The sequence below is a fragment of the Mycoavidus sp. SF9855 genome, from assembly GCF_024582735.1.
GTDB lineage: Bacteria > Pseudomonadota > Gammaproteobacteria > Burkholderiales > Burkholderiaceae > Mycoavidus.
Map to the genome: position 1 here is coordinate 858041 of NZ_CP102085.1, position 57671 is coordinate 915711.

Genomic DNA, 57671 nt, shown 5'->3' on the forward strand with positions numbered 1-57671 from the left:
AATTTATGCCAGCCTAAATGGGGGGATAACGATCGTTTAATGGGGTATTGTTATACATAATTACCCCATTAGTTGGCACCAGGGACGGCATGACATCAAACCATGGCTTGATTACTTCTGGGGAGCGTTGTTGCGCGCCTATCGAGAGTTCGAAGAACATGTTGGTCATCGAGTATGGTCGAGGCAACAAGGGGGATCGGGTACGATCAGAAGTGTTCAAACGCATGTTGCCATTTTCCATATCGGAGATCGAAGAAACCTGCCCAGGTGTGAGCAGAGACATGGTACGACTAGTACTGCGCTCATTAAAAATAAGTGTGTTGCAAAGAAAAATAATTAGACTATATTAAATATAAGCGATCTGTTATGGCAGAGAAGTTTAAATAATTAAAATAATTTGAAGATTTTGGATTCGTGATTTTGAACCAAAGATCTGCTTCTCGATATCTTTTCTGTTGTGTAAGGAGATAATCATGGGCGCCGTAGAAAGTGTTGCACGAGGTATTGTGCATGTCGTGGAAGATGTAGGTCGGCCTCTAGAGCATGTTGCGCGTGGCGTAGGCCGAGTGGTTGAAACAACTGGGCACGTTGCATTAGATGGGGCAGAGATTGTATTGGGTAAACCGATGGAGATATTTGTCGGCCTCGGGGAGCAGGTCATTGCAAAGCCGATAGAGCAAACTATAGATCTGATTGGAGATGTGACTGATCGTGTGGTCCAGGTGACCGAACGTGTCACGGGTTTAGTGAAGCACGTTGGAGAAAGTTTAGTTGGCATCAATAAAAAAGGTTCTGTAGAAGAACGCATACAACAGATACAAGAAGCAAAAGAGCAGTTAGTAGAGGCAAAACAAGAAGTCGGGACGATCAGTTCGGTGGTGAGCACTGAGTTAAGTCGGTCGTCTGGAGAGGTAACAGAAAACCTGCACAGATTGTCAGATATGCTGGCTAATTTGTCGAATAGCATCGATAAACAAAGTAGTCATCTTGATGAGAACCTTGAGCAACTGCAAAGGGAGAAAAAAATAACTGAAGAAATGGCACAAACAGAGCAAAAAAGGCTGGCGCTAGAGGCTCAATTAGAGAAGGCTATCACTATAAATTCTCAACAGTCTGTAACCATAGAGGAGCTCACAATCAAACAGATTAAACTGCAGGATGAATTAGATTTGACCAGAGAGAGGTTACATAAAATAGATGAGATTGATTCATTTGAATTAGTGAATCGCAGCGGCCGAGTCTCCCCAGACCAGATTGCCTAATTTTATCTGTATGGTGCGTCATTTCTTATTGAATAATGTGCCTAATTTTCAACTCGGCCCACTCGAGTTGGTTTATTTCTTGCCGTAATATATATAGCCTGTTTTCTGCATTTTTGTTTATAACCTCAATCTGTTCTTGGTATTCTTCGGAGAGCTCTTCATATCGATTCTCTAATATATTAAATTCAGCGTCTCGCTGATTTTTTAATGTATTGAATTTGTCTGCATATTTTCTTTCTAGATAATGTTGCCATGCTTCATGTTCAAAAAAGAAAGTGAAGAGTTTTTCTTCTTGCTCAGCTGCTTTTAATTTTTTCTTAACTAAATCGAGTTCTTTCTCCGTAAGATCGACCAATGAAGAATAAAGCATGTCTTGTCCTTGGATCAATAGATCCCATTGTTCTCTTAATTTGAGTTGATATAAAAGATAAACTTCGACTTGTATAGTTGGCGAAACGTGTTTTACTTTTTCACATACAATCGGGGCGAGTTCTCTTAAGCGAAATTGTTGTATAACCATTTTCTCTAATATTTCTGGCTCGATCTCTCCAGACTCAGCTTTTGCATTAAGAATAGTGTGCTCAATATTGTTGAGACCGATATCCACTCTATTACCACACGCTCCTAGCGCATCTTTTACGAGATCAAAACAAAAAGGCCGCAAATCCTGACGTTGCTGAAGTTCAACGAGTACGTGCTGCACTCGTTGTTTTAAGCGCTCTAAGCCGATTTGGTTTTGAGCATCTGCTGTTTCCCATAATTTTGAGAGGAAGTATCTGAGGTTCTGAGCATCGCTTATATTAACGCCGGCTTCCCAGTTATCAAACCGTGCACGGACTTTATCAGAAGGGGGGAGCCATGGCTGTATCGCAATCGCGAGTAGTATGCGCTCAGAAATCAATTGAAGTATTTCGTGGTTATAATCAAATATGAGTCGCTTTGGCTTATTAAATTGACGCAAGCTATATAAAAAAAGAATTGCTTCCTTGGCTTCTGCGGACAAAGGGTTATTTCGTATATCAACGAAACAATCGGGCAATTGATTGATGGCGTCAGGCAATTCATTGAACTCATTGTTTGACAAAATGATGAGCCTTAGACTAGACAGTCGGTTAATAAATCCAGGCAAATCATGCAATTTATTGTGTGCCAAATTTAAGATCATGGATTGATTAAATTGCTGAAATAGCCCTAATGAGGGCGGCAGTTCGCGCAAGCCTAGATGACTTAAGTCTAATTTAAAACAGTTATCACACTCAATGATGCGCCGGATAGCTTCTGCGCGATTTTCTTCAGGTTGTCCAAGAGACTGCCACTGATATAATTCTGTGGTATCCGAACCCGCTGTATCTAGCGATTTCTCTCCACAGCCTATAATGGAAAATAATACGCCAAAAATGAATAAACGAAAAAAATGCATGGCCCTCACCTAAGTAGCGCCCCTATATTTAATATAGGATATGAGTGTAAAAAGTCTAATTTAGATTTGCGCACGCGGGTATTGTATTAATCCATGCGCCAAGTTCTCGGGTGGTATGAACCTTTGTAGCAATCAGCATAGTGTATCCAATTTTTGGGGATGCCCGATCACTACTGATATAATTTTCAATATGGACAAAATTAAAAACTCTACGGTGCGCACCCGTTTCGCACCCAGCCCTACTGGCTTTATTCACCTCGGTAATATTCGCTCAGCCCTTTACCCATGGGCGTTCGCTCGTCGAGCGGGTGGTACGTTCATTTTGCGGATTGAAGATACAGACTTAGAGCGCTCAACGCAAGCGGCGGTGGACGTGATCCTTGAGAGCATGGCTTGGCTTGGGCTTACTCTTGACGAGGGGCCTTTTTATCAAATGCAACGCATGGATCGCTACCGCGAGGTGATAGCGCAAATGCTAGCGGCAGGTTTAGCTTATCCTTGTTATATGTCGCCAGAAGAGCTTGATAGGCTGCGTGATGCACAGCGTGAGCGCGGTGAAAAGCCGCGCTACGACGGCCGCTGGCGGCCGGAGGAGGGTAAACAGTTACCACCGCTGCCGGCTGGCGTTAAACCCGTTGTGCGTTTTAAAAACCCAACCACTGGCTCCGTCATTTGGGAGGATGCCGTTAAAGGGCGGGTTGAGATTGCCAACCAAGAACTGGATGATCTGATTATTGCGCGGCCAGATGGCACGCCCACGTATAATTTTTGTGTCGTCGTTGATGATATTGACATGCGTATTACGCATGTGATCCGCGGCGATGATCATGTGAATAACACCCCCCGCCAACTTAATATCTTAAACGCGCTCGGCCAGACCCCGCCTATTTACGCACATTTACCTACCGTGCTAGATGCGAATGGCGAGAAAATGTCAAAGCGTAATGGCGCCATGAGCGTTATCCAATATCGTGACGAGGGCTATTTACCAGAGGCGGTGCTTAATTATCTAGCTCGCTTAGGCTGGTCACATGGCGATGACGAGATTTTTTCATGCGAGCAACTGGTCGCTTGGTTTGACCTTGAGCATCTGGGCAAATCGCCAGCTCAATATGACCCGGATAAATTGAAGTGGCTCAATCAGCATTATATTAAGCATGCTGATGATGCTCGTTTGGCTCAACTCGTGCAGCCGTTTCTTAGCGCGCTTGAAGTCGATTGGACCCAAGGGCCGGCGTTAACTGAGGTGGTTGCGCTACTGAAAGATCGAGCCGCAACGCTAAAAGAATTGGCAGCTGCCGCAGTGATATTTTATCGAGCGCCAGACACGCCTCTAGATGAACTTGCGCAACATTTAACTGAGCCTGTGCGCCTAGCGTTGGCTGAGCTTGGACAGAATTTAAGCAGTATTGAATGGCTGCGCACGACAATTAATGCCGCCCTTAAAACAGTATTAAAGGCACATGGGCTTAAGATGCCGCAGTTGGCGATGCCGTTACGTTTGTTGGTAGCAGGGACCACGCATACGCCATCGATCGATGCTGTGCTTGAATTATTTGGTCGCGAAAGAGTGCTGGCAAGGCTTGCTACGGTTACTCGTTAGGTGAGTGAGATTCACTCGAGCCACCCGTTGCATTTGAGTGTCTAGACGTGGAAATTTGGCTTATTAATGAGATAAGTATTTACAAAGTGTGATTTGCTCTTTAAAATCGCGTTTTCTTTGTGGGGGTATAGCTCAGCTGGGAGAGCGCTTGCATGGCATGCAAGAGGTCAGCGGTTCGATCCCGCTTACCTCCACCAATTAAAGCAGTAGTAAAAGTAATAAAGAAAGCTTCACAAGTAAAGGGATTGCCGCTATAATGCAATGCTTTCGCGAATGTGAAAAAAAAGAATTTGTCCCCTTCGTCTAGAGGCCTAGGACATCACCCTTTCACGGTGAGTACAGGGGTTCGAATCCCCTAGGGGACGCCAAATCTCAAGCCGGCGTTATGCTTGGTTTGCGTCAAACAGATGATGAGTTAAGTACTTCATCTGCTTGCTTGGAGTGGTAGTTCAGTTGGTTAGAATACCGGCCTGTCACGCCGGGGGTCGCGGGTTCGAGTCCCGTCCACTCCGCCAATTACATAAAGTAGTAACAATCAACCTTCTTAAAAAAAGAATTAAAAGGCGTATACAAGCAAGGCCTACGGGCCTTTTTTGTCCTTAATTTTCAACGAAAAACAAAGTAGCCGGTCACGGCTCTCTATCTTTAAACATCACCGGACTGACGTAACCCAAAGTCGAAGCGAGCAGATCCCGAAAGACTCAAAAAGCTGCGCTGACTTGACGCTGTTCAATGACATTAGACCCAACTTGTTTATACCAGAGGCTGGCATAAATACCGTCTTGCGCCAACAAACTGCGATGGTTACCTTGCTCAGCGATAGTGCCGTCTTTTAATACTAGGATTAAATCCGCATGCTGAATGGCTGGAAGCCGATGTGCGATGATCAGTCGAGTGGTTTGTCGATACTCTTCATGCAAATTCTTGAAAATCGTCGCCTCAGTGTGCGCGTCGAGCGCCGCCGTTGGCTCGTCTAGAAGAAGTAGATGGCTGGGTCGTAAAAGTGCGCGGGCGAGCGCTACGCGCTGCCGTTCGCCGCCGGATAGTTTGTTGCCTCGTTCGCCAATCGGCGTTTCGAGCCCAGCGCTTGCAGCGGCGACCACCGGCGTGAGTGCTGTGGTGCTGATGGCCCGCGCAATTTCTGTGTCTGCTGCCTGCGGGCAAGCAAAACAGATATTTTCACGCAGCGAACGATCTAGCAAATGCGCGTCTTGAGTCGCATAGCTGACCGACTGGCGTAGCACGTGCTCGGAAAACGATTCAATCGGTTGACCATTGATCAAAATGGCGCCGCTATCGAGCGAATACAAACGCAACAGCAGTTTCATCAAGGTAGATTTACCGACCCCGGTCGGGCCGACAATCGCACAAAATGCACCCGCTGGAATTGAAAAACTAGCCTCTCGTAAAACATATTTTCCCGGCACATGGCTAAAATCAGCTTGCTTGAATTCGATCGATGGCGCTCGTTCAAAAAGTGTACGGCTGGCGGGCTTGAAAAGCCGTCGGGTATTGATTTTGTCCAGTAGTTCTTCAAGATTAAACAAGCCCAGCCGAGCTTCACGGATGACATAACCGAACGTGCTCAACGGCAGCGTAAATTGCAATAAGTAACTATTTAAAAGTACGAAGTCGCCCACAGTAAGCCGGTGCGCGAGGATATCGCGGCACGCCAGAGAGGTCAGCGTGGTGAGCCCGATGCCAACAATTAATAACTGCAGCGCGCCGAGCACCTCCATGTGGCGTGCGATCTGGATGCTGGCTTGTTCGCGGGCTCTGAAAGCGCCTTCAAGCTGTGCTAATTCGCTGGCTTCATTTGAAAAGGCTTTGACAGTATCTGCATGCGTTAGCGTATCAATCAGACAGGCCGAGGCACGATCCGATCGCAGATTTTTCTTGCGCTGCAATGGCGTACAGTGCGCAACTGTGAGCATGGTGGAGTACAGGTAAGCGGTTAAAAAGCCGATGAGCACCGCAGCATAGACCGCACCAAACAGCGAAAACACAACAATGCAGGCCAAGCCGATTGCAACGCAAAGTGGTGCGATATTCCAGAAAATTCCGAACAGTGCGCGCATCACACTGTCTTGCGCTCGGCTCACTTCACTCGCGGCAGCGCCGCTTTGCTGATCACTGAGCGCTGCAGCAGAACGATCGAGTACCTGGCTGACATAGTTTAGTGTGATGAATCGCTTGATGCGCTCGTTGATTGCAATCGCAAGATATTGCTCGCCTCGCCGCAAGGCCTGCGAAAGGAACCACGCACAGCCGTAAGCTACGCATAGCATATAGGCGGTGATGGATGAAATCGATACACTAGAAAAACCGTCGATCAGCCATTTGAGGAGCACCGGTGTCACGACGCTTAGGCCAATCACAAAAGCTGTACAGGCAATGGCGGCAGCAACTTGCACACGCGCATAGCGCTCATTCGCCCATAAGCAACTCAGTAGAAAACCAAGCGTTTTGAAAGTTTTGGATATTTTTAGTGCTTTCACCTGCTAGCTACTGCCATCCTTGAATAAAGAGTTCAGCGGCATAAACCTGCATAAGGTTCATGAAATAGCCATTACGACCTTTGCTGCTCTCCTGGATTGCCGTGCGGGTTCGAATAGGGTCAATATAGCCTTCCTTGGCTAGGTAACCTTCAAGACAGTGTGCCATCACGTGGTCTTTATGTTGGCGTATGCCGAGCAAATTGATGCCGGATGTTTCGCCTTTATTACGCCGCCAGAGGTGCGGATAATGAGTCGCGGCGGAGACGGATTTTCTAAGGAGAATGCGATTATGCGCACCCTCAAAGTGACGATAGCTGGGTACCGACAATGCGAACTCCACCATTGGCTGACACAGAAATGGATAATGTGTGCCGCTTTTGAAGGGATAGGCGGGGGTTCTGACATCATCTAGCGACAAGTATGCCAGGAACAACTGGTATAACTTGCCAGGCAGGCGAACCTTGGTCTGCTGAATAAATGGATGTAAATGGGACCAGCCATCGAGTGGCTCTAGTTGAGCCGCGTCAGACAGTAGCCCCGTGCTCTTAAGTCCTTTAGCAGGATTTGGAGAAAATAAAGACTGGGTTGCATGCCACATAATTTGGGCGAGCGGTGTTCGGCGGATTAATGCCAAATCCATCGCCATCCGAAACAACTGCCGCCAGCGTAAAGTGAGCATTGCATCGGCCAACACACCAAAAGGCGGGGGTGCGAGAAAAAGTGCATCTCCGCCATGTCCGCTAATTAACATGCTGTTTTCACGCTCGTCGAGCGAGTTGGCAAAATGCTGATGAAAGGCGAGCAAGCAATAGCGGAGATGCGGCTTCGCGACGCGCGGGATTTGCGTGATCGGAGCGAATGACAAAACTGGGTTATCAATCTCGTTAAGGTGGGCGCCCGTGCTGTGAGCAACGCGGCGCGCATGCTCAAGCTCATTGGACGAGCCAATCTTGGAGTTGTAATAATGGGCACAAGAAAGCCGTTGCGTAGTAGGTGCTAGCGCCCGCAAAGCCAACAACACGGAACTCGACTCTAAGCCACCTGAAAGCTCTAAGACCGGCCGATCGTCGTCAGATACATGCAAACTCAGGTAATTTTTTAAAATATCGTATGGATTTTGAGCGAGAGGCCCATAGGCAGAACGCATGAGTGGGTCCCAAACAGGCAGCATCTCAGGCTTGCCTCCATGCGTATAGAAAATCGCACACCCTGCCGGAAGTTCTGAAATACGCTCAAATGGCATCTCACCACTTTGTACCGAGCCGGTGCGTAACCAAGTGGTAAAGAACGATGTATTCCATCCCGGGCGTTCGCCCGCTGCTGTAAGCGCCTGATGCAAACAGGTTATCGTGTCTGAAAACAGTAGCCCGTGACGCTCAGACCATGACCAATAGACGGGCCACTGATTACTTGGGTCACAACAGCAAATAAATTTTTTAGCCGCCTTATCAAAGCAGACAAATAAATACGCCCCCCAAAATTTGGCGGTTAATAAAGCGGGGCCTTTTAAGGCAATTTCACGTAAGTCACTTTCATTAATTTCAGTATTGTCTTGCTTTGAAAACGCTTGTCCATAAAAGCAATAAAAATACGCTGCCTCCTCTCGACACAGGGCGCGCGTACTATGACGCTCATCTGCCTCTTGCCATAATGCACCCGCTAGCTGGCCGCTTTTATCATGGGTTAAAACCCAGTCCCGGTTTGCTGTTAAAAGCTCCTGTGTTTTGGGATAAGCGATGCCGAGAACGGTCATAGGGGAGTTCCACTCTAAACATTTGGTTTGTTTCGGGTACAGTAGACACGCGATGAGGCATCTATTCTTTTTTGTGTTATTGATGTCACAACAGAACGCCAGGCAAGTAACTATAAGCAGATAAAAGGCTTGCCTGGCACCACATTAAGCTTTTAGTTAGGCGTCTGGGTCGTCGTACTTGCCAAAACCAGCTTCATTTTTTTCTCCGACGGCGCCCATGGTCGATTCAGACGCACAAAACTCCATCAGTGCATCATCGTCCAATTGGATCTCTTGCGTATTGATTGCTTTGCTCTTGATCATGATTTTTTCCTAATGTCTATTATTAAAAACAAGCCGCCCCAAGATGCAGGCGAATGACAGTAGCTAATACACGGATAAATGTGACGAGTAAAAATCCCCCGGAACATTCCATCACGTGTCTTATTAATATAGTAGAAAAATGCTATTAAGCAAAAGATTTTTTATTTAAGCTTGATGTTGCAATGCGGCTTGCACGCCTTCATCTGTCTGCATGGCTTGCATGAAACGATGGACGTTAGGATAGTGGCGAATCGTTTTAGGAAAATAGTCTGCCCAACGCGCCATGGTAAATGCATAGGCATCGGCAATACTGCGGCGTTGACCGAGCAGATATGGAGTTGAGTCAAGCTGACGATCCAATTCCAGCATCACCCGCTCAACGCGAGCATAGCTTGCGGTTTTTACAGCCGTGATACTTTCTTCATCGCTCATCACGGTGTAGCGCTTTGGCGAGAAAAAAGGCCAAAAAGCTGGATGAAAATCGCCGGTCAGAAAGGAAAGCTTTTCATCAAGTGCATAGTTGCCAAGAAGAGTGCCATCGCTGCCTAGCTGTGCTTGTGGATATTTATTGACGAGATATTTTAAAAGAGCGGTCGCTTGCGTCATGATAGGGCTTTCATCATCCGTCATTGCCGGCACCATGCCAAGCGGTACGAGTTTTTGATATGCCGGGTCGCCTAACTTCACTTTTTCAACTTTATGAGGCGCATCAAGCCATTTCAAGACAATCAGTACAGAAAGTGCGCAGGTATGAGGGGCAAAATATAAAGTGAGCATCACGACCTCTTTAAATGAATAGGTTGAAAGGCGGGTTGCTTGACGCAACTCGCGCTAGCTTAACTCGAAATGCTTGCAATAATCGGTTTTTCTCTCGGTTTATGCCGGCCCGCGCGTGAAACGCATGGCCTGATTCTCTTGGATAATGCGTTGCCACACTAGGCGCTTTTCTTCATCACTGAAAAATACCCAGTTTGATACTTCAAATGCAGTTCGCCCACAGCCTATGCAAACTTCATCAAAAAGAGTTGAACAGATGCCGATACAAGGGCTATCAGGAAGGTCGTGCAGTGTGGATGACATCAGTTTTTGTGAATCAGGGTTACGCGTAGTGGAGATATAAAGTCGCTTTTATTTTACACAACTGGCTATTTTTACGAGCTGCGCGGTCAATTCCTTCAGCATATTTTTAGCTGATTCGTCTTTGAGTTGGCCCTGCTCATCAAATGCAATGTGAGCTTGGCCCACTGCTACCACCTGTGGCAAAACCTGGCTTTGTAGCGTCCAGGCCAATAATTGACGCAATGCTAACAGCCCGCGATAGCCCCCAAAATTGCCGGGTGAAGCACTTCCAAGGGCAAACACTGGCTGCCCGAAGGCGGCGAGTTTGCCGCCATTTTCATTGACGCGGGAGACCCAAGCAATGGCATTCAGTAACAGCGGTGGAACGCTTGCATTGTACTCTGGGCTGGCAATAAACACACCTTGATGAGACGCGATGACCGCGTGCAACTCGCGGGCAATGGTTGGCACACCGCTGGCTTGCTCTAGATCGCCGTCATAAATTGGCAGCGGATAATCGGCTAGATCTAATCGGGTGACCTGCGCGTTTAGCGTCTCCAGTTGCTGTGCGGCTGCTTTGGCAAGTAAGCGGTTGTAGGAGCCGGTGCGCAGTGAGCCAGCCAAGACCAGGATACGGGGAGCGTTCATATGCAACCTTTAAAGAGTGGAAGAGGGCTACTGTAGCCGAGCTGTAAGTTTATTACGACGATATCGCGCATTTTTTTATAACGATGGTCGCTTTCATTGGAGTTTGGTGATATTTTTGCGTTTTTCAAGGGTAAGTTTCGCCTCGCGTTAAAACTAGGAAGCGCAAAAATGAAGATTAAAATAGCCGGCCATCTGACTTTATCTGCTGTATCGTTCTGGCTCCTGGCAGCACAGCGCTGGTTGCGCTTGCCGCAAGTTTTAATCTGTGTATGGTGCGCTACGCCATGTGTGTTGGCCGGTGCAAACGAGCCGCGGCTGAATCTTTATAATTGGTCTGACTATATTGCCAAGGATACGATTGCCGGTTTTGAAAAGCAAACGGGCATTAAAGCACGGTATGACGTTTACGATAGTGCTGACATTTTGCAAGCGAAGCTGTTAACGGGACGCTCTGGTTACGATGTGGTGACTCCTACCAGCAATTATGCTGGCCGGCTGCGTGCAGCAGACATTTTTGAGCCGCTTGATCAATCAAAACTGCCTAACCTGAAAAATCTTGATCCTCAACTGATGGAGATTGTTGCCGGCGCCGATCCGGGTAACCGTTATTTTGTGCCGTGGGCCTATGGCACGACGGGTCTAGGCTATAACGTCACCAAAGTGCGTCAGGTGCTCGGTGAAGATGTGCCGCTTGATAATTGGGATATTCTCTTTAAGCCCGAATATGTATCCAAGTTGAAAAGCTGTGGGGTGTCTATGCTGGATGCGCCAGATCAATTGTTTGCCGCGGTGCTGCATTATCTTGGTAAAGCCCCCGACAGTACAAACCCCGAAGATTATAGGGCGGCGCTCAAGGTGCTTAAGCAAATCCGGCCCTATATTACGCAATTTAATTCATCGGGGTATATCAATGATTTAGTCGGGGGCGATATCTGTTTTGCTTTTGGCTGGTCTGGCGATGTAGTGATTGCTGGGCGCCGTGCGCGTGAGGCAAAGAAAGAGTATCAGATTCAATATTTTATTCCGCGCAGTGGGGCGCCTATTTGGTTTGACGTGATGGCCATTCCCAAAGATGCACGGCATAAAGAAGCTGCGCTGCAATGGATTAACTATATTGAAACGCCACAGGTGCATGCCGCCATGACTAACCAAGTCTACTATCCCAGCGCGAATCTAGCGGCCAAGCGGTACATTGATCCATTAGTGGCGAACGATCCGGCAATCTATCCCCGCCCCGAGATGATTAAAAAGCTCTTTTTGCTTAAGCCGCTACCGCCTGAGACGGCGCGTTTAATGACGCGACTCTGGACTGAATTTAAAACCGGCTTTTAGTTTTTTTATGGTAGCTAAGCGCAGGCATCAATGAAGTCAAGACGAATGATCTAAATTTTTGATTGGCAGTAAGCTGCAGCATAGATAAAATCTGATTTTTTAAATAAGATGTCCACTCTAAACCGGTGGCAAACTGTCAAATTCAACTCTCTTGAGTCAGGGGATTAATTTTTAATGAGCAGTGATTTCTCGCATGGATTGGGATGGGCCCCTTCCGTTACGCCTACTAAGCCATTTAGCCTGCTCAGCCAGGAAGGTGACTTCGTGCAAATTATTGATGCAGTCAAAAAATTTGGGGCAACGACTGCCGTGCAAAATGTCAGTCTGTCAGTCAAAAAAGGGGAAATTTTTGCTCTGCTTGGCAGTTCAGGCTGTGGCAAATCGACTTTGCTCAGGATGTTGGCTGGTTTTGAAACCTTGACCTCGGGCCGGATTCTCATTGATGGTGAAGACTTGGCCCAAATGCCACCCTATCGGCGTCCGGTGAATATGATGTTTCAGTCGTATGCGCTGTTTCCTCATATGACGGCACAGGCTAACGTCGCGTTTGGGTTAAAACAAGAGGGCCGGCCCACAGCGGAAATTCAAGAGCGTGTAGCGAGTGCGCTTGAACTGGTGCAAATGAGCCATCTGGCTACGCGTAAGCCGCAGCAATTGTCGGGTGGTCAACAACAGCGTGTGGCGCTGGCGCGCAGCCTGGTGAAGCGGCCCAAGTTGTTGTTGCTGGATGAGCCGATGTCGGCGCTAGATAAACAAATCCGGCAGCGCACGCAGATTGAATTGATGGATATTCTCGATAAAGTCGGTGTGACTTGCATCATGGTCACGCATGACCAAGAAGAAGCCATGGTTATGGCAGACCGGCTGGCGGTGATGACGGATGGGCGGATTGTGCAAATTGGCACGCCGCACGAAGTCTATGAATATCCAAATAGCCGCTTTTGCGCTGAGTTTATCGGCTCGGCCAATCTGTTTGCCGGCACGATTGTTGAGGACGAGGCCGATCATATCTTTGTGCATAGCCTGGAATTGCCTAAACCCTTATATGTCAGCCATGGGGTCACTGGCCAGCTTGATATGGAGGTGCTGATTTCTGTGCGCCCAGAGCGGGTTGCCGTGACGCGGCAAGCACCGGCGCAAAATTACAACTGGGCGCGCGGTAAAGTCGACAATATTGCCTATCGGGGTGGCTACACGCTTTACCATGTGGTGCTTGATTCCGGCAAGATGGTGGTGGCCAATGTTTCAAGTCTAGCGCTCACTGAAATGCAAGCGCCTACTTACGAGGATGAAGTGTTTATCAGCTGGAGCCCAGAGTCGGGCGTGGTGCTGACGAAATGAAGGTATGGCTGCAACGCTTAGCCCCACAGGGCCGCGCCGCGGTCATCGCGGGCCCTTATATCTGGTTATTACTTTTTTTCTTTGTGCCCTTTTTGCTGGTCGTAAAAATCAGCTTTACGGATTTGCGGCTGGGGATTCCGCCTTATACTGAGTTGACTGCGCTCAAAGATGGCGCGCTAAAAATCACCCTGCAATTATCGAATTACGCGTTCTTGCTAACAGATAGCCTGTATTTTGCGACCTATGTTAATTCATTAAAAGTGGCGGCGATTTCGACCGGGCTGTGCTTGTTGCTCGGTTATCCGATGGCGTATTACATTGCGCGCTCACATCCTGCCACGCGCAATATTTTGCTAATGGCCGTGATGCTGCCTTTTTGGACCTCGTTCTTGATTCGCGTTTATGCGTGGATTGGGATTCTGAAGAATAATGGTTTATTGAATAATTTTCTGCTATGGGCCGGTTTGATCGAAACCCCGATTGAGCTTTATCACACGAATATCGCGGTCTATATCGGTATGGTGTATTCGTATTTGCCTTTTTTAGTGATGCCGCTCTATGCGCATTTAGTCAAAATGGATTTGCGCTTGTTGGAGGCGGCTCATGACTTGGGGGCGCGGCCATGGAAAGCCTTTGTGCAAATTACGCTGCCGCTCTCAAGAAACGGCATTATGGCGGGTTGTCTGCTGGTTTTTATTCCAGCGGTGGGGGAATATGTGATTCCAGAATTGCTTGGCGGAGCGGATACTTTAATGATTGGCCGCGTCATGTGGAACGAATTTTTCAATAATGCTGATTGGCCAATGGCTTCGGCAGTGACTTGTGCGATGGTGCTACTGTTACTCGTGCCAATGGCGCTGTTTCAGCACGCCCAAGTTAAAGAACTCGCAAGCAAGTCATGATTAAACCAAACCGATCATTACGCCTCACCATGCTGGGTACGGGCTTCTTTTTTCTGTATGCGCCGATTCTAAGCTTGATTGTCTACTCGTTTAACGAGTCAGCATTAGTGACGGTCTGGACTGGTTTTTCGCTGAAATGGTATCAAGCGCTGCTCCATGACGAAGAACTGCTAGCCGCTGCGTGGCTATCGTTACGGATTGCGGCGCTGACGGCCTTTGCATCGGTGGCCATCGGCACCTGGGCGGGCTTTGTGCTCGCGCGCATGGGGCGCTTTCGCGGCTTTACGCTGTATAGTGCGATGATTAATGCGCCGTTGGTGATTCCCGAGGTGATTCAAGGAATCTCGTTATTATTGCTCTTTGTCGAATTGAGCAATTGCTTCGGTTGGCCGGCTGAGCGAGGGATCCTGACCATCTGGGCCGGTCACGTGATGCTGGGCATTTCTTATGTGGCGATTATTGTGCAGTCGCGCGTGCGCGACTTAAATCCGGCGCTAGAAGAAGCGGCGCTTGATCTTGGCGCTACCCCGATTAAGGTATTTTTTACTGTCACTTTACCTTTAATTTCACAAGCCTTGATAGCCGGCTGGTTGCTGTCGTTTACGTTGTCACTCGATGATCTTGTGTTATCGTCCTTTTTATCGGGACCGGGTTCGACAACCTTGCCGTTGGTTGTCTTCTCGCGCGTGCGCCTGGGTTTAAATCCAGAAATGAATGCCCTTGCTACGATTTTTATTACAGTTGTAACAATTGGTGTTGTGATTGCAACCCATATGATGCAAGTCGCCGAGCGTAAGCATAGGATGCAAACCTTATAAGCTTCCACTTCGTTTAAGCTCACTTTAATACAGTTTGTAATGGTTATTTATTTAAGCCCTGACTACACTGATAAACTTATTTGGGTTGCTGAAATTAAACAACATGAATGAGTTCTCACCATTTTTCTTAGTTTTGGCTCATGCGAAATAGCTTTATTCGCTCCACGCTGCCGCCGGCGCTGTGTTTAAGTGTGATAATGGCGCTTAGCATTCTGCCCCGGCTAGCCTCTGCGGCTCCTGCGGTGAGCTGTGCAGCTGCGCCGTTGGCGGGCGCTGTAGAGGGTTTGACCTATGCTCCGCGTAAGCCAAGCACGGCCCGCTCCAGACGGGTTGCCAGTAGCAATCTAAAAAGTAATACGGCCGCCTATCGGACTCCGGCCTACCGGCAGCGCGCACAAGTGCGGCGCACGAAGGTACGACGCGTGGCATTTAAGCCCTCCGCGCCATCGCTAGGCCGCTCCTTTGGCCTCCACCAGACGCCCGATGCGCTGGCTTTACGTTCAAGTGTGGCGTATGTGATTGATCAAAATACGAATGAGGCACTTTTTGAAAAAAATGCCCGGGTAGTGTTGCCAATTGCCTCGATTAGTAAGCTGATGACCGCAATGGTGACGCTCGATGCCAATTTGCCGCTGACTGACACACTTGAAATTAGCAACGAAGACCGCGATTTTGAAAAAGGCACGAGCTCGCGCTTATCCGTAGGGTCGCGCTTATCGCGCGCCGATATGCTACATATTGCGTTGATGTCATCTGAAAACCGCGCTGCGGCTGCTTTGTCGCGCCACTATCCAGGTGGCCGGCTGGCTTTTATTACGGCGATGAACCAAAAAGCCCAAGCTTTGGGGATGAAGGATACGCATTTTTTCGACTCCACTGGACTCACCAGCCGTAATGTTTCCAGCGCGCGTGATCTGGCTAAAATGGTCAACGTGGCCTATCAGTATCCGTTGATCCGTGAGTTCTCAACCAATGCTGGCCATCATGTCTTTACCGGCAAACAGGCCATTCAGTATACAAGCACCAATGCGCTGATACGCAATGCTAGCTGGGAAATCGGCCTGCAGAAAACGGGCTTTATCCGTGAAGCGGGCGGATGTTTGGTGATGCAAGTTACCATTCAGAACCGCCCACTAATTATCGTTTTGCTTGACTCAACCGATAAATACTCACGACTTGGCGATGCTACGCGCATACACACTTGGGTCGGCAATGGTGGCGTGTAGCATATCTATCGCGCTGATGCGGCTAAATCAGGCCCTTTATTTTGCTTGCTTGAGGACGTCGCGGATTTCCCGCAGCAGCACGACATTCTCTGGCGGAGCGGCAGCAGGGGCTCCTGCGATAGGCGCTTGACCATCGCGCAATTTGTTAATAAATTTCATCATTAAGAAAACCACAAAGGCCAAAATAATGAAATTAATCACGACCGTCACGAAACTGCCATAGCCAAAAAGCGCTACGCCAGCTGTCTGCAAATCTTTGTAAGAGTGGGGGTTGCCCTGAAAGTTAGCGGGTATCGCGCCTAGCTTGAGAAATTTATTTGAAAAATCTAGGCCGTCTGTAAATATACTCGCCACAGGCATAATTAAATCTTTCACGGCTGAATTAACGATCGTCGAGAAGGCACCACCAATAATGATACCAATGGCCAAGTCCATCACGTTGCCCCGGATGGCAAATGTTTTGAAGTCTTGAATCAATTTCATAGCGAATTCCTATACTCAAATTATTCTAAAAAAGCAGGACGTTAAAGGTGGCTCGTTTACCACCCTCTATAGCGGCTATAATACCCTCCCCAGTACCTATAAGGCCAGCTATAACGGAATAGCAATAAGGCCAGTGATAACGGCTACCATAGTAAATGAGTACCGTAGTGCACGCTTCATGATGAAGTGACCTTAAGATAAGGGCATTACACAAGAAAAATTTAAAAATTACATATTAAAACAAGTAAAATATACCTATTCCTGAACTTTCATTATGCTCAACGCTGATCTTCATTGCCATTCAAATTTTTCAGACGGTGTCTTAACGCCGGCAGAGGTAGCTCGTTATGCCTACGAAGGCGGTGTGAAGCTATGGTCGCTGACGGATCACGATGAATTAGGCGGCCAGCACGCAGCGCATCAAGCCGCTACTGCGCTCGGCATGCAATATGTCCATGGCGTTGAAATCTCGGTCACTTGGTCTGAGCGCACCGTGCATGTGGTTGGCTTGAATATCAATCCAGACTGTGTGGCGCTGGTTGATGGCCTAGCTGAGACCCGCCGAGGGCGAGTGGTGCGCGCGCAGGCAATGGCCGCAGGGCTGGCCAATGTGGGTATAGCAGATGCTTATGAAGGGGCGCTGCGTTATGTCTCTAACCCGGATTTGATTTCACGGACACATTTTGCACGCTATTTAGTTGCAGCGGGTTTTGCGCCATCGCTGCCGGCAGTGTTTAAACGCTATCTAACTGAAGGTCATCCTGGTTTTGTGCCGCATTGCTGGGCGCCGCTGACGGACGCAGTCAGCTGGATTAAAGCAGCCGGCGGCGTGGCCGTGATCGCGCATCCAGGCCGTTATCGATATACGCCGCCTGAATACGAGAGGTTGTTTACCACTTTCAAAGAATTGGGCGGTATGGCGATTGAGGTCATCACCGGTAGCCATACTCCTCAGCAGTATAAGGAATATGCGCAGGTTGCGCGTCACTACGGGTTTTGGGCTTCGCGTGGTTCAGATTTCCATGCGCCCAAAGAAAGCCGGACGGCGCTGGGCAGCCTGCCAGCGTTACCGGCTGATCTAACACCCGTCTGGCAAGCATGGTTGTAAGGGCTAAGCTAATGGCCGCGCTTATCCTCTATGTGTCTCGTTAGGTCTCGGAAGTAGGCGCTAGATGCATCATTCATCTTGGATTTTTAAACCTTGTGTCCGCGCTTGGTTACAATAGCGGGTTATGGACCATTTAATACAAACTGTTGCGGTATACGCCTTACCCGTTTTATTCTCAATCACTCTGCATGAAGCTGCACATGGCTATGTAGCGCGATTGTTTGGCGATAACACGGCCTATATATTAGGGCGAGTGAGCCTTAATCCACTTAAGCATATCGACCCGCTTGGGACGATTGCGATGCCGCTGTTTCTTTATTTTGCAACCAATGGCGCTTTTTTGTTTGGTTATGCAAAACCGGTGCCGGTGGCATTCGGTAATTTACGCAATCCGCGCTGGCATAGCCTTTGGGTCTCGCTGGCGGGACCTGGCTGCAATTTTGCGCAAGCTTTTATCTGGGCGCTGGCGGGTATTATTTTGGCGGCGATGGGCGTTGATGAGCCTTTCTTTTTACGCATGGCGATGGCCGGTGTCCTGGTGAATCTAGTGATCTGCGTGTTTAATCTATTGCCACTGCCACCGTTAGACGGCGGGCGTATACTGGTTTCGTTGCTGCCGCCTCGCCCCGCCCTGAAGTTAGCTCGGCTTGAACCTTATGGTTTTTTTATCGTGCTGGCGCTGGTTATGACGGGTGTGCTAGGCCGCGTGTGGCTGCGCCCGCTGATTGGGCTGGGCTACGATATCATCGCCTTATTGTTAACCCCTTTTGTTGCTCTTATGCGCTGAGATTATGTTGTTTCCAGATCGTATTTTTTCCGGTATGCGCCCAACTGGGGCGCTCCATCTTGGGCACTATCATGGTGTCTTAAAAAACTGGGGTCGGCTGCAATCCGAATATCCATGCCTTTTTTGCGTGGTTGACTGGCATGCATTGACCACCCACTATGAAACGCCGGACGTGATCGAGCAGCATGTTTGGGAAGTCTTGATCGATTGGCTGGCGGCGGGAATTGATCCAGCGCAGGCGACGCTGTTTATCCAAAGCCGCGTGCCTGAGCATGCAGAACTAACTCTGCTGCTTGGCATGGGTACGCCGCTAGGTTGGTTAGAGCGGGTGCCCACTTACCGTGAGCAAATTGAAAAACTCAAAGAGAAAGATCTAGCCACTTACGGTTTTCTGGGTTATCCGGTGTTGATGGCGGCGGATATTTTGCTTTATCGCGCATCGCTTGTGCCCGTTGGCGCAGATCAAATCCCTCATGTCGAAATGACGCGCGAGATCGCGCGTCGCTTTAACTATCTCTACGGCCGAGAGGTCGGTTTTGAAGAAAAAGCGTTAGCAGCTGCCAAAAAGCTCGGTGGCCGGCGCACCAAACGGTATCATGAATTGCGTAATGCCTACCAGCAAGAAGGACAGAGTGAAGCATTAGAACAAGCGCACGCGCTCTTGCAGGAATCTCAGAGCTTATCCATGAGCGACCGGGAACGGCTGTTTGGCTATCTTGAGGGGGCGTGTAAGCTCATCTTGGTTGAGCCGCAAGTGCAATTGGCTAAGGCTTCACGCATGCCAGGTCTAGATGGGCAGAAAATGTCAAAATCGTATGGCAATACGATTGGACTACGTGAAGATAAGCACTCGATTGAAAAGAAAGTGCGCACCATGCCAACCGATCCGGCCCGTGTGCGCCGCACTGACCCGGGAGATCCAGACAAATGCCCAGTATGGCAGTTGCATTTGGCCTACTCGGATGAAACGACGCAAAATTGGGTGCAAAAGGGGTGCCGTAGCGCGGGCATTGGCTGTCTTGAATGCAAACAACCCGTGATTGAGGCCATTTTGCATGAGCAACAGCCGATGCTTGAGCGGGCCCAAAAATATATCGATGATCCGTCGTTATTGCGCGCGATTGTGGCAGATGGGTGCGATAAAGCTCGCAAAATTGCCCAAGAGACAATGCGCGATGTGCGCGAAGCGATGGGCCTGTCTTATTCCTAATCCGCTACAATTAAACTTGATTGCCTGATCTATCCATAATTCGATGACTTATTCTGTGAAAGAAACGCCTATTTTTTCTCTGCGCGGCAGTATTGTTGCGCTGGTCACGCCGATGTTCGAAGACGGCAGCCTTGATTTACCCGCCTTGCGCGCATTAATTGACTGGCATGTAGAACAAGGCACAAACGGTATTGTGATTGTCGGCACCAGCGGAGAATCGCCTACCGTTTCAATCGACGAGCATCGGCTATTAATTAAAACCGCAGTGGCCCATGCAGCCGCGCGCATTCCAGTGATTGCAGGCGCTGGCGGCAATTCGACGACTGAGGCGATTGCCCTGACTGAATATGCCAAGCAAGTCGGCGCTGATGCGACTTTGCAAGTCGTGCCTTATTACAATAAGCCAACGCAAGCGGGTATCTGCCAGCATTTTACGAAGATTGCCGAGCGGGTTGATTTGCCGCTGATTTTATATAATGTGCCAGGTCGCACAGTGGCGGATATGAGTAATCAAACGATTTTGCGACTGGCGCAAGTGCCAGGCATTGTTGGGGTTAAAGATGCAACCGGCAAGCTTGAGCGCGGCATTGAATTAATTCAATCTGCGCCTGCGCATTTTTCAATTTACAGTGGTGATGACCCGACGGCGGTGGCATTGATATTAATGGGCGGCCACGGCAATATCTCGGTGACAGCCAATCTTGCGCCGCGTGCCATGAGCGATTTGTGTCAGGCAGCGATGGCTGGCGAGGTGGTGCGTGCCCGGGCAATCCATATGCAACTTTTAGCGTTGCACCGTGATCTTTTTATTGAATCGAATCCGATTCCAGTAAAATGGGCATTGGCGCAGTTGGGTAAGATTAAAAGCGGTATCCGCTTGCCGCTAACGCCACTGGATGAATCTCATCATGCTGCTGTGCGTACTGCGTTACACGAAGCAGGTTTGGCGTAAAGCCCCCTTGCAACTCATCTACCTTCCGGCTGTGAGCCAGTCTTGAACAACCTCCGATGAAACATATTAAGCCTTATTTTTTTGCCCAGTGCGTTGCTACTACCTTGCTGATCAGTTCTACACTGACGGGCTGTAGCTCAGTAAATGAATGGTTCTCCCCAGACCGGGTCGACTATAAAAGCGCACACGCTGCGTCGGCTCTGTCGATACCTCGTGATTTGGCGCCGATACAACAGCATAACGAGTATTTGTCTGCGCCGACAGAGACTACGATTAAAGCGTTAGGGACGGTATCGCAACGTGCGGCAACGACGCCCAAGCCACTTCCAGGGCCGGCAGCGCAGCCGATGAGGCTACACGTTGAGGATGATGGTTATCAACGTTGGCTGGTTGTGTCAGGCTATACCCCCACGCAATTATGGCCATTATTGCGAGCATTCTGGACGCAGAGTGGATTCACATTAACCCTAGATCGGCCTGAGATGGGCTTAATGGAAACCGATTGGACTGAAAATCGCGCGCAAATTTCTAATGATTGGCTGCGTCGCACTCTTGGTCAAGTTGCAGATAAATTATATTCATCAGGCATGCGTGACCGCTTCCGGATGTTAGTAGAACACAATCCAAACGGAGCGACTTTGATTTCAATTACGCACCGTGGGATGGAAGAGGTGTTAATTGGACGTTTCCAAGAAAGCTCGCGCTGGCAAGATCGGGCGCGCAATACGGGGCTTGAAATAGCGTTATTGAACCGGCTGATGGAACAATTTGGGCTGACTTCTGCGCAGGCAGAGCAGCTCAGTGCTCAGGCGCGCCCAGCTCCTAAAGTAAAATCGGAAAGCAAATAATTTTAAGCAATGAGAGCGGCGATATTCAATCGCTTCTTCTCGCACAAAATCGCTAACTAGGATTGCATCATCGCCTGGCTTTTGGATCGTTTTGGACAGTAACAATCGCCGCGATGAAACGCAAGAAAGTCAATACAGAAAAGACCAAAACCCACCGCACTGTTCAGCCATCCGTTTTTTCCTGGGATGGCGATACACTGGTCCTCAATATTCTCGGCAAGCCAAGCGCAAAACAGAATGCCATTGGCAAGGTCAAAGGACATCAGCTTAAAGTGAGCGTTACGGCAGCGCCCTGTGCCGGCAAGGCAACTGACCATATGGTGCGCTTTCTAGCGGGAGAGTTTGGCGTGCCAACCTCGGCGATCGAGGTTGTGTTTGGCCGGATGAGTGTCAATAAGCAATTGCGTATTAAAGCGCCCAAGCAGTTTCCCGCGGTCATTGGGCAGCAGGAGTTGTGTTGAGCCTGCAGGATCGACGAATTAGCTACATTTGGTCTAGTACTCTTATCGTTGGGACGCCGTGACAGAATATGTGGCACGTGACTAACCAACGATTAGACAATTGCTAAATGAGCTATTTAACGCCAAGCTCCTTCAAAGTTAGCGTTAGTTTCTTTGAGATATCGCCTTTGTCAGCATAAAGCGTGCCAAACAGTCCATGCGCTAGCTCAGGTAAAAGCTTACTCAAACAAATATCATCGATCTGAACGTCGTTCTTTCAGTCGATGCATTAAACAATCAATTCAAAAAACTTCGTCAAGCGTTTGAGCGGTGAGAATACGTTTGCCCCATTGGCATAAAGTATTCATATTCGCTTTATTAAGGCGCTGTTGATAGGGTTTGGTTAAAGTACCAAACTTACTTTCTAACAGAGTTTTCAATAAAGTAGATTGGCCTTGCTGTATACCTTCTTCAATACCTTGCTGTATACCTTCTTTAAGACCCTGTTCCCTGCCGATACGCTCTACACTCGTTATATATCGCACGTTATATTCTCCTTCCAGTTGTTTGATTGAACTATTGTAGCGAATTTCAAACTCTTTGGGCAAAGTTAATACACCATCAATAAAACTGAATAAATTTAAAATGGCTTCTCTAGCTAACCCATTTCTATATAGCTGGCGCATTAATGCAAATTTATGCTGGTAACGCGCATTGGGATCTGTGCGTGTTTCTAATGCTGCAAGATGGGCTGCCACTATCGTGCCAAATGGGTTAGTGTGTTCTAATAAAGCCGTTCTTTGATCGCGATAGTCTAGGAGCTTGCTGGTCAAAAACCGGAAATGGTTGACCTTATGGCCACACACTTGCATCGGGTAGCTTTTAGGGCGCCAGTTAGGGCGGTTATCTGTTAAGACCACCATCGTTAGGACCGGCTGTCGATAACGATCATATAACCTGTAAAAATACTCAAAAAGTCTTTGCGCAAAGTTTATTTCATACTGCCCCTGCACCTCAATGTGTAATAGCACGAAGCAAGTTGCTCCACTTTTTAGGCGAACTTTGATGAGTTTATCTACTAGCTTTTTGCCCACTTTGCTTTTAGCACTCAAGCCTTGCAGCTCTTTGTCCAGCATTTCATATTTTACTTCCCATGCAATTTGGGCAGCAATTTCCTGATAGAAGAATTGCATAAACTCTTTGAAATACACATCTAATGCATTTTTCCATGCCTCATCGGCATAAGAAGGGGGCAGAGCGCCTAAATTTTTCATCGGACTCTTTTGGAAACAGGGCGAATGAATAATTCCTATACTGTATTCGCTCCGCCTTTGTTTTGATATAGGCCAAAAGTCATAAGATATGGTCGTGTGCTTGACCGGTGGTGAATATTTTAATTCTATGCGCACCGTTAATTCCCCCTTGGCCTATCTTGCCTCCATTTTTGGAGGGCTCCGAATTTTGTCGTTGTGGCAGCTGGATTTAAGCCAGCGGATGTCGAGCGTATAACACGGCTTATCAAGCTAAAAATGCTTAGCGCTCGCTCGCTTTCAAGCAAATAGCGTTCTTTTCGCTCTGCCTTTCTTTATCCCAAACTTGGGTTATTTATCGATGCCGCATGATGCATTATTCAAGCTGTTTTTGATGGACGTGGAGATTGCCAAAGAATTTCTGCAAACACATTTGCCTTCCCTTTTACAACTTCAGGCACAAAGCAATAGAACAAGAAATATTTGCGCTGACAAAATCCATTCAACTGATTGCGCTATCGGCAATACCGGACAATGTATTGATGACGCATAAGCATTGTACGGTAATGAAATTAGCGCAAAAATATTATCTACAACTGGGATTTTCAGCAACTCGTGTCTAAGGTATTTGAACTCTTTGAGCGCTATCCATTAGCGATTGAAAAAACAAAGATCTTGCTATATTATCTAGTAAAAGAAGGTTGAGGAATGGATAAACAGCAGTTTGTCCAATTTGTGATTAACCATGCGCCACATTATCAGGAGGACATTATGTCGATTGCACAATCTTGGATTGAGGAGGGGCGTCAAAAAGGCTTGCAAGAGGGGCATCAAAAAGGTTGGCAAGAAGCTACGCTGGAAATAGCTAGAAATATGTGGGCGAGAGGTGCAGCGTTTGATTTTATCAAGCAAGTGACCAAGCTTTCTGACGATAAAATTTTAGCGCTTATGTTTATCTCTCATCGTTAGATATGTGGATGGCGTCTTTTGAGCGCATGAGTGTGATCTTCACCGATAAATGGCATCAAATCTTCAGCGCTAAGTGGCGTCCTCCTTTATGCTTGCACGTTGAGTCTGAATGTATGGGACATACTATTATGCTCTATCCTGACGTCAGATTCTCCGTGTAAATTACGTCAGGATAGAGTTAAATTTTCAATTTATTGACATATCTTTCAAAAGGTAATGGAGTCTTCCCTGACATTTTTCGGGGAATTTGAGCAATGAGCGAAATAATCATTTATGAATCAGCAGACGGCGGGAAAGTTACTGTTCGGCTTGAAGGCGAGAGCCTTTGGGTGACTCAGGAACAGATGGCCGAACTGTTTGGCCGGGAGCGTTCGGTAATTACTAAGCACCTCCGGAATGTCTTCCGGGAGGAAGAACTTGAGGAAAGTTCAGTATGTGCAAATTTTGCACGTACTGCCGGGGACGGGAAGATTTATCAAACGCAGCACTACAACCTCGATGCCATCATTTCTGTCGGGTATCGTGTCAACTCCAAGCGCGGCACGCAATTTCGCCAATGGGCAACAGGTATTCTACGCGACTATTTGATGCAGGGCTGGACGCTGGATCGCGCCCGCTTCGAGCACAACGCCGCCGAACTGGAAGCGGCACTGGCGCTAGTCAAAAAAACTGCGCAATCCCCCGATCTGATTGCCGATACCGGGCGAGGATTAGTCGAGATCGTCAGCCGTTATACTCAAACCTTTTTGTTGTTGCAGCGCTACGATGAAGGATTGTTGACCGATCCAAACGGTACGACCGGTGGTGTAATGCTGTCTCTTGACGAAGTAAGGCAGTCCATCGCCAGCTTGAAAGCCGATTTCATGTCCCGTAGCGAGGCCAGCGATTTATTCGGGCTTGAACGCGGCGATGCGCTCGCAGCAATTCTCGGCAACCTTGATCAATCCGTATTCGGCGAGCCAGCCTATCAGACCATTGAACGCAAGGCGGCACATTTATTGTATTTCGTCATCAAGAACCATCCGCTGGCAGATGGCAACAAACGCACTGGCGCTTTCCTGTTCGTCGATTTTCTGAACCGCAACAACGCGCTGATGCGAGAAGGGCAACCGGTCATCAACGACATTGGACTCGCGGCATTGGCGCTACTGGTAGCCGAATCGGCAGCGGCACAAAAGGAAACTATGATCCGCTTGATTGAAAATATGCTGGTCGGAGCGCAGTAGCAAGCCATGAACGAACAGCATATTGGGTACATCTGGGTCAGCATCTTCGAGCAGAACCCAGAACGGCAACTGGAGGGCGTCCAGGTTGACCGCACCCTTCGCCGCGTGCAAGGATGTTAAGCGCCCGCAATTGGAAGCGTTGATGAGTTTCGCTCGCACCGGCGACACCGTGGTTGTGCATAGCATGAATCGCCTGGTGCGCATTGGGCGCTGCTTGAGGGCGCCACTTAGCGCTGAAGATTTGATGCCATTTAGCGTTGAAGATCACACGCATGAGTTGGATATGGTCGTGTTTCCAAAAATGATGTAATCAGACGCTTGCGCCACAACGCAATCCCGCATATGCATAAAAATCAAGAATTCTATCCCCAGCTTGCTGAGAACGGAATGTTTTTGTTATGCGTACCAGCGGGTTGGGAAACCTATATTTCACGGGAATTCTATGAGCTACAACAAGGCTTGGTGGGTTACGGTTGGACCAAGCTTGTTATCGGTGAAGTCAAGGATGCCGCAGTAGCAATGTTGCAAAGTTTTTCGGCGAGGGGCTGATGCCTAGATTGTGTGTGGTGACAACCCGAGTACAGCTATATTCTTGCAGCCAGGCGGATGTTCGCATCGTATAATATCGTCTGTGTTGTGGAGAATTTAATGATGAAGATTGTAAAAAATACCGTAGTGTCCCTTTCTTATACCCTATCAGATGCGCAGAATGAACTGATTGAGCAAAGCAGTGAGCCAATGGTGTATCTGCATGGTGGCTATGAGAGCACTTTCCCAAAGATTGAACAAACGTTAGAGGGTCAAGAGCTAGGGTTTGAGGCCAAGATACAACTCGAACCCACCGAGGCGTTTGGGGAATATGATGCTGAACTCATTAGAGTCGAGCCGCGTAGCCGTTTTCCCGAGCCATTGGAAGTCGGGATGCAGTTTGAGGGCCTGTTAGACGAAGAGGATGAGGACGAGGATCCAGACGATTTGCCCATCTATATCGTCACTGATATTGCCGAGGATCATGTTGTGCTGGATGGCAATCATCCACTGGCTGGCGTGGCGCTCAGGTTTGACCTAAAAGTAGTGGCAGTGCGTGCCGCGACGGCCGAAGAAATTGACCATCGTCATGTGCATGGAGCGGATGGTCTGGCACTGCATTCTGATGCGCCAGAGGATGATTCTGCGCCCCTTCTGCACTAAATTAAACTTCTGCTTTTCTGCTTTCGCCCCCACGTTGATTGCTATGACAACTAGTAGTGGGGGCGATTTCTCGTTTATTCTGTTTGCGTCGCGAGCGCGTGTAATTCAAATAATATTTCCAGCGCTTCACGTGGCCGCATTTCATCTGGGTTCAGTGCGCGTAGCTTGCTCAAAGTAGGGTGCTCCGGTTGAGCAGTGCATACACTCTCGTCAAGTGCGGGGGCAGCGGGCGCACATGCATTGAAAAGATCGAGTTGCATCGAAGGGCGGCTTGAAGCTTGCTGTTCCAAGTGCTGCAGGTGTTTGCGCGCAGCGCGAATCACCGCGGGCGGCACGCCGGCTAATTGAGCCACTTGCAAGCCATAGCTTTGATTGGCTGGACCTTCATTCACGGTGTGTAAAAACACAATCCCTTGTTTATGCTCGGCGGCGGATAAATGCACATTGGCGGCTTGTGCAAACTCGTCAGGTAATTGCGTCAACTCAAAGTAATGTGTGGCGAATAGCGTGTAACAGCCATTCGTGCTAAGCAAATGCCGTGCAATCGCCCAGGCCAGTGCAAGCCCATCAAAAGTCGATGTGCCGCGGCCGATCTCATCCATCAGTACTAAGCTGGCTGGCGTGGCATTATTCAGAATAGCGGCGGCTTCTGTCATTTCAACCATAAAGGTTGAGCGCCCCCCCGCCAAATCATCGGCTGCGCCAATCCGCGTAAAAATGCGGTCAATCGGCCCGAAGCGCGCGCGCTGAGCCGGCACATAAGAGCCAATATAGGCCATCAGCGCAATCAGTGCGGTTTGCCGCATAAAAGTTGATTTACCCCCCATATTGGGGCCGGTGATCAAGAGCAGTTTACGCTGTGTAGAAAGCTGGCAATCGTTGGCAATGAAGCGCTCAATTTGAGCGGCAACCACTGGGTGGCGTCCCTGCTCAATCTCAATCCCGCTTTCATCGCTTAATTCAGGCGCCGTCCAATCATGAGCGCGGGCACGTTCGGCCAAGGTTGCCAGGACATCGAGTTCAGCCAAGGCGGCAGCGATGCGTTGGCACTCTGCAATATAAGCCAAGAGCGTTTGCAGCAGTTCATCGTAGAGGGTTTTTTCACGCATGAGGGCGCGCTCTTGAGCTGACAAGGCTTTGTCTTCAAAGGCTTTGAGTTCAGGGGTAATATAGCGCTCGGCGTTTTTTAAGGTCTGCCGGCGCCGATAGTCATCGGGTACTTTATCTGTTTGACCGCGGGTCACTTCAATAAAGAAACCGTGCACTTTATTGTATTCGACTCGTAAATTCGCAATCCCAGTCCGCGTGCGTTCACGCGCTTCTAACTCAAGCAAAAACTGTCCGCAGTTTTCGGACAGTTCACGCAACTCGTCAAGCTGTGCATCGTGATCACGGGCAATCACGCCGCCGTCACGAATCATGGCCGACGGCTCAGCTGCAATGGCTCGTTGCAGTAATGCTACGCACTCGGCAGGTGGTTCGAGCGCGGCTTTTAATGCAATCAGCAACGGAGCGTGTTCAGTCAGCGGGGTGAGATGCGTGCGGATTGTGGGTAATTGGCTAAACGAATCGCGCAGGCTAGCTAAATCACGCGGGCGGGCGTTCAAAAGTGCAATCCGGCTGGTGATCCGTTCGATATCCGCTATCTGCCGTAGGCTCTGGCGCAACCCAAGCAGTGCGTCGCCGGCAGCATTCGGTACTGCCTGGAGCCACGCCGTGACGGCTTGTTGGCGTGTACGGGCAAGGTGTGCTGCGCGGGGTGGGTGGTGCAACCAATGGCGTAGCAGCCGACTGCCCATTGAGGTACAACAGACATCGAGCACGGACAGGAGGGTTGGCGCTTCCGTGCCACGCAGGGTTTCGGTGAGTTCAAGATTACGGCGCGTGGCTGGATCAAGGCTAATATAGTGTGTTTCTTGCTCAACCTGCACGCTGCAGATATGGCGCAGTTGCTGGCCTTGAGTGGCTGCGGCATAGAGTAAGAGGGCGCCCGCTGCACCGCAGGCAACGGCTGAAGAATCAATGCCAAAGCCATCGAGGTTGGCGACGCCAAGCTGCGCGCAGAGGCGTGTATGGCCTGCGGCAAGGTCGAAATGCCAGTTGGGAACACGCGTTAAGGCGCCAGACCAATGAGCGAGCGCGGCGTCGTTATGATCCGTATCTGCGACCAGGATCTCGGCTGGGCGAATTCGCTCAAGAGTCGCCAGCAGATCGGCCGGAGCGGTCTGGCTAAGTCGCAAAGCGCCGCTGGCTAAATTGAGCCAAGCAAGGCCAATGGTTTGCGTCCGGTTGCGCCGGTTTGGCACCGCGTAAAAAGCCAGCAAGCAGGCATCATGCTTGTCTGAAAGTAGAGCGGCATCGGTGAGTGTGCCGGGCGTGACCACGCGCACGACTTTGCGCTCGACGGGCCCTTTTGAGGTATTAGGGTCGCCAATTTGCTCACAAATGGCGACAGATTCCCCTAGTTTGACCAACTTTGCTAGATATTGCTCGAGTGCATGATACGGCAATCCGGCCATTTTAATGGCTTGTCCAGCCGATGCGCCGCGTTGCGTTAGTGTCAAATCAAGTAAGCGCGAAGCTTTTTCTGCATCCTCGAAAAAAAGCTCGTAAAAATCCCCCATCCGATACAACACTAAAGTGTGCGGGTGCTCGGCTTTAATGCCCAGGTATTGTTGCATCATTGGCGTATGGCCGTTGGCTTGGCGAGTCTGGGGCGTGATGCTGGAGGTAGAAAGGTCTTCGTTTAATGGTTGAAAAGGCATATTCCGGTCTGAGTAAGGCTTAAGTGCGTGCTTTTGTTAGGCGTTAGTCTAATCCAGTTTAAGGTTTGAGGCACGGCAATCTAGCGTCAGCGTACGGCTGAGTGGTTTCAGTTAGACCCCCAATGTCATACATTATTTATGTCGTTGCTGGCCTCAACTTGACAAAGATTTCCCATGGATTATTTTAGAAAAGTATCGATTGATGTCGATTTGATTTTAAAGCGATGAACTAAGCGGGGATCGTTATGGCTTTCGTAAATTTTATAGGGAAAATGCTAAAAATATTACAAAATAGATGGCGCCTTGCGTGTATGCGCTCGGAATTAGGGCTGCTGGATGATGAAACTTTGAAAGATGTTGGCTTGACACGGGCGCAGGTATGGGAGAATCCAAGGTTGGCCAATTGGTTAAGGAATGATCCTTATCGTCAGCATAAGGCAGGTTAACTAACAATAGGGATGATGGGGGCAGTTCAAAAAATCTACGATGCCCCCATTTTGCAAGACTGATCTCAAAATATTCTTTATAGCCTTCCAGATAGATCACTGCCTGACTAGCTTGGTAACCGCCGCTAAAATCCTAAAATTACATTACTTACGTAGAGCGTACGTGCCTGGCGTACTGCTTGAGTCAAGCTCGCTTCATCTTCTTCTAGAGCGCGCTTGGCATCGGCTAAAATTTGAACGTAGGTGAGCCAGTGGAGAGCCGACCAACCACTGCTCAAAGCATAAGTTACTGTGCGAGCGCTTGGCCGAGCGGGATTATTTCCCACGAATAATAGATAAAGTTTGCCATTGCCCATTAACCACTTTATAAACCATCATATCGCTTTGCTTTAAGTCACCGTGCGCATTATAAGCAAGCGTTTTGATGGTGATCGCTGGCATTTCGGTCTTAGCGAGATATGGCAAATATTTTTCGGGTTCGGTTGAATCTGCGGTTTTCATTGCGTTCAACATCGCCATCGCACCATCATAGGCATAAGGTGAATAGGTCTGAACATTCTCGCCAAAGCGCTTTTTATAGTGCTCAGCATATTCCTTGCCGCGCGGCATTTTATCCGGCGACAAACAGATCGATAAGGCCACGGTGCCTTCGGCAGCTGGCCCGGCAAGCTTTAAGAAGGTCTCTGATTTGACGCCCTCACTCGCGATTAATACGGCTTTTATTTTGAGTGCCTGCATTTGTTTAACCACGGCTGCTGCTTGTGCATCGACCCCTCCATAGAAGATCGCTTGCGGCTTAATCCGCTTGAGTCTGGTTAATAGCGCCTTAAAATCAATGGTTTTATCGTTACCGTATTCACGGCCAACGATGTCGACTCCCTCTGCGGTGGCGATTTGTTTAAATTGATCTGCCAACGCCTGACCATACGTGGTCCGGTCATCAATGATGGCAATCCGTTTAAGGCCCAGATTCTTAGCGACAAAAGCGCTGATCAAGGCATCTTGCTGAAGATCCGAAGCGGTCATGCGAAAGGTGGTTTTATAGCCTTGCTGCGTGTACTGAGGGGCGGAGGCCATGGCGATTTGGGGAATGCCTGCTTTGGCGTAAACATGAGAGGCAGGGATCGTGGTGCCTGAATTGAAATGGCCGAGCACCCCCTTAATCTTTTGATCGACAAGCTTTTTGGCAACCATAATCGCCATGCGAGGATCGGCCCGATCATCCATTGTGTTCAGTACGATCCGAATGGGCTTGCCCCCGATGATGGGGTCAGTTGCATTAAATTCCTCTACAGCAAGAATCACGCCATTGAGGAAATCTCGACCGTAATGTGCTTGCGCTCCGGAGATTGGCACTGCACAGCCAATTTTGACTTCTGCGCGATTCTGCGTATTTTGCGCCGCGGGCATAATGCTGATACCCATCATCGATCCTGCTAGCAAAATGCATGTCACGTGTTTAATCATCGCGGCCATTGCCCCTCCTATTCTGGTGACGGTCTCACGGCTTAAGCGTACTGTAAGTCCTAGTGAAGGTGTATATTTCCTTATCCTTTATAGGGTACACCGTCATTTATAGGGTATCGTAGTCATTTATACTGTAAGTGCGATATGCATTAGCCAGATACAATATGCATTATGTGCTAAAATGTAAAGCTTTCAAGCAAGCGATGCGGTGGTACAAAGCAGTACGCGCTGACACGCTTTGGCTTTTCCATCCTAGAATATCTTATGACCCGCGCGCTTCGCAATATCGCCATTATCGCTCACGTCGATCACGGCAAAACCACTTTAGTTGATCAGTTACTCCGCCAAGTTGGCACTTTCCGCGAAAACCAGCAAATGGTTGAACGGGTAATGGATTCAAACGATCTTGAAAAAGAGCGGGGCATTACCATTCTCGCCAAAAATTGTGCGATTGAATACGCCGGCACGCATATTAATATTGTTGACACGCCCGGTCACGCGGATTTTGGGGGCGAGGTTGAGCGTGTCTTGTCGATGGTCGATAGCGTATTGTTGCTGGTTGATGCGGTCGAAGGCCCGATGCCGCAAACCCGCTTTGTCACTAAAAAAGCGCTCGCACAAGGTCTGAAACCCATTGTAGTCGTGAATAAAGTCGATCGGCCTGGCGCTCGTGCTGAATGGGTAGTGAACCAAACTTTTGATTTATTCGACAAACTCGGTGCGACCGAAGAGCAGCTTGATTTTCCAGTGATTTATGCTTCTGGTCTGAATGGCTACGCGGGCCTTGACGAAAATGTACGTGAAGGCGATCTACGTGTGCTGTTGGATGCGATTTTGCAATACGTACCAGTGCGTGCCGATGATCCAGATAGCCCGTTACAACTGCAAATTTCCTCGCTCGATTATTCAACTTATGTTGGGCGCATTGGCATTGGCCGGATTGCACGTGGCACACTACGGACGGGTCAGGCGGTTGCATTAGTTATGGAGCCTGGTGGCGAAGTGCTGAATCGCAAAGTCAACCAAATCCAAAAATTCAAAGGGCTGGAGCGGGTCAGTGTAGACAGCGCGGAAGCGGGTGACATTGTGCTCATTAATGGCATTGAGGAGATTGGCATTGGCGCAACGATATGCGACCCCGCCAAACCAGAAGGCTTGCCGATCACTAATGTAGACGAGCCAACCTTGACCATGAATTTTTGTGTCAACACCTCGCCTTTAGCGGGGCGTGAAGGTAAATTCGTGACGAGCAGGCAATTGCGCGAGCGCTTGATGCGCGAACTCAATCACAACGTTGCGTTGCGAGTGAAGGACACCACTGATGAAACAGTCTTTGAAGTTTCAGGCCGTGGCGAGCTCCATTTAACGATTCTGATTGAAAACATGCGACGCGAAGGCTATGAGTTAGCGGTATCGCGTCCGCGCGTGGTATTGCGCGAGATTGATGGTGTGTTGAACGAACCGCTTGAATTACTTACCGTGGATGTGGAAGATAGCCACCAGGGCGGGGTCATGGAAGAAATTGGCCGCCGTAAGGGAGAGTTGCTAGATATGGCGTCTGACGGACGTGGGCGCACTCGCCTTGAATACCGTGTGCCGGCACGTGGCCTGATTGGTTTGCAGAGCGAATTTCTAACGCTAACGCGAGGCACAGGCTTAATCAGCCATATTTTCGATTCTTATGCGCCACTGCGTGAAGGCAGTATCGGTGAACGCCGCAATGGGGTGCTAATTTCGCAAGATGACGGCGCTGCAGTGGCTTATGCGCTCTGGAAGTTGCAAGAACGTGGACGCATGTTTGTGCGCCCGGGTGACGCCTTATATGAAGGAATGATTATTGGCATTCACAGCCGCGATAACGATCTGGTGGTGAATCCAATTCGCGAAAAGAAGCTCACCAATGTGCGTGCGTCGGGTAAGGATGAGCATATTGATCTGATGACGCCGGTCCAGCTCTCTCTTGAATATGCGGTTGAATTTATCTCAGATGATGAGCTCGTCGAAGTGACGCCGCAGTCGATTCGGTTGCGCAAGCGGAACCTAAAAGAAAATGAGCGCCGTCGGGCCGAGCGCACAAGTGCCGTGGTGTAATCCACGGCTGTTTTTGCAACCCATTGAATGCCCAGGGCTAGCGCAAACCCACGGTGGATATCTGCCCTTTACTTTAAAAAAACGCCATGATGTCTGAAACGCTTATTTCATCCGTGCCTGAAACCGATGCCGGAGATTTGCCGTGTTTTGATCATTTTGGCCTGCACGCAGATATTCTAAAGGCGCTGGCCGGGCAGGGCTACACTACGCCCACGCCCATTCAGGCGCAGGCCATTCCGGTTATTCTGGCTGGCCACGATGTGATGGGGGTGGCGCAAACCGGTACCGGTAAAACGGCGGGTTTTTCGTTGCCGATGATCCAACGGCTGCTGCCTTACGCCAGCACCAGCGCTTCGCCAGCACGGCATCCAGTGCGCGCATTGGTGTTAACGCCTACGCGCGAGTTAGCTGACCAGGTCGCTAAAAATGTGCGTGTCTATGCCGCACATACCGCGCTGCGTAGTACCGTCGTGTTTGGTGGCATCGATATGAATCCGCAAGCCGCTGAATTACGGCGCGGGGTCGAGATTTTGATTGCCACGCCTGGGCGCCTACTGGACCATATACAGCAAAAAAATACCCAATTAGACCAAGTCCAAATACTGATTTTAGACGAGGCAGATCGGATGCTGGATATGGGTTTCTTGCCTGATTTGCAGCGCATCTCAAATATGTTGCCGCCTGAACGGCAAACTTTGCTGTTCTCGGCGACCTTCTCAAATGAAATCAAAAAACTAGCGGCGAGCTATTTACGCAGTCCAGTCACCATCGAAGTGGCCCAGCGCAATTCAACCGCCACGAATGTTCGCCAAATTGTTTACGAAGTAGCAGAAGGCGATAAACAGGCAGCAGTGGTCCAATTAATTCGCCAGCGTGGGTTAAGGCAAGTGATCGTTTTTTGCAATAGCAAAATCGGCGCTAGCCGGCTGGCGCGGCAACTGGAAAATGAAGGTATCGTCGTCTCAGCCATTCATGGCGATAAAACCCAGAATGAGCGTATGCAATCGCTTGATGCTTTCAAGCAGGGAGCAATCGACGTGCTGGTCGCAACTGACGTGGCTGCGCGTGGCTTGGATATTGTTGAGCTGCCCGCGGTGATTAATTTTGATTTGCCCTTTAATGCAGAAGATTATGTGCACCGGATTGGTCGAACTGGCCGGGCGGGCGCTTCAGGCGAAGCGCTCTCGTTGTGTAGCCCGCATGAAGCCAAACACCTAGCGGATATTGAGAAACTCATTCAGCGTCCGCTTGAGCGTGAGCCGCTGACGATTGAGAGGGCGCGCGCAGCAAATCGCACACACCGTCACGATCGTGATTTTTCCCCACGGCGGGCAACAGGCAAGCGGCCTTCGCTCGATGCCGGTCGGCCGACGGCAGAGTTGGACGATTTTTTCACGCGACCTTATCAACCTTCTGACTCAGCTCTGCAAGCAAAAACGGAAGCTGTCACGGGTCATCATTCTAAGCCAGCACAAAAACGTCCGTTAGCAGCGCTACTTGGCGGCATGTCCTATAAGCCAAAGTGAAAAATGAAGTAAGTGGTGCCCTTGTATGAAGCCGCTGGTAACGCTAAAGCGCTCACATTCTTGGCTTATACCTCTTTCTTTTCACTCATTTGCAAGCACTGCTTAACTTGCTGGCCAAGCTGATAAACGCTAAGCGCATAAAAAAAGCTGCGGTTATATTTCAAGATCACAGTAAAATTGCGCAGACCGAGCTTATATTCAGTAGGCTGCTTAACGTTGGGTAAATCAATGATATTGACCAGAGTGCTTAATTCAGCCTCTGTGTTGAATGTTTCATTAAGCAATAAACCCGCTTTAAGCAAGTGCCCCAGCGGTCGGCGGGGTTCGATTTTTCCATCTGCCGCTGCCTGTGCAATACCCAGGCTACCGTTATCGGAGGCGATTTTCCAAATCACTGGCCGGCCACTTTCCCAACCGTGTTGGTGCAAATAATTGGCGATGCTGCCGATTGCATCGGCAGCGCTTGTATATAAATCGACCTTTTGGTCACCATCATAATCAATGGCGTATTGCCTAATGCTGCTTGGCATAAATTGCGCAAGACCGATCCCTCCATCATAAGAGCCTAAAACGCGAGTTGGGTCGAGACCAGCAGCACGGGTCCAGAGTAAAAAATCTTCCAAGTTTTGGCGAAACAATGCCATGCGTTGCAACTGGTTTGGCTTAGTTGGATAGTCAAAAGCCAGTGTTGTCAGTACATCTAACACACAATGATTACCCATATTACGGCCATAGAAAGTCTCAACGCCAATGATCCCCACAATAATCTCGGGCGGCACGCCAAATTCTTGGTGCGCGCGTCGCAAAGTTGCTTCATGTGTACGCCAGAAGCGCGCACCAGCGCTAATGCGCTCTGCTGTGAGAAAGCGTGACTGATGCGTATGCCAATCGCGGGGGGATGGGGCGAGTGTTCGTTGCTCAAGCTTTACAGATAGGGTGGAATATTTAACTTGCGCAAAAAGTGTACGTAGCGCGCTGGGTTCGAAGTGATGACGTGTGACTAAGTCACTAATAAAAGCCTCGATAGCTGGATTATTCAGATAGCGTTGTGAGACACGCTTTTCCTCGAAGGTTTGCTGCGGTGCCGGCGCTCTTGATTCAGCCTGAGATTGGCCTGCTGAGAGCACATATCCGAGAGCAAACAGCCACCTTAGAAACAGGTTGGAGTTCAATGCGCGGCGAGTGGCAGGAGGAGCTAAGACGTTGATTTTGGTCATCATGAATCGATAGAATTATATGAATGACATCAATAATATAAAGCCTGTGCGATTTACACACCTCCGATACCCTTCAAGGCAATCAGCGCACATAGTAGAGTACTAGTTCAAAATTTGCACGTCAACCATTTTATCAAGAGGCGACAACCGACGGCGCAGTTCTCCGACTCCAACTTCCAAGATCCCATGAAAAATTACAAAAAAATATAATACAATGTAATCTATAATATTCAAATTGTTTTATTTATGTATTTAATAGTTTACGTTAACTGTACTATTGTAGGTTTGGTGCATATAATCTGCAAAAGAGATCTTATATTGCTATTTTCCATAGAGGCGTTAACTATAATTAACAAAAAACCAATTTTTGTATAAAATAGATTGCATTATGCCTAGTCCATCCGCAACGTTATACCCGAACTCTATACGAGTCTTAGCTGACCTTGGGCAAAGGCTTAAGTATGCTCGTCTACGGCGTCATTTTTCCGCCGAGACGGTGGCGGCTCGTGCGGGCATGACGCGCCAGACACTAAGCAAAATTGAAGCAGGAAATCCATCTGTGACAATGGGCAATTATTTCCAGGTGCTGGTCGTGCTAGGGCTTGATAAAGATATAAGCGCTGTCGCCCTTGACGATGTACTTGGGCGCCGGCTTCAGGATGCAGAGCTTCTCCAGCGGAAGCGAGCACCGGTTACATCCTCTATTCAAACCCAAAAGAATACGCGTCACTCAGTCGACGTCGAAGCGGCGCAGGAGCTTGGCGCCGAGGCGGTGAATACCGCTATTGTCGATGACAAGGACTGAAAATGGCCATGAAAAAATCACAACCGAGCCTGAAAGTTTGGTTGGACGACCCGGCTTTTGGAGCGCTTCAGATTATTGGGACGCTGCATAAGGTTGGGCATGACGGAGCGCGTTTCACTTATGACAAAGAATGGCTAAAAAGTCCAGTTGTGTTTCAACTGGACCCCGCATTGACCCTTGATTCTGGCGATTTTTACCCCGTTAACTCTAATTTTGGTGTTTTCATGGATTCGTGCCCCGATCGATGGGGGCAGGTACTGATGCAACGTCGCGAGACCATCGAAGCTAAGGAGGCGGGTCGGACAAAAATAACACTACGAGCATGGGAATTTCTCTGTGGAGTACAGGACCATACGCGCATGGGTGCGCTGCGATTTAGCACTGAGGGCAGCGAAGGCTTTCTTGCTAATGAACTTCTCGCAGCTCCGCCTATTGCTAGCCTGGCTGAATTGCAGCACGTTGCCTTAGAGTTGTCTCGAAAAAAAATCGATGACATGACTAAATTACGGCAGTGGCTAAAAATACTGGTCGCTCCCGGAGCATCATTAGGCGGAGCGCGTCCTAAGGCAAACCTCTCCGAGGCGGGGGATCTATGGATAGCGAAATTTCCAGCAGCTGACGACGACAAGGATGCGGCTTTATGGGAAAAGCTGCTGCATGACATGGCGAGTGCCTGCGGCATCAACGTTCCTCCGTCACGTGTTCAGCGTTTAGGTCACGCCTACCATACGTTCATGGTTAAGCGCTTCGACCGAGAAAATGGGGCGCGGCGATTTTTTACGTCGGCGATGACATTGCTCAACAAAACGGACCAGGAGCCCGCGACTTATCTCGATCTGGCTCAGTTTATCTCCGAGCAGGGTAGCCCTGCGTACATCGGCGATGATCTCCGCGAGCTATTTGTTCGCGTCGCATTCAATATTACAATGGCTAACCGCGACGACCACTTGCGCAATCATGGCTTTATACGTACGCCGAGCGGATGGCGACTTTCGCCGGCCTATGATATGAATCCCTCCGTCAAAAAAGATGAACATGTGTTGGGAATAGACGAAGGCATACATGAGCCATCGTTAGAGGCATTACTGGAAACAGCAATCTATTACAAGTTAAGCAATATGGATGCTTCATTGCTCATCCAGAAAGTGTTCGCCGTAGTGGCGACGTGGAAAGTCCGCGCTAAAGCGTTGGGTATCGCTGCAGCAGATGTGCATGAAATGGAACATCTGTTCATCACGGATGAGGGTTGATGCGATCTGACCGGCGCTGGATAGCCCTTAAGCCAACTACGATACGCAGTGATGGCCTGGGATGACTCGATCATCGATGAAAAGCTTCTGAAGTCCACTTGAAAACGAGTGGATCTATCACTGTCTAAGCCCGTCGAAAGCTAGAGATCATTTAGGCAGCGGCCCGCCTGTCATAACAATGCTGCTGGCAATGTTTATCAGGTACATAATGGGGTGAGCGCTGGGCTTCAGGAGTCAGCACGGTGCGGCAGCCAAAGCACTGTAGCGTAGCGGTTGGCTTAAGCTCTGGATTTAATGCTGTGCGCTGATCAAATACAAAACAATCACCGTTATAATGTGCGCCCCCGACTTCCTCGAAATACTTTATATCGGCCGCTGAGAGGCGGCAGCAAAAGGATGGTCAATAGTGCTTGCCCCGAGGGCGTATGCACGTTTTAGATAGGCTTGAATCACAGCCGGGTTCTCAAGTTGCTTGATCACAGTGGCATCAACGAAGCGGGACATTTCTTGTGTAAAAGCGGCAGATTTCTCGGGTGTTTTTAGTTTTTCAATCTGTTCGCTGAGACACTCTTTGAATCGCGCTTCTTCCCAGCCGTAGTCGATCAGCTTGCGGCCAACGAGATCAAAGTCAAGTTCGGTACCCAGGTCAGTCAGAAACTTAATATCCCATATATCGCGAGCTTTGAGAAAGGGCCGAGCGCCTAGTGCGACGATCTTGTCCGCGAGGATCTCTTGCTTTGATTCTGCCAGAATGAGCATTTGTTTGTGCGGTGCTGGCAGATGTGGATAGTTTGCGGCAACCGCCACCAGGTCAGGATCATGAGCGGGAACGCTAGCTACCTCTATGTTGATTACCTGGTTTTGAGGATTGCTGGGGTCCGCTTGCGGCACTCGAACGCGAGCACTCCAGCGTGCTACGTTCACGCCGTCAGAAGCTGGCCGATCCTTTGGCGCTTTGATATTAACCTCCAACCCATAGGCCTCGCCGATTTCTCGCTGCAGGAGATCTGCAAATGGCATCATCGTTGCCGGATCGAACGAGGTACCTGCGGCGAAATCGAGATCTTCCGAATACCTGGTGCCTTGATAGCAGAGTCGTAGGGCGGTACCTCCTTGAAAGGTCAGTGCGTTGGACGCGCCGCTCTGACCCAACGCGTATAGGATTTCATAGTGTAGAAGCTCTTTCACAACTGTATTAACGGGAATGCGGCGTTCCGTCGCATAGCGGCCGGCCAACTGCAGAAGGTCACTCTGTGTGCGCATGTTCATAAGTTTCTTGGGTGGGTTCAGTCACGAGGTCGAGGTTACGGCCCACTCTGCGCAGGTCGCGTAGGGCACAGTCCGGTGTCGCAATCCAGATGCTCCGCCGCTCGTCCCAGTTGAGATATAGACGTAAATCCGAGATCCGGCGTGCGGTGTGTACGAATTCCAGGACCCCGTATGGCGTCTGGAAAGTTTGGGACCGGCCTGTTGTCATCAGCGTGAGGCGGGAAGGAATCTGAGAGATCCAGCCGGCTTCGGATAGCGCTGATTCCATGCTCAGGTAGTTCAGGTCCCACGGCCGAAGAAAGGGGACCAGGGCGGCGAGTAGGTCGTTGGGTAAGCAGCGTGCTCGTGGATTGATATAAAGCCCGCGCGCCACCCGGACAATTAGCCCGCTGTTCTGGTGCGCCGCAAGCGCTTTCAGTCGAGCCCGGTCGTCGCCTGGGAAGAGTAGCGTCAAGGTGTTGGATGGAAAGGCCCAGACGCCCGTAGTATCCCAGTGTTCTAGGGCAACCATTAATTCCCGTAGACGCATTTAAATATACAGTAGATGAACAATAAAGTTCATTATATGTACAGATGCGTCATATGTACAGAAAAAGCCTCCTCCAATGGCTCCAGGGTGGCCCTTCGTAGCAACTCGTGCAAGGAATAACGCTTACGCAAATGTTTTGAGATGGGTTTGGCAGTAAATGCACCTTGAACGACATCAATTTCTAGCTGAGCATCAGCTTCAACATTAAGCATTTTTAACACACTACCAGGGATAGTCATCACTGCTGCGCCACCCTTAAGTCAGTTAACGGTTCCTTTGATTCCCGAAGGCCTAGAATTACACGAAAATTTATATCCAGCAGAGCAAGGGGCTGGGGCCAATGAAAAAAAGCGCGCGCCGCGTAAAATGTGTTTATCATTATCGCTTGCTTTCCAGTCTGAAGATTAACCTGAACTATCACCCATGTGGTGATTTGTCATATAACGAATATAACGTTTTAGGGGATATCATTATGCTAGATGTGATTAATGGGTTGGCTAATGGATGGGTTGCTTCTCATGTGATTAACAGCTTCGCCCGGCGAGAAATTTGGGGGGCGATGTCAGTCCGACCGATGACGCTCAAGAAGATCACATCACGTTATCGAGGCAATTCTGGGCATCTGCACGCTAGTCTGCGGCTCTTGTATGAATTGGGTTGGGTGGAGTGGGTTGAGCCGGACCGATATAGCACGGTTGCAGGTGTTGGCCTGGCACGACAGTTGTCGAGCGGTCTGGAGGAGTTGGCGCAATTACCGATGGTGCAAGCGTTAGCGACTGAACAAACCGAGCAGTCAGAATGTTTACTACGCTGGCTGGGTCGCTGTAACGCTGGATGGTCCGGAGTCGAGCCAATGGTGGTGAGTATTCTAGACGGCGCTTTGTTGGCGCCATTGCTAGCACACCTACACACATTGGGCAGTGACGTACTGGAACAAACGCAGCCAAGTGACATATCAGTGGCTGCGTTACAAGCGGTGCAAACCGTGTTCATTCAGCGTAGCTGGGGGCAAATTGAGGCGGCGGGTTTTCAGTTAACGCTGAGTGGTCGGGCGTTACTGGCGAGCAGTGGCGCTTTGGATACGGTGGTGTCCTACACACCGCTGCTTCGTCATATTGATGATATATTGTTCGGTGACGCTCAGGCCATCTTTGGCCAGAATGAGCAGGGACATGAATGGCATGTCGACCGTACGGTAAATGCTATTGCTAGTGGCGTGCAACATCAAAGTCACTTTGCTGAGCTTGACACGCTCATTCTACGCATCTTCGATCAAACCCCTTTAGCCGCACAACCCCGTTACATCGCGGATATGGGATGTGGTGATGGGAGTTTACTGCACCGAATCTATCAGCTTATCAAAATGCGTTCAGCACGGGGGCGGGCGCTGATGGAATTTCCACTCACGCTGATCGGAGCAGACGACAACACGTTATCACTCGATGCCACAAGAAAAACGTTAACCGGGTTGCCACACTTACTGGTTCAGGGGAATATTAGCGACCCGCAACAATTAATCGCTGATTTAGCCGCTGCGGGCATTGAAGATCCAGAAAACATTTTGCATGTGCGGGCGTTTTTAGACCATGAGCGCCCGTTCCTGTCGATTGAAGACAAGAGAGCGGCTCGGCGGCGAGAGGGTTTGAATTACACTGGCGTATACATAGCGCGCGATGGCAGCGAAATTAAACCTGCCCACGCAGTACAGGGATTGGTTGAGCATCTGCGCCGCTGGTGCCGGGTAGTTTCCCGCTTTGGCCTGCTCTCACTAGAGGTGCATTGTCTGCGGCCGAATACCGTTAAGTGCCTGGGGAATACGACAGAAAGCGCTCATTTTGATGTTTTTAAAGCGTTTTCTGGTCAGCAACTGGTGGAGGCTTCGGTTTTTTTAATGGCCGCCGCTGAAGTTGGCCTCTTTCCTGAGCCGGGCCTGTCACGCACTTTTCCCCAGGGGCAGAACTTTACTCGCCTCTCTTTACATCGTTTAATCCCCCAGCCTTATACGATTCGTCATCCAGTACGAGCCGATCTATCTCGCCTCAAGCACCTTAACCGGATGTGCGAGCCAAGCGCCATGCGTATCTCCACCGCGGAAATAAAGCGGCGCGTGTGTGATGTTCCGCAGCAGCAAATGGTGCTGGAGTTTGCCGGACAGATTGCGGCTGTGTTGTATACGCAGCGCATTAATTCTGTCGAAGCACTGCGCAGCATAGACTATGCCGAAGTCGGGCGCTTATGCCAAGCAGAAGGCCGCTATGTACAGCTGTTAGGATTATTTGTTGCACCCGAGATGCATGGACGAGGGTTCAGTGATGCGCTGCTTGACTTGATGCTGGTCTATGGCTCGCAGCTTGACGGTGTAGAGGCTATCGTGGGCGTTACGCGCTGCGCTCATTATAGTCAGTATCAGGCGGAGTACAGCCTCGATCAGTATATTGAGTTACGCGACGAACAGGGCCAATTGATTGATCCGATGTTGCATTTCCATGCTTCGCATGGGGCGGTAATACGCGAGGTACTACCCGGGTTCAGGCCGGGAGACACAGAGAACGAAGGGGCTGGGGTTTTAATTGAATATCGCTTGCGCTCTGAGCAGAAGACGGTCGTCGAAACCGCAGGTCCACAAGCGGTATCGACTGATACTACGCGAGCTGTCAATCAGGTTGAGCCGATCGTGCGCAGCGCTGTGATAGAGGTATTGGGCAGTCAACGGGCGCCAGCCTATGATCCCCAGGCGCCGCTGATGGAGATGGGGCTCAGTTCACTGGAGTTGCTTGAATTAAGAAGGCGGTTGAGTACTCGCCTGGGAGAGTCGTTACCCTCGACGTTTTTCTTTAGCTATGGAACGCCTGAGGCGATCATTGGGTACTTTATGGCCCAGGCCGCCGTTCAGTCAGTGCTGCAGACAACCGTTCAATCAATGCCGCAAACATCCGCGACTCCAGAGCCGCAGGCAAGCACAGTCCCAGCACGTGGGGCATATGCTTCAGCGAGTGATGGCCTACGGCAGGAGTCCACCCACCAGGACCAAGCTGTCGCGATCATTGGTGTAGCTTGCCGCCTGCCGGATAGAGTGAACACTCCAGCACAGTTCTGGCAAGAATTGCTGGCAGCGCGTGATGGGGTGGGGGCGTTACCCGCCCACCGGCAGGTGCTGTGGGGGAGCCAAGCGGAGCCATGTCGTTGGCAGGCAGGCTTTCTGGCCGAGGTAGAGTGCTTCGATGCGGGTTTCTTTCGTATTTCGCCACGTGAGGCGAAATTATTGGATCCACAGCAACGTTTGTTGTTAGAGGTGGCTTGGGAAGCACTGGAATCTGCTGCGATCGCGCCAGCCATGCTGCGTGGGACGCGTAGTGGAGTCTTCGTAGGCATGATGGGCAGTGACTACGAAGATGTGATTACGCGCAATGGCAGCAAGGCGGACATCAACGCCCACTTTGCCACCGGTAATGCGTGTTCGGTGGCGGCAGGTCGGTTGTCGTATTTCTTTGATTGGCAAGGTCCGGCACTCAGTATTGATACCGCCTGCAGTTCATCGCTGGTAGCCGTGCACACGGCATGTCGCAGCCTATTGGGCGGAGAGTGCAACCTGGCCTTGGCCGCTGGGGTGAATCTATTACTCGATGACAAGCGGTTTCTAGCCTACGAACAGGCCGGCATGCTCTCCCCTCAGGGGCGCTGTCGGACGTTCGATGCGTCGGCAGATGGGTATGTGCGAGGGGAAGGGTGTGCGGCGGTGGTTTTGAAGCGTTTATCTGATGCGCAGGCCGATGAGGACTCGATCATGGCAGTGATCCGGGGCAGCGCCATCAATCAAGATGGCAGCAGCAGCGGCTTAACTGCGCCGAACCAGTTGGCGCAGCAGGCAGTGATTGAAGCGGCGCTAGTTCAGGCGGGGTTAGCGCCGCATGAGATCAGCTATTTGGAGGCACATGGGACCGGGACCAAACTAGGTGATCCGATCGAGGTCATGGCCGCGGCCCAAGTACTTGGGGCCGGGCGGTCAGCCAATCAGCCGCTTTTGATCGGCTCGCTCAAGAGTATGATGGGCCATCTAGAAGCGGCGGCGGGCATTGCCGGGCTGATTAAGACTGTCCTATCGATGCAGCACGGAATGATTCCAGAACAGTTGCATTTTGCCACACCGAATCCGCATATTCCTTGGCAGCGCTTGCCAGTGCAGGTCATCGCGAAAACTCAGGCTTGGCCAGTTGGGCTAAAGCGAGCGGGCATTAGTTCATTCGGCTTCAGCGGTACTAATGCGCATGTCATCGTTGAGGAGTACGTTGAGCTTCAGAGAGTGCCGACTGAGGTGAGTGGGCCCGTAGTGGTAGTGCTATCGGCCAAAAATGAAGAGCGGCTGCGGGACCAGGCGCAGCAGTTGCTGACGTATTTGGAACACCATGCTGAGACAAATCTAGCCGACTTGGCGTATACGCTACAAATGGGGCGTGAGGTGTTGGGCGTTCGTTTGGCGCTCGTGGTGAGGTCCATGAATGAGTTGAAGGAACGCTTGTTAGGTTATACGCAAGGTAAGGCGTCTCAAGAAAATATATACCAGAGTGAACTTAAGCGCAGCCAAGGAGGGCAGGTAGCACTACTTCAAGATGACGAAGGAATACAAAGAGCAATCGAAGTATGGATAGCTAGGGGCAATTTTGACAAGCTGGCGCAATTGTGGGTGCAAGGGCTGAAAGTGGAGTGGAAACAGGTATATGGCGGAGTGAAGCCGAAGCGCATCAGCCTGCCAACGTATCCTTTTGCTAAAGAGCGGCATTGGGTATCAACAGCAACAGTTCAAGATGGCCCAGAGCGTCAACTGCATCCACTGGTCCACCGGAACACGTCGTCTTTACGCCAACAATGTTTTAGTACGACGCTGACGGGCGAGGAGTTTTTCCTGTGTGATCACGTGGTGCAAGGCGAACGGATCGTGCCGGGGGTAGCGCAACTGGAGTGGGCGCGTGCAGCGATGATGCTCGCTGGTGAGGACGAGGCAGGCGCCGCCGAGTCATCGGTTTTATTGCAGGAGGTCACCTGGTTGCGGAGGTTAGGGGTACGGAAGCCACAAGAGGTGCATGTTGGTCTGGCGGAAGAGGAGGATGGCCGTATTCATTTCGAGATCTATAGCGGCAGCGGTGACAAGAGGGTGGTGTACAGCCAGGGTTGGGCTCAGTTGATTGAGGTCGGTGACGCGCCGCAGGTAGATCTGGCAGCAATCCGAAAACAATGTGAACGAACGTTGACAGGTGAGGCGTGTTATGAGGGGTTTGCGCAACTGGGCCTAAATTACGGTCCAAGCTTCCAGGTCCTCCACGAATTGCAGCTAGGCGATCACGTCGCGGTGGGTACCTTGCGCGTAGCAGAGGGGCTAGCTGGCTATGCGTGGGCGCCGAATATGCTAGATGGAGCGTTGCAGGCAAGCGTAGGATTGGCGCAAGGTATCGCTGATATGCCTCTGGCGCTGCCATTCGCGGTGGCGCAGGTAAGGCAATGGGGCGAATTGCCCACGTCGGCGTGGGTGATGGTGCGCGCGAATGCGGGTGACCATACGGCCGTGCGTAAGTTCGACGTTGACATTGTCGATGCGAATGGACGGGTGGCGCTACGTTTAAGTGGTTTGAGTACACGACCCCTGCATGAGGCCGCCGAGCGGGCGATAGCTGCACTACCTCAAACAGTTCTATGGGTGCCGCACTGGACGGCGCAAGTCACCGCACAACCCTCAACCGTGCCGGCTTATGGGAGGCAAGGAATCTTATTGTGTGAGGTGGACCAAGGCAATCCGGAGAAGATAGCTGAACTTGCTGCTGCGCTGCCTGCAGCACAGTGCACTAGGTTAACCGGAAATGGCACGCTAGCGCAGCGCTATACGGCTTATGCGGTGCAATTACTGGAATGGATACAAAAAGAGGTTGCCGCCTATCCAGGCAAGGCGCTATTGCTACAACTGGTCGTGCCCAGCGAAGGCGAAGGCACGGTATTACAAGGTCTGGGCGGCTTATTGCGTAGTGCGCAGCAAGAATACCCGCTGTTGACGTGCCAGGTGGTGGCGGTGGAGGCGGGGATATCGATACCAGTATTGGCGCAACAGCTAGGAATTGAGGCGGCCTCCCCTGCGCCGATGGTACGTTATGTAGAAGGGCAGCGAGAGATTTTGGACTTTGCACCATGTGAAGGTGAAGAGACCCCGCTGCCCTGGCGTGACGAAGGCGTCTATCTGATTACTGGCGGTTTGGGTGGACTGGGACAAGTGTTCGCGCGGGCGATAGCGCAGCAGGTATGCCGTCCGGTACTGGTATTGACTGGGCGCAGCGCGTTGAAGCCGGCGCAGGAGCGTGAGTTGCAAAAGTTGCAGGCGCTGGGCGCACGCGTTGCGTACCGGGCAGTGGACGTGAGCGATGCTGTGGCAGTGGCCGCCCTAGTGGCGGAAATTGTGGCGCAGTATGGGCAACTGAATGGTGTAATCCATAGCGCTGGGGTGTTGCACGATGGCTTGCTGGCACAAAAGACCGGCGAGACCGTGCGACAGGTACTGGCACCGAAGGTGGCGGGTCTGATGGCTTTGGATGGGGCGACGCGAGAAGTGGCACTGGACTGGCTGGTGCTGTGTTCGTCGGTGATGGGGATATGGGGTAACGTAGGGCAGACAGATTATGCGGCAGGCAATGGTTTTATGGATGCCTATGCACAGTATCGGGCAGGTTTGGTAGAGCAGGGGCAACGCTGGGGTCGTACCGTATCGGTGAGTTGGCCGTTGTGGGCCGAAGGGGGGATGCAGATGGATGCGGCTACCCAAGAGCGATTGCAAAGGGAGACCGGGCTAGCGCCGTTGCCGAGTGCTGCTGGTGTGACGGCCTTATGCCAAGCACTGGCGCAGAATGTGGCGCATGTGGTAGTGGCGTACGGTGCTGCAGCTCGAGTACGGCAACACCTGCGGGTTGCTTTTGAAGTACCGGTATCGCCAACTGCACAGGGGAGGCTGGACACTGAGTTGAGCGAGGTGACAGCGGACGAATTGCAGTTGCGGGTAGAGCACATATTGACAGGATTGATTTCGGCGCAGCTAAAAATTGCGTACGAGGAACTGGAGCGGGATACGCCACTAAGCGAATTTGGTTTTGATTCGATCACCCTGACGGAGTTGGGCAACGCATTGCACGAGAAGTACGGTTTGGCCCTGAGTCCAACGATATTCTACGAATATCCAACGATTGCAGCGCTGGCGGATTATCTAGCGAGGGAATACCAAGCAATGTTTGCGCCCCCGCTTACGGCATCGGTAGCAGTACAAATTCCTCCAGATGGTGGAGCTGATCCGTCACCATTGCTTCCTATTTCTCGGCGTCGGCAGAGACGCATTGCGCTGAGGGATGATGTAACTGAGAGCGATGCGCTCAAAAATGAGCCGATCGCCGTAATTGGCATGAGTGGCTGTTTCCCGCAAGCTGAGGATATCGATACATTGTGGGCAAACCTGTTGGCAGAGCGAGATAGCATCGGAGAATTGCCAGACAGCCGCTGGGACCATGGGGCGGCGCCGTCAATTTGCTATGCAGGGGTGATCGAGAATATAGAAGAATTTGACCCACTATTTTTTGGCATTTCGCCGCGCGAGGCGCAAGCGATGGATCCGCAGCAGCGGCTGTTGATGCTGTATGTGTACCGAGTGATTGAAGACGCTGGCTACTCGGTGCACAGTCTGTCGGGTAGTGATACGGCGCTTTTGGTGGGAACTGCCGGCACGGGTTATAAAGCTCTGCGGGCGCAGGCGGGCGAGACAGTGGCGGGGTACAGTGAGCCAGGAGTATGGGTGTCGATGGGACCGAACCGGATGAGCTACTGGCTCAATTGGCATGGGCCGAGTGAACCGATCGATACGGCATGCTCGAGCTCGCTGGTCGCGGTGCACCGAGCATTAGAACTGCTGCGCAGCGGTCAGTGCACCCAGGCAGTGGTGGGCGGGGTCAATACGCTGCTGTCGATGGAAACGCACGAGAGTTTTACCCAGGCGGGCATGTTAAGCGCGAATGGACGCTGCAAGACTTTCTCAGCACAAGCTGATGGCTATGTGCGTGGGGAAGGCGTGGGCATGCTGTTCCTTAAGCCGCTGTCGGCGGCCGAACGTGACGGCGATCATATTTACGGCTTGATTAAAGGTAGCGCGACCAACCATGGTGGGCGAGCGAATTCGCTGACAGCGCCAAACCCGCGTGCCCAAGCCGATCTGATCAAGACTGCGCTGCGACGAGCGGGAGTGGGACCGGGAACGATTAGCTATATCGAGGCGCATGGCACTGGCACCGAATTAGGGGACCCAGTTGAGGTACAAGGTCTCAAGAGCGCATTCTCAGAGTTGGCTACTGGCTTGCCAATAGGGTATTGTGGCTTAGGTTCGGCGAAGAGCAATATCGGGCATTTGGAATTGGCTGCCGGTGTGGCGGGCCTGATCAAGGTGCTACTGCAGCTACAACATCAGACTTTGGTGAAGAGCTTGCATTGCGAAGAACTGAATCCACTGCTTGCTCTGGAGGACAGTCCGTTCTATGTGGTGCAGCACACGCGTGCGTGGGACACCTTACGAGATCAGCAAGGGCAGGAATTACCACGCCGCGCTGGGGTCAGTTCGTTTGGCTTTGGTGGGGTTAATGCGCATGTTATTGTTGAGGAATATGTCGAGCCACCGAGGATGCCGACGGTTTTAAGTGGGCCCGTAATAGTGGTTCTATCGGCCAAAAACGAGGCGCAGTTGCACGACCAGGTGCAGCAGTTACTGGCGTACCTGGAGCGTCAGGCTGATGTGAATCTGCCCAACCTAGCGTATACGCTGCAGGTGGGACGCGAGGCACTGGGATTTCGATTAGCGCTGGTGACGAGGTCTATCAGTGCGCTGAAGGAGCAACTATCAAGCTATGCGCGCGGTGAGATGGCTCAAGAAGATATGTTTTACGGTGAGGTGAAACGTGAGCAAGGCGCTTTAGCGATGTTCCGTGCCGATGAAGAATTGGGAGAGGCGATTGGCAAATGGATTGTCCGTGGCAAGGTAGGTAAGTTGGCGCAGTTGTGGGTGCAGGGACTAGAGATAGAGTGGGGACAGTTATACGGTCAAACGAAGCCACGGCGAATCAGTTTACCGACCTACCCGTTTGCTAAGGAACGATATTGGATCACGCAAACGGTAGTGCAAGGTGGATCAGAACGCCAGTTGCATCCGCTGGTACACCGTAACACGTCGGATTTGAGTGAACAGCGCTTTAGTACGACACTCACGGGCGAGGAATTTTTCCTGCGCGATCACGTGGTGCAAGGCGAACGGATCGTGCCGGGGGCGGCACAACTGGAGTGGGCGCGTGCAGCGGTGGCGTTAGCCAGTGGTGGTGAGGTAGGGCAGGCAGTGGTGCTGGAGGAAGTGACGTGGTTACGTCCTCTGATAGTCGCACAGCCGCAGGAAGTGCATATTGGTCTAGAGAGGCAAGAAGACGGCCGTATTCATTTCGAGATTTACAGAGGTAGTGGGGATGAAGCGGTGGCGTATAGCCAGGGTTGGGCTCAGTTCACCGAGGTGGGTGAGGCGCCATGGGTGGATTTGGGGGCACTGCGGGAACGCTGCGAGCAGACGCTGACGAGCGAGGCGTGTTATGCGCGCTTTGCGCAACTGGGATTAAGCTACGGTTCGAGTTTCCAGGTTCTGAATGAATTGCATTTAGGCAATAACGTCGCGGTGGGCACCTTGCGCTTGGTCGCAGAAATGCCAGCCGGATATACGTGGGCGCCGAGTGTGCTAGACGGCGCGCTGCAAGCAAGCGTGGGGCTGGCGCAAGGTACGACCGATGTGACTCTGGCGCTGCCATTCGCGGTGGCGCAGGTGAGGCAATGGGGCGAGATGCCAGTGCCGGCATGGGTGGTAGTACGCCCGAGTGCGGGCGACAGCGCAGCAATCCGAAAGCTGGATGTGGACATCGTCGATACCAACGGGCTGGTGGCGTTGCGCCTAAGTGGCTTCAGTACTCGCCCCATGTGTGAGACAGCTGAACAGGCGGCAGCTGCACCTCAAGCTGTCCTGTTAGCGCCGCAATGGACGGTACAAGCCACCATCGCACAACCCATGGCATTACCGGCGTATGGGGCGCACGGAATTCTGTTATGCGAGATGGGCGAAGATGATTCAAAGACAGTAACTGAACTTGCCGCCACTGTGCCTGCAGCGCAGTGCGTGCGATTGACGACAACGGGCACGCTAGCGCAGCGCTATACAGCCTATGCAGTGCAATTGCTGGAATGGATACAAAAAGAGGTCGTCGCCCATCCAGGCGAAGTACTGTTACTCCAACTGGTCGTGCTTAGCGAAGGTGAAGGGGCGGTGCTGCAAGGTCTGGGTGGCTTATTGCGTAGCGCGCAGCAAGAATACCCGCTGTTGGTGTGCCAAGTGGTGGCGGTGGAAGCGAAGGTATCGATGCCAGTATTGGCGCAACGATTGCAAACTGAAGCGGTGTCGCCAACGCCGGTGGTGCGCTATGTAGAAGGGCAACGAGAGATTTTGGACTTTGCACCATGTGAAGGTGAAGAGACCCTGCTGCCCTGGCGTGACGAAGGCGTTTATCTGATTACTGGCGGTTTGGGTGGATTGGGACAAGTGTTCGCGCGGGCGATAGCGCAGCAGGTACGCCGTCCGGTACTGGTATTGACTGGGCGCAGCGCGTTGAAGCCGGCGCAGGAGCGTGAGTTGCAAAAGTTGCAGGCGCTGGGCGCACGCGTTACGTACCGGGTAGTGGACGTGAGCGATGCTGTGGCAGTGGCCGCCCTAGTGGCGGAAATTGTGGCGCAGTATGGGCAACTGAATGGTGTAATCCATAGCGCTGGGGTGTTGCACGATGGCTTGCTGGCACAAAAGACCGGCGAGACCGTGCGACAGGTACTGGCACCGAAGGTGGCGGGTCTGATAGCTTTGGATGGGGCGACGCGAGAAGTGGCACTGGACTGGCTGGTGCTGTGTTCGTCGGTGATGGGGATATGGGGTAACGTAGGGCAGACAGATTATGCGACAGGCAATGGTTTTATGGATGCCTATGCACAGTATCGGGCAGGTTTGGTAGAGCAGGGGCAACGCTGGGGTCGTACCGTATCGGTGAGTTGGCCGTTGTGGGCCGAAGGGGGGATGCAGATGGATGCGGCTACCCAAGAGCGATTGCAAAGGGAGACCGGGCTAGCGCCGTTGCCGAGTGCTGCTGGTGTGACGGCCTTATGCCAAGCACTGGCGCAGAATGCGGCGCATGTGGTAGTGGCGTACGGTGCTGCAGCTCGAATACGGCAACACCTGCGGGTTGCTTTTGAGGTACCGGTATCGCCAACTGCACAGGGGAGGCTGGACACTGAATTGAGCGAGGTGACAGCGGACGAATTGCAGTTGCGGGTAGAGCACATATTGACAGGATTGATTTCGGCGCAGCTAAAAATTGCGCACGAGGAACTGGAGCGGGATACGCCACTAAGCGAATTTGGTTTTGATTCGATCACCCTGACGGAGTTGGGCAACGCATTGCACGAGAAGTACGGTTTGGCCCTGAGTCCAACGATATTCTACGAATATCCAACGATTGCAGCGCTGGCGGATTATCTAGCGAGGGAATACCAAGCAATGTTTGCGCCCCCGCTTGCGGCATCGGTAGCAGTACAAATTCCTCCAGATGGTGGAACTGATCCGTCACCATTGCTTCCTATTTCTCGGCGTCGGCAGAGACGCATTGCGCTGAGGGATGATGTAACTGAGAGCGATGCGCTCAAAAATGAGCCGATCGCCGTAATTGGCATGAGTGGCTGTTTCCCGCAAGCTGAGGATATCGATACATTGTGGGCAAACCTGTTGGCAGAGCGAGATAGCATCGGAGAATTGCCAGACAGCCGCTGGGACCATGGGGTGGCGCCGTCAATTTGCTATGCAGGGGTGATCGAGAATATAGAAGAATTTGACCCACTATTTTTTGGCATTTCGCCGCGCGAGGCGCAAGCGATGGATCCGCAGCAGCGGCTGTTGATGCTGTATGTGTACCGAGTGATTGAAGACGCTGGCTACTCGATGCACAGTCTGTCGGGTAGTGATACGGCGCTTTTGGTGGGAACTGCCGGCACGGGTTATAAAGCTCTGCGGGCGCAGGCGGGCGAGACAGTGGCGGGGTACAGTGAGCCAGGAGTATGGGTGTCGATGGGACCGAACCGGATGAGCTACTGGCTCAATTGGCATGGGCCGAGCGAACCGATCGATACGGCATGCTCGAGCTCGCTGGTCGCGGTGCACCGGGCATTAGAACTGCTGCGCAGCGGTCAGTGCACCCAGGCAGTGGTGGGCGGGGTCAATACGCTGCTGTCGATGGAAACGCACGAGAGTTTTACCCAGGCGGGCATGTTAAGCGCGAATGGACGCTGCAAGACTTTCTCAGCACAAGCTGATGGCTATGTGCGTGGGGAAGGCGTGGGCATGCTGTTCCTCAAGCCGCTGTCGGCGGCCGAACGTGACGGCGATCATATTTACGGCTTGATTAAAGGTAGCGCGACCAACCATGGTGGGCGAGCGAATTCGCTGACAGCGCCAAACCCGCGTGCCCAAGCCGATCTGATCAAGACTGCGCTGCGACGAGCAGGAGTGGGACCGGGAACGATTAGCTATATCGAGGCGCATGGCACTGGCACTGAATTAGGGGACCCAGTTGAGGTACAAGGTCTCAAGAGCGCATTCTCAGAGTTGGCTACTGGCTTGCCAATAGGGTATTGTGGCTTAGGTTCGGCGAAGAGCAATATCGGGCATTTGGAATTAGCTGCCGGTGTGGCGGGCCTGATCAAGGTGCTACTGCAGCTACAACATCAGACTTTGGTGAAGAGCTTGCATTGCGAAGAACTGAATCCACTGCTTGCTCTGGAGGACAGTCCGTTCTATGTGGTGCAGCACACGCGCGCGTGGGACACCTTACGAGATCAGCAAGGGCAGGAATTACCACGCCGCGCTGGGGTCAGTTCGTTTGGCTTTGGTGGGGTTAATGCGCATGTTATTGTTGAGGAATATATTCCATCACAGCAGACGTCAACGATCTTGAGCGGCCCCGTGGCAGTGGTTCTGTCAGCTAGAAATGAGGCACAGTTGCACGACCAGGTGCGGCAGTTGCTCGCGTATTTGGAACGCCATGATGAGATGAATCTAGCCGACTTGGCTTATACGCTCCAAGTAGGACGCGAAGCGCTGGGGGTGAGATTGGCGTTGGTGGTGCGCACGGTCGATGGTTTGAAAGAGCGGCTGTTATGTTATGCGCGTGGCGAAGCGGCTCAAGAAGATACGTTCCACGGTGAAGTGAGACGCGAGCAAGGCGCCTTGGTGATATTCCGAGCTGATGAAGAATTGCAAGAAGCGATCGGCAAATGGATTGTCCGTGGCAAGGTAGGCAAGTTGGCGCAGTTGTGGGTGCAGGGGCTCGAAGTAGAGTGGAGGCAATTATACGGTCAAATGAAGCCAAAGCGGATCAGTCTTCCGACTTATCCGTTTGCCGAAGAGCGGTATTGGGTCCCGCAAACGGTAGTGCAAGGTGGATCAGAACGCCAGTTGCATCCGCTCGTACACCGGAACACATCATCTTTAAGCCAGCAGCGCTTCAGTACGATGCTCACGGGCGAGGAATTCTTTCTGCGCGATCATGTAGTGCAAGGTGAGCGGGTTGTGCCTGGGGTAGCGCAACTGGAGTGGGCGCGTGCGGCGGTAGCGCTGGCTAGCGATGACGAATGCCGTGCAGAGGGGTTATCGGTATGGTTGCAGGAGGTGACATGGTTACGCCCGCTGGTGGTGACACAGCCGCGGGAAGTGCATATTGGCCTTGTGATGGAAGAAGAGGGTCGTATTAGTTTTGAGATTTACAGTGGTAGTGGGGATGAGGCCGTAGTGTACAGCCAAGGTTGGGCTCAACTCACCGAGGTAGATGAAGCGCCGCGAGTGGATTTGGCGGCGCTGCAGGAACGCTGTGAGCAGAGGTTGACGGGCGAGGCGTGTTATGCACGGTTTGCACAACAGGGGTTAAGTTACGGTCCGAGCTTCCGGATTCTAAAAGAATTGGGGGTAGGCCATAACCTCGCGGTGGGCGCCTTGAGTCTGGCGGCAGAGGCGCCAGCCGGATATGCGTGGTTGCCGAATGTGTTAGACGGGGCGCTGCAGGCGAGCTTGGGGTTGGCACAAGACTTGAACGGCGCGGCCTTAGCACTGCCGTTCGCGGTAGAGCAGGTGAAGCAATGGGGCGAAATGCCAATGCCGGCGTGGGTGGTAGTGCGCCCGGGTGGGGGTGACGGTACGGCAATCCGCAAGCTCGATGTCGATATTGTCGCTGCCGGTGGGCAAGTGGCGTTGCGTCTAAGCGGCTTCAGTACACGATCCATGCGTGAGGTAGCCGATTATTTGGCAGCTGCGCCTCAGAGCGTTCTGTTGGTGCCACACTGGACGGCGCAAGCCCTCACACAACCAACGGCAGTGCAGGCTTATAGATTGCAAGGAGTCTTATTGTGTGAGGTGAGCGAGGATAGTCCGGAGAGGATAGCCGAACTTGCCACTGCAATGCCGCTAGCACAGTGCGTGTGGTTGATAGGAAAAGGCACGTTAGCACAGCGCTATACGGGCTATGCGGTGCAATTGCTGGAATGGGTACAGAAAGAGGTGGCGGCTCATCCGGGCGAGACGCTGTTGCTGCAACTGGTTGTTCCTAGCGAAGGCGAAGGCGCGGTACTGCAAGGGCTGGGTGGTTTATTACGTAGCGCGCAGCAAGAATACCCGATGTTGGCGAGCCAGGTAGTGGCGTTAGAAACGGGGCTATCGTTGCCGGTATTGGCGCAACGATTGCGAACTGAAGGGCTATCGCCCACGCCGATGGTGCGCTATGTCGAAGGGCAACGAGAGGTGTTGAGCTTTGTACGATTGGAAAGCGAAGAGACGATGCTGCCTTGGCGTGACGAGGGTGTTTACCTAATCACAGGAGGGCTGGGCGGACTGGGACAAGTGTTCGCGCGGGCGATAGCATATCAGGTCCGCCAGCCGGTGCTGGTACTGATCGGGCGGAGCGCGTTGCAGCCGGCGCAGGAGCGTGTGTTGCAGGAGTTACAGGCAATCGGTGCGCGGGTTGCGTACCGAACTGTGGATGTGAGCGATGCGGTGGCAGTAGCCGCCTTAGTAGCAGAAATTATGGCGCAGTACGGTCAACTGAATGGTGTGATCCATAGCGCTGGGGTATTGCATGACGGCCTGCTGGCGCAGAAGACCGGCGCAAGCATGCAGCAGGCGTTGGCGCCAAAAGTGGCGGGCCTAGTGGCCTTGGATGAGGTGACGCGAGAGGTGGCGTTGGACTGGTTGGTGTTGTGCTCGTCGGTGGCTGGCGTATTGGGCAATGCGGGACAGACGGACTACGCGGCGGGCAATGGTTTTCTGGATAGCTATGCGCAGTACCGGTCGGGCCTAGTGGCGCAGGGTCAACGTCAAGGCCGTACCGTATCGGTCAGTTGGCCATTGTGGGCCGAAGGGGGGATGCAGTTAGATGCAGCCACCCAGGAACGCCTGCGCAGGGAGATAGGACTTGAGTTGCTACCAAGCGCTGTCGGTTTGACGACGCTATGCCAAGCACTGGCGCAGAACGCAGCGCATGTGGTAGTGAAGTATGGCGCTGTAGCTCGTATACTACATCACCTGCGAGTTGTTTTTGACGCACCGATATCGCCTGTTGCAGAAGAAATTCTAGACACTGAGTTGAGCGCAGCTGCAACGAGCGAATTGCAGACGCAAATAGAGCATGCGTTGACAGGGTTGATCTCGATGCAGTTAAAAATTTTGCGAGAGGAATTGGAACGTGATACGCCGTTGAGTGAATTTGGTTTTGATTCTATCACTCTGACGGAGTTCGGCAACCTATTGCACCAGAAGTACAGTTTGGCCTTGAGTCCAACTATATTCTTTGAGTATTCGACGATTGCGGCGCTGGCGGGCTATCTGGCGCGGGAACATCAAGCGCTGCTCGCACCGGCTTTTGCGGCCACGGTGACGGTGCAAAGTACTCCAAATAGCGATGCTGTTGCTCCATCGTTTTCTCCGACTCCTCGGCTTAGGCGAGGACGTGTTGCAGTGGCGACGCTGAGGGGCGATGTGAGTAAGAACGATATGTTCAAGAGTGAGCCGATTGCGGTGATCGGCATGAGCGGATGTTTCCCACAAGCTGAGGATATCGATGCCTTGTGGACAAACCTGCTGGCTGAGCGGGACAGCATTGGGGTGTTGCCGGCCAGTCGCTGGGACCGTGGCTTGGCACCGGCGGTGTGTCATGCGGGGGTGATCGAGAGTATAGATGAATTTGATCCGCTATTTTTTAGCATTTCGCCGCGCGAAGCGCAAGCGATGGATCCGCAGCAGCGGCTGCTGATGCTATATGTGTACCGGGTAATCGAGGACGCAGGCTATTCGGTGCAGAGCCTCTCGGGTAGCGCGACGGCGCTGCTAGTGGGAACCGCCGCCGGTACTGGCTATGGGAACTTGCTGGTGCAAGCGGGCGAGACGGTAGCAGGGTACAGCGCAGCGGGGCTAGCGGGGTCGATAGGACCAAACCGGATGAGCTACTGGTTAAATTGGCATGGGCCGAGTGAACCAATCGATACAGCGTGCTCGAGTTCGTTGGTGGCAGTGCACCGGGCGCTAGAGTTGTTGCGTAGCGGGCAGTGTGCTCAGGCGGTGGTGGGTGGGGTTAACACGCTGTTGTCGATGGAGATGCACGAGAGTTTTACTCAGGCGGGCATGCTGAGCCTGGATGGACGCTGCAAGACCTTTTCGGCCCAGGCCAATGGCTATGTGCGCGGTGAGGGAGTAGGCATGGTCTTCCTCAAGCCGCTGGCGGCGGCCGAGCGGGATAGAGATCATATTTACGGCCTGATCAAGGGCAGTGCGACCAACCATGGCGGACGAGCGAATTCGCTGACGGCGCCGAATCCACGAGCGCAAGCTAATCTGATCAAAGCTGCGCTGCAACAAGCGGAGGTGGAGCCGGAGACCATAGGCTATATTGAGGCGCACGGCACAGGCACCGAATTAGGGGACCCGGTTGAGGCACAGGGCCTCAAAAGCGCATTCGCAGAACTGGCTGCGGAGTTGCCGGTGGGGTATTGCGGTTTGGGCTCGGTGAAAAGCAATATTGGTCACCTGGAACTGGCCGCAGGTGTGACGGGTCTGATTAAGGTGCTGCTGCAGCTACAGCACCGGACTTTGGTGAAGAGCTTGCATTGCGAAGAATTGAATCCACTACTTGCTTTGGACGGCAGTCCATTCTATGTGGTGCAGCAAACGTGCGCGTGGGAAGCCTTACGAGATCGGCAAGGGCAGGTGTTGCCGCGTCGAGCTGGGGTGAGTTCATTTGGCTTTGGTGGAGTCAATGCGCATATCATTGTTGAGGAGTATGTAAGGCCGCAGAGGGTTCCGACGGTGGTGAATGGACCCGTAGTAGTAGTGCTATCGGCGAGGAATGAAGAGCAGTTGCGGGAACAAGCGCAACTGCTGCTTATGCATCTGGAGCGCCAGACTGAGGTAAACCTGGCCGACCTGGCGTATACGCTCCAGGTCGGACGCGAGGCGCTGGATGTTCGATTGGCACTGGTAACGAGGTCAATCAGTGCGCTGAAAGAG

At 51.4% G+C, this 57671-nt stretch carries 39 protein-coding genes, 3 tRNA genes and 3 pseudogenes (1 of these 45 cut by a window edge); 29 read left to right on the forward strand and 16 right to left on the reverse strand.

All coding sequences use genetic code 11. The features are described from left to right. Nucleotides 1-73 precede the first annotated feature (73 nt). Both NQD60_RS03690 and NQD60_RS03695 read left to right on the forward strand, forming a co-directional pair. A pseudogene (locus NQD60_RS03690) lies at nt 74-350 on the forward strand (cell filamentation protein Fic); the annotation flags it as partial. A gap of 123 nt (nt 351-473) precedes the next feature. Beyond that, complete coding sequence (locus NQD60_RS03695) at nt 474-1262, forward strand: hypothetical protein (RefSeq protein WP_257101113.1); 789 nt, start codon at nt 474-476, stop codon at nt 1260-1262. Between the two features lie 25 nt (nt 1263-1287). Here the strand turns inward: NQD60_RS03695 and NQD60_RS03700 are convergent, their stop codons facing one another. Then, nucleotides 1288-2682, reverse strand: a complete 1395-nt coding sequence (locus NQD60_RS03700) for an NEL-type E3 ubiquitin ligase domain-containing protein (RefSeq protein ID WP_257101114.1) — start codon at nt 2680-2682, stop codon at nt 1288-1290. Between the two features lie 190 nt (nt 2683-2872). Between NQD60_RS03700 and gltX the strand changes: the two genes are divergently transcribed. From gltX to NQD60_RS03720, 4 genes are all read left to right on the forward strand, one after another. After that, a complete protein-coding gene (gltX, locus tag NQD60_RS03705) occupies nt 2873-4285 on the forward strand; it encodes a glutamate--tRNA ligase (RefSeq protein ID WP_257101115.1) in 1413 nt (470 codons plus the stop codon). A gap of 121 nt (nt 4286-4406) precedes the next feature. Next, nucleotides 4407-4482, forward strand: a tRNA-Ala gene (locus NQD60_RS03710). 95 nt (nt 4483-4577) lie between these two features. After that, a tRNA-Glu gene (locus NQD60_RS03715) sits at nt 4578-4653 on the forward strand. A 70-nt stretch (nt 4654-4723) separates the two neighbouring features. Further along, a tRNA-Asp gene (locus NQD60_RS03720) sits at nt 4724-4800 on the forward strand. Between the two features lie 186 nt (nt 4801-4986). On the opposite strand, the gene NQD60_RS03725 is transcribed toward NQD60_RS03720, so the two are convergent. From NQD60_RS03725 to NQD60_RS03750, 6 genes are all read right to left on the reverse strand, one after another. Next, on the reverse strand, nt 4987-6783 hold the full coding sequence (locus tag NQD60_RS03725) for an ABC transporter ATP-binding protein (protein ID WP_257101116.1): 1797 nt from the start codon (nt 6781-6783) through the stop codon (nt 4987-4989). A 7-nt stretch (nt 6784-6790) separates the two neighbouring features. Further along, nucleotides 6791-8536, reverse strand: a complete 1746-nt coding sequence (locus NQD60_RS03730; RefSeq protein ID WP_257101117.1) for an asparagine synthase C-terminal domain-containing protein — start codon at nt 8534-8536, stop codon at nt 6791-6793. 156 nt (nt 8537-8692) lie between these two features. Then, complete coding sequence (locus tag NQD60_RS03735; protein ID WP_257101118.1) at nt 8693-8839, reverse strand: burhizin family lasso peptide; 147 nt, start codon at nt 8837-8839, stop codon at nt 8693-8695. A 165-nt stretch (nt 8840-9004) separates the two neighbouring features. Beyond that, complete coding sequence (locus tag NQD60_RS03740; RefSeq protein ID WP_257101119.1) at nt 9005-9616, reverse strand: glutathione S-transferase family protein; 612 nt, start codon at nt 9614-9616, stop codon at nt 9005-9007. A gap of 99 nt (nt 9617-9715) precedes the next feature. Further along, nucleotides 9716-9919 carry a DUF1289 domain-containing protein gene (locus tag NQD60_RS03745; protein WP_223694411.1) on the reverse strand — a complete coding sequence of 68 codons (204 nt, stop codon included), beginning with the start codon at nt 9917-9919 and terminating at the stop codon, nt 9716-9718. A gap of 48 nt (nt 9920-9967) precedes the next feature. Further along, the gene (locus NQD60_RS03750; protein ID WP_257101120.1) at nt 9968-10546 is read right to left on the reverse strand and encodes an NADPH-dependent FMN reductase; all 579 of its coding nucleotides are present in this window, start codon (nt 10544-10546) and stop codon (nt 9968-9970) included. Nucleotides 10547-10714: 168 nt separating this feature from the next. Between NQD60_RS03750 and NQD60_RS03755 the strand changes: the two genes are divergently transcribed. From NQD60_RS03755 to pbpG, 5 genes are all read left to right on the forward strand, one after another. Next, on the forward strand, nt 10715-11878 hold the full coding sequence (locus NQD60_RS03755; RefSeq protein ID WP_257101121.1) for a polyamine ABC transporter substrate-binding protein: 1164 nt from the start codon (nt 10715-10717) through the stop codon (nt 11876-11878). 174 nt (nt 11879-12052) lie between these two features. Then, on the forward strand, nt 12053-13219 hold the full coding sequence (locus tag NQD60_RS03760; protein ID WP_257101122.1) for an ABC transporter ATP-binding protein: 1167 nt from the start codon (nt 12053-12055) through the stop codon (nt 13217-13219). Continuing rightward, on the forward strand, nt 13216-14121 hold the full coding sequence (locus NQD60_RS03765) for an ABC transporter permease subunit (protein WP_257101123.1): 906 nt from the start codon (nt 13216-13218) through the stop codon (nt 14119-14121). Before NQD60_RS03760 ends, NQD60_RS03765 begins: the two co-directional genes overlap by 4 nt. Then, nucleotides 14121-14939 (forward strand): ABC transporter permease subunit, encoded by an 819-nt coding sequence (locus NQD60_RS03770; protein WP_257101255.1) that lies wholly within the window; start codon nt 14121-14123, stop codon nt 14937-14939. Before NQD60_RS03765 ends, NQD60_RS03770 begins: the two co-directional genes overlap by 1 nt. A 197-nt stretch (nt 14940-15136) precedes the next feature. Continuing rightward, nucleotides 15137-16165 (forward strand): D-alanyl-D-alanine endopeptidase, encoded by a 1029-nt coding sequence (gene pbpG / locus NQD60_RS03775; protein ID WP_257101124.1) that lies wholly within the window; start codon nt 15137-15139, stop codon nt 16163-16165. A 36-nt stretch (nt 16166-16201) separates the two neighbouring features. Here the strand turns inward: pbpG and mscL are convergent, their stop codons facing one another. Then, nucleotides 16202-16648, reverse strand: coding sequence for a large conductance mechanosensitive channel protein MscL (gene mscL, locus NQD60_RS03780; protein ID WP_257101125.1), 447 nt, complete (start codon nt 16646-16648; stop codon nt 16202-16204). 274 nt (nt 16649-16922) lie between these two features. On the opposite strand from mscL, the gene NQD60_RS03785 reads away from it, so the two are divergent. The 6 genes from NQD60_RS03785 to NQD60_RS03810 all read left to right on the forward strand — a co-directional run bounded on the left by NQD60_RS03785 (nt 16923) and on the right by NQD60_RS03810 (nt 22014). After that, entirely contained in the window at nt 16923-17756 is an 834-nt protein-coding gene (locus NQD60_RS03785; RefSeq protein WP_257101126.1) for a 3',5'-nucleoside bisphosphate phosphatase, read from the forward strand. 124 nt (nt 17757-17880) lie between these two features. After that, nucleotides 17881-18543, forward strand: a complete 663-nt coding sequence (locus NQD60_RS03790; protein WP_257101127.1) for a site-2 protease family protein — start codon at nt 17881-17883, stop codon at nt 18541-18543. A gap of 7 nt (nt 18544-18550) precedes the next feature. Next, complete coding sequence (locus NQD60_RS03795) at nt 18551-19753, forward strand: tryptophan--tRNA ligase (protein ID WP_257101256.1); 1203 nt, start codon at nt 18551-18553, stop codon at nt 19751-19753. A 43-nt stretch (nt 19754-19796) separates the two neighbouring features. Then, nucleotides 19797-20705, forward strand: a complete 909-nt coding sequence (dapA, locus tag NQD60_RS03800; RefSeq protein ID WP_257101128.1) for a 4-hydroxy-tetrahydrodipicolinate synthase — start codon at nt 19797-19799, stop codon at nt 20703-20705. A 56-nt stretch (nt 20706-20761) separates the two neighbouring features. Then, nucleotides 20762-21553, forward strand: coding sequence for an outer membrane protein assembly factor BamC (bamC, locus tag NQD60_RS03805; protein WP_257101129.1), 792 nt, complete (start codon nt 20762-20764; stop codon nt 21551-21553). 113 nt (nt 21554-21666) lie between these two features. Next, nucleotides 21667-22014 carry a DUF167 domain-containing protein gene (locus NQD60_RS03810; protein WP_257101130.1) on the forward strand — a complete coding sequence of 116 codons (348 nt, stop codon included), beginning with the start codon at nt 21667-21669 and terminating at the stop codon, nt 22012-22014. Between the two features lie 281 nt (nt 22015-22295). Here the strand turns inward: NQD60_RS03810 and NQD60_RS03820 are convergent, their stop codons facing one another. Continuing rightward, nucleotides 22296-23267, reverse strand: coding sequence for a hypothetical protein (locus NQD60_RS03820; RefSeq protein ID WP_257101132.1), 972 nt, complete (start codon nt 23265-23267; stop codon nt 22296-22298). 370 nt (nt 23268-23637) lie between these two features. Between NQD60_RS03820 and NQD60_RS09160 the strand changes: the two genes are divergently transcribed. From NQD60_RS09160 to NQD60_RS03845, 6 genes and pseudogenes are all read left to right on the forward strand, one after another. Next, the gene (locus NQD60_RS09160; RefSeq protein WP_368736114.1) at nt 23638-23796 is read left to right on the forward strand and encodes a hypothetical protein; all 159 of its coding nucleotides are present in this window, start codon (nt 23638-23640) and stop codon (nt 23794-23796) included. A 155-nt stretch (nt 23797-23951) separates the two neighbouring features. After that, on the forward strand, nt 23952-24212 hold the full coding sequence (locus NQD60_RS03825) for a hypothetical protein (protein WP_257101133.1): 261 nt from the start codon (nt 23952-23954) through the stop codon (nt 24210-24212). A 254-nt stretch (nt 24213-24466) separates the two neighbouring features. Continuing rightward, the gene (gene rhuM, locus NQD60_RS03830; RefSeq protein ID WP_257101134.1) at nt 24467-25438 is read left to right on the forward strand and encodes a virulence protein RhuM/Fic/DOC family protein; all 972 of its coding nucleotides are present in this window, start codon (nt 24467-24469) and stop codon (nt 25436-25438) included. Between the two features lie 6 nt (nt 25439-25444). Beyond that, nucleotides 25445-25640, forward strand: a pseudogene (locus NQD60_RS03835) (recombinase family protein); the annotation flags it as partial. Nucleotides 25641-25780: 140 nt separating this feature from the next. After that, the gene (locus tag NQD60_RS03840) at nt 25781-25987 is read left to right on the forward strand and encodes a hypothetical protein (RefSeq protein WP_257101135.1); all 207 of its coding nucleotides are present in this window, start codon (nt 25781-25783) and stop codon (nt 25985-25987) included. A gap of 102 nt (nt 25988-26089) precedes the next feature. Beyond that, the gene (locus NQD60_RS03845; RefSeq protein ID WP_257101257.1) at nt 26090-26629 is read left to right on the forward strand and encodes a peptidylprolyl isomerase; all 540 of its coding nucleotides are present in this window, start codon (nt 26090-26092) and stop codon (nt 26627-26629) included. 74 nt (nt 26630-26703) lie between these two features. Here the strand turns inward: NQD60_RS03845 and mutS are convergent, their stop codons facing one another. Continuing rightward, nucleotides 26704-29313, reverse strand: coding sequence for a DNA mismatch repair protein MutS (gene mutS / locus NQD60_RS03850; RefSeq protein WP_257101258.1), 2610 nt, complete (start codon nt 29311-29313; stop codon nt 26704-26706). A gap of 326 nt (nt 29314-29639) precedes the next feature. On the opposite strand from mutS, the gene NQD60_RS03855 reads away from it, so the two are divergent. Next, nucleotides 29640-29840: a DUF1127 domain-containing protein gene (locus NQD60_RS03855; protein WP_257101136.1), complete on the forward strand. Its 201-nt coding sequence runs from the start codon at nt 29640-29642 to the stop codon at nt 29838-29840. Nucleotides 29841-30155: 315 nt separating this feature from the next. On the opposite strand, the gene NQD60_RS03860 is transcribed toward NQD60_RS03855, so the two are convergent. Further along, complete coding sequence (locus NQD60_RS03860; protein WP_257101259.1) at nt 30156-31304, reverse strand: branched-chain amino acid ABC transporter substrate-binding protein; 1149 nt, start codon at nt 31302-31304, stop codon at nt 30156-30158. Nucleotides 31305-31571: 267 nt separating this feature from the next. On the opposite strand from NQD60_RS03860, the gene typA reads away from it, so the two are divergent. Together typA and NQD60_RS03870 are read left to right on the forward strand one after the other, a co-directional pair. Further along, entirely contained in the window at nt 31572-33398 is a 1827-nt protein-coding gene (typA, locus tag NQD60_RS03865) for a translational GTPase TypA (RefSeq protein WP_257101137.1), read from the forward strand. 89 nt (nt 33399-33487) lie between these two features. Further along, nucleotides 33488-34924, forward strand: coding sequence for a DEAD/DEAH box helicase (locus NQD60_RS03870; RefSeq protein ID WP_257101260.1), 1437 nt, complete (start codon nt 33488-33490; stop codon nt 34922-34924). Between the two features lie 65 nt (nt 34925-34989). On the opposite strand, the gene mltB is transcribed toward NQD60_RS03870, so the two are convergent. Next, entirely contained in the window at nt 34990-36144 is a 1155-nt protein-coding gene (gene mltB / locus NQD60_RS03875; protein WP_257101138.1) for a lytic murein transglycosylase B, read from the reverse strand. A gap of 385 nt (nt 36145-36529) precedes the next feature. Between mltB and NQD60_RS03880 the strand changes: the two genes are divergently transcribed. Together NQD60_RS03880 and NQD60_RS03885 are read left to right on the forward strand one after the other, a co-directional pair. Then, entirely contained in the window at nt 36530-36946 is a 417-nt protein-coding gene (locus NQD60_RS03880) for a helix-turn-helix domain-containing protein (protein ID WP_257101139.1), read from the forward strand. An 8-nt stretch (nt 36947-36954) separates the two neighbouring features. After that, nucleotides 36955-38196 (forward strand): type II toxin-antitoxin system HipA family toxin, encoded by a 1242-nt coding sequence (locus tag NQD60_RS03885; protein ID WP_257101140.1) that lies wholly within the window; start codon nt 36955-36957, stop codon nt 38194-38196. Between the two features lie 151 nt (nt 38197-38347). On the opposite strand, the pseudogene NQD60_RS03890 reads toward NQD60_RS03885, so the two are convergent. The 4 genes and pseudogenes from NQD60_RS03890 to NQD60_RS03905 all read right to left on the reverse strand — a co-directional run. Further along, nucleotides 38348-38563: pseudogene (locus tag NQD60_RS03890) on the reverse strand (sulfurtransferase); the annotation flags it as partial. Continuing rightward, the gene (locus tag NQD60_RS03895) at nt 38560-39465 is read right to left on the reverse strand and encodes a nucleotidyl transferase AbiEii/AbiGii toxin family protein (protein WP_257101141.1); all 906 of its coding nucleotides are present in this window, start codon (nt 39463-39465) and stop codon (nt 38560-38562) included. The gene NQD60_RS03895 and the pseudogene NQD60_RS03890, both read right to left, overlap by 4 nt. Continuing rightward, nucleotides 39443-39994 carry a type IV toxin-antitoxin system AbiEi family antitoxin gene (locus NQD60_RS03900; protein ID WP_257101142.1) on the reverse strand — a complete coding sequence of 184 codons (552 nt, stop codon included), beginning with the start codon at nt 39992-39994 and terminating at the stop codon, nt 39443-39445. The genes NQD60_RS03895 and NQD60_RS03900 overlap by 23 nt, the downstream gene beginning before the upstream one ends. A 32-nt stretch (nt 39995-40026) precedes the next feature. Further along, a complete protein-coding gene (locus NQD60_RS03905; protein ID WP_257101143.1) occupies nt 40027-40236 on the reverse strand; it encodes a hypothetical protein in 210 nt (69 codons plus the stop codon). 230 nt (nt 40237-40466) lie between these two features. On the opposite strand from NQD60_RS03905, the gene NQD60_RS03910 reads away from it, so the two are divergent. Next, a protein-coding gene (locus NQD60_RS03910) for an SDR family NAD(P)-dependent oxidoreductase (RefSeq protein ID WP_257101144.1) crosses the window boundary here: on the forward strand, nt 40467-57671 show its 5' portion. 17841 nt of this gene lie beyond the right edge of the window; 17205 of the gene's 35046 nt are visible here — the first part of the coding sequence; its start codon is at nt 40467-40469; the stop codon falls past the right edge of the window.

Coding starts and splice junctions, on each gene's coding strand:
- NQD60_RS03760 (WP_257101122.1), top strand. CDS start 12,053: ATGAGCAGTGATTTCTCGCATGGATTGGGATGGGCCCCTTCCGTTACG.
- NQD60_RS03825 (WP_257101133.1), top strand. CDS start 23,952: ATGGATAAACAGCAGTTTGTCCAATTTGTGATTAACCATGCGCCACAT.
- mltB (WP_257101138.1), bottom strand. CDS start 36,144: ATGATGACCAAAATCAACGTCTTAGCTCCTCCTGCCACTCGCCGCGCA.
- NQD60_RS03790 (WP_257101127.1), top strand. CDS start 17,881: ATGGACCATTTAATACAAACTGTTGCGGTATACGCCTTACCCGTTTTA.
- NQD60_RS03740 (WP_257101119.1), bottom strand. CDS start 9,616: ATGCTCACTTTATATTTTGCCCCTCATACCTGCGCACTTTCTGTACTG.
- NQD60_RS03895 (WP_257101141.1), bottom strand. CDS start 39,465: ATGAACATGCGCACACAGAGTGACCTTCTGCAGTTGGCCGGCCGCTAT.
- NQD60_RS03745 (WP_223694411.1), bottom strand. CDS start 9,919: ATGTCATCCACACTGCACGACCTTCCTGATAGCCCTTGTATCGGCATC.
- NQD60_RS03880 (WP_257101139.1), top strand. CDS start 36,530: ATGCCTAGTCCATCCGCAACGTTATACCCGAACTCTATACGAGTCTTA.
- NQD60_RS03810 (WP_257101130.1), top strand. CDS start 21,667: ATGAAACGCAAGAAAGTCAATACAGAAAAGACCAAAACCCACCGCACT.
- mscL (WP_257101125.1), bottom strand. CDS start 16,648: ATGAAATTGATTCAAGACTTCAAAACATTTGCCATCCGGGGCAACGTG.
- NQD60_RS03765 (WP_257101123.1), top strand. CDS start 13,216: ATGAAGGTATGGCTGCAACGCTTAGCCCCACAGGGCCGCGCCGCGGTC.
- NQD60_RS03750 (WP_257101120.1), bottom strand. CDS start 10,546: ATGAACGCTCCCCGTATCCTGGTCTTGGCTGGCTCACTGCGCACCGGC.
- NQD60_RS03855 (WP_257101136.1), top strand. CDS start 29,640: ATGGCTTTCGTAAATTTTATAGGGAAAATGCTAAAAATATTACAAAAT.
- NQD60_RS09160 (WP_368736114.1), top strand. CDS start 23,638: ATGGACGTGGAGATTGCCAAAGAATTTCTGCAAACACATTTGCCTTCC.
- bamC (WP_257101129.1), top strand. CDS start 20,762: ATGAAACATATTAAGCCTTATTTTTTTGCCCAGTGCGTTGCTACTACC.
- NQD60_RS03840 (WP_257101135.1), top strand. CDS start 25,781: ATGCATAAAAATCAAGAATTCTATCCCCAGCTTGCTGAGAACGGAATG.
- NQD60_RS03730 (WP_257101117.1), bottom strand. CDS start 8,536: ATGACCGTTCTCGGCATCGCTTATCCCAAAACACAGGAGCTTTTAACA.
- rhuM (WP_257101134.1), top strand. CDS start 24,467: ATGAGCGAAATAATCATTTATGAATCAGCAGACGGCGGGAAAGTTACT.
- typA (WP_257101137.1), top strand. CDS start 31,572: ATGACCCGCGCGCTTCGCAATATCGCCATTATCGCTCACGTCGATCAC.
- NQD60_RS03695 (WP_257101113.1), top strand. CDS start 474: ATGGGCGCCGTAGAAAGTGTTGCACGAGGTATTGTGCATGTCGTGGAA.
- NQD60_RS03700 (WP_257101114.1), bottom strand. CDS start 2,682: ATGCATTTTTTTCGTTTATTCATTTTTGGCGTATTATTTTCCATTATA.
- NQD60_RS03755 (WP_257101121.1), top strand. CDS start 10,715: ATGAAGATTAAAATAGCCGGCCATCTGACTTTATCTGCTGTATCGTTC.
- pbpG (WP_257101124.1), top strand. CDS start 15,137: ATGGCGCTTAGCATTCTGCCCCGGCTAGCCTCTGCGGCTCCTGCGGTG.
- NQD60_RS03885 (WP_257101140.1), top strand. CDS start 36,955: ATGAAAAAATCACAACCGAGCCTGAAAGTTTGGTTGGACGACCCGGCT.
- NQD60_RS03845 (WP_257101257.1), top strand. CDS start 26,090: ATGAAGATTGTAAAAAATACCGTAGTGTCCCTTTCTTATACCCTATCA.
- NQD60_RS03785 (WP_257101126.1), top strand. CDS start 16,923: ATGCTCAACGCTGATCTTCATTGCCATTCAAATTTTTCAGACGGTGTC.
- NQD60_RS03870 (WP_257101260.1), top strand. CDS start 33,488: ATGTCTGAAACGCTTATTTCATCCGTGCCTGAAACCGATGCCGGAGAT.
- gltX (WP_257101115.1), top strand. CDS start 2,873: ATGGACAAAATTAAAAACTCTACGGTGCGCACCCGTTTCGCACCCAGC.
- NQD60_RS03900 (WP_257101142.1), bottom strand. CDS start 39,994: ATGCGTCTACGGGAATTAATGGTTGCCCTAGAACACTGGGATACTACG.
- dapA (WP_257101128.1), top strand. CDS start 19,797: ATGACTTATTCTGTGAAAGAAACGCCTATTTTTTCTCTGCGCGGCAGT.
- NQD60_RS03820 (WP_257101132.1), bottom strand. CDS start 23,267: ATGAAAAATTTAGGCGCTCTGCCCCCTTCTTATGCCGATGAGGCATGG.
- mutS (WP_257101258.1), bottom strand. CDS start 29,313: ATGATGCAACAATACCTGGGCATTAAAGCCGAGCACCCGCACACTTTA.
- NQD60_RS03735 (WP_257101118.1), bottom strand. CDS start 8,839: ATGATCAAGAGCAAAGCAATCAATACGCAAGAGATCCAATTGGACGAT.